The following is a 56,101-nucleotide window of genomic DNA, read 5'->3' as shown; positions in this document are numbered from 1 at the left end:
GCCGAACTCTTCGCCGCCGCCTGCGAGGTCGGGCCGGTGATCGCCCAGTCGTCGAAGGGCGAGGCTGCCGCCTGCCGCAGCTACGGGCTCAATCTCGGCATCGCCTTCCAGCTCATCGACGACGCACTCGACTATGGCGGCTCATCGGGCCAGCTCGGCAAGAATGTCGGCGACGACTTCCGCGAGGGCAAGATCACCTTGCCCGTCGTGCTCTCTTTCCGCCGCGGCAGTGAGAGCGATCGCGCTTTCTGGCGCCGCACCCTGCAGGAGGGCGAGGTCCGCGACGGCGATCTCGACGAGGCGCAGGCCCTGATGCGCAAGCACGACGCGCTGGCCGACACGATCGAGCGCGCCCGCCACTACGCCAAGATGGCGAAGGATGCGCTCGGCCTGTTCCCGTCATCGCCGATGAAGCAGGCGCTCAACGACGCCGTCGACTTCTGCGTGGCGCGGGCGCACTGAGCCGGTTCAGCGCTGCTCCGCCGCAATCCTGAGGCCCAGCGCCAGCAGGAGCCCGCCGGTCAGCGCCTCGATGACGCGCCGAACCTGCGAGCGCCGCAGCACGTCACCGGCCTTGGCGACGACAAGCGCATAGGCTGAGAGCCAGAGCAGGGTCATCGCGGCGAAGACCAGTCCGAGCAGGAACAGCATGGTGAAGCTGCTGCTGCCGGCCGCGAACTGCGGCAGCAGGCTGGCGAAGAAGACCGCGATCTTCGGATTGCCGAGATTGCTGATCAGCCCCTGCCGGTAGGCGATGGCGGGCGCGAGCCGCCGCGGCGAGATCGCGGCAGCAGCCGGCGATGCAGGCCCCTGCCGGCGAAAAAGCGTCCCGCAGCGCCATGATACCGAGATAGATCAGATAGGCAGCGCCGGCGTACTGGATGGCGCGGAAGACCGGCTCGCTCGCCACCAGCAGGGCGACGAGGCCGAGGCTGGTCGCCAAAGCCCAGACCGAGAGACCTGTCGCCACGCCGAGCGCGGTCAGCACGCCGGCGGCGCGCCCGCCGAACAAGGTGTTGCGGATGGTCAATGCGGTGTCTGGCCCCGGCGTGCAGATCACCAGCGCCGCGACACCGACATAGGCGAGAAAAGAGGCCAGCGTCATGATGCGTCCTCCGGCTTGAAGCCGAGGCGCCTATCTCAGCACAGTCGCCTTCACCCACCAATCCGGCCGGCCATGCGTCAGAAGCTTGCCGGCCTCGGCGCTGACGCGGCAATCATCGAACAGGGCGAAGCAGGTCGCGCCGGAGCCCGACATGCGCGCCAACCGGCAGCCGGGCAAGGCCGACAGCGCCGACAACACCTCGCCGATGATCGGCGCAACGCTTCGGGCCGGCGCTTCGAGATCGTTTCCGGAGGCGGCTAGCACGGCGATCAGCGCCGCCGGGCTAGCCGGTGGTGGATCACCCGGCTCGAATGCATCGACGCCGCCCGCATGATCCTGTCCCGGAGGGAGGCCAAGCGCGCGGAACACCGCGGCGGTCTCGACCGCGACACCGGGATTGACCAGCAGCGCGAACAGGCGCGGCGGTTTCAAAGGTGGGCCGAGCCGTTCGCCGATACCGGCCATCATGCGGGCGCGGGCTTCGAGACAGACCGGGACATCGGCGCCGACACGGCCGGCGGCAGCGTGCAGCGCCGGATGCGATAGCGGCAAGTCGTTGAGCCGCGCCAGCAGGCGCAATGCAGCAGCCGCATCGGCCGAGCCGCCGCCGATGCCGGAAGCGACCGGCAGGCGCTTGACGAGATGGAAGCGGCCGGAGCGCAGCCCGGCGATCTCGTCGCGCAGGGCGCGCTCGGCCTTGAGGACGAGATTGTCGGGTCCGGTCGAGAGGCCTGCGGCGAACGGGCCTGAGATCTGGACTCCCGCGGGCTCGCCCGATGACAGGCTCAGTTCGTCGCCGACACCGGCGAAGGCGACGAGGCTGTCGAGCTCATGATAACCGTCGGCCCGGCGTCCGAGGACGCGCAAGGAGAGATTGACCTTGGCCGGGGCGCGGGTCGCCAGTCTGGCAGGCAAGGATCAGCCGCCATCCTTCTTCGGCTCGGCCGCATTGGCCGAGGGCGCCTGATCGTCGAGCCCCTTCTCGATCTTGCGCTGGATCCGGGTGAGGTCGTCCGGCTCCGGGCCGAGGTCGCGGGCATAGTTCCACTGAAAGCGCGCCTCGAGATAGCGGCCGGTCTTCCAGTAGACGTCGCCGAGATGGTCGTTGATCACCGGATCCGAAGGGCGCAGTTCCATCGCCTTCTCAAGCTCCGTCACCGCCTCGTCATAGCGGCCGAGGCGGTAATGTGCCCAGCCGAGCGAGTCGATGATGTAGCCATCACGCGGCCTGAGCTCGACGGCGCGGCGCAGCATGCCGAGCGCCTCCTCGAGCTTGAGGTTCTGGTCGACCAGCGAATAGCCGAGATAGTTGAGCACCAGCGCGCGCTCGCGGCTGAGCGCTTCCGGCATCAGCTCCAGCGCCTTGCGCAGATCAGCCTCGGCCTGGGGCCATTTCTTGGTGCGCTCATAGGCGATGCCGCGCGAATAGAGCAGGTCCCAGTTGGAGCGGCCGGGCGTGCCGAGCTTGGCGACCGCCTTGTCATAGGTTGCGGCCGCCTCCTCGAAGCGCTTGCGCGAGCGGTAGATGTTGCCGAGCGCGGAGATGGCGTCGACGTCTTCCGGCCGCGCCGCGATGATCGTCTCGAGATGCTTGACCGCTTCCTCAGTCTTGCCGAGCTGCTCGAGGCCAAGCCCGATCTGGATATCCGCGACCGGCCGTAACGGCGAGTTCTCGGGCATGCGCCGGTAGACCTGGACCGCATCCTCGGTCTGCTTGGCGCGCTCGAGGATGTCGGCCAACGTCAGCACGGCAAGGTCGTGGCCTGGGTCGAGATAGGCTGCAAAGCGCAGGTAAAGCAGCGCGGTCGCCTCGTCGCCCTGCAAAATCCCGGCACTGGCGAGGCCATAGAGCACCTCAGCCGCGCCCTGCTGGGTGTTGCCGACGATGCGTTGCAGCGGCTCCTTGCTGCTGATCTTGGCGATCGCATCGCGCACGATCGGATGGTTCGGGCGCACGCGCTGCTCGAAATCGTTCAGCGTCGCCAAGGCCGCGTCACTGTCGCCCGCGCGCGCCTGCTGGCGGGCCCAGAGATCGACGAGGCGCAGATTGGTCTTCTCGGCGTCATAGGCCGCCTTGAGCCGGCGGTTCGCGTCGTTGCGGCGGCCGGCGATGTCGAGGATCAGCCCGGCATGGAAGTCGCGGAAGCGGTCGAAAGTCGCCTCGCCCTTGAGGCGGTCGAGCGTCTCGAGCGCGCGGTTGGTCTCGCCGGAGCCGGAATAGGCCCAGGCGGCGAGCAAGGTCGCGGTGATGTCGGCGGAGCGGCCGCGGCCGCCGCGCTGCAACTGGGTGCGCGCAGCCGTATAGTTCTTCTGCTTCAACGCGCGCACGCCAAGCGCCAGCTGGGCGAGGCCGTTGGTGGCATCGCGCTGGATCAGCTTCTCGGCGGCGCGGAAGGTCTCGTTCATCGCGCCGTCGGCGAGGAAGGCGACGAAACCGCGCTCGAGCAATTCGCTGTTCTGGGGATCGTTCTTGATCGCCTCGCGCAGATAGATCGAGGCCGCACCGAGGTCCCGGGCAGAACCCGCCACCACCGCCGCCAGATAATTGCCTTCGAGACTCTCGGCCGGCTCGAACTTGTCGACCGGACGCGCCTGCGCGAGCGCCGGCATGCCGACATGCAGTCCCGCGATAAACGCAAGCATAAGAGCGGCGCTACGGCCGTCGATCTGAAACGTCACGTCCACCATTCTCCCTCGGTCCGCCCCGGCTGCCGGGAACTGGTCCGTAGACGGGACCGTGACCTGAACGATCTAAGAGCCTTTAAGCCGCCAACATGGCCGTTTCCGGGCTTGGCGACAAGTGCGGCATAGCAGTTGCAGCATCGCCGTCACGCTCACGTGAAAAGCGCAACCCACTGCTATAGCGGCGTCGAAATCATAGATTTCCGTAAAGCAAATCGGCATAGAATTGCGCCGTCGCGGATATTCGCGACGATTCGTTTAGGACACTTCAAATGAAGAAGGTCTCGCTCGCGCTCGCTGCTGTCCTGACGCTTGCCGGCATCGCCGGCGGCTGCGCCACCAAGGAGCCGGAGAAGCCCGCTCCCGTCGTCCGCAAGGGCTGATTCGCCACCTCTTCAGGCGTCAATAAAAAGGCCGCGCCGGATACACCCGCCGCGGCCTTAATCTTTGGCAACAATATCGAATACTATCACATATTCGAGTAATTCGGCCCGCCCGCGCCTTCCGGCACCGTCCAGGTGATGTTCTGGGCAGGGTCCTTGATGTCGCAGGTCTTGCAGTGCACGCAGTTCTGCGCGTTGATCACGAAGCGCGGCAGCGACTGCTTCTCGGGATCGGCATAGACCACCTCGTAGACGCCCGCCGGGCAGTAAAGCCGCGCCGGCTCGCCATAGATCGGCAGGTTCTGCAGCACCGGAACATTGGGGTCGGTCAGCTTCAGATGCGCCGGCTGATCCTCCTCGTGATTCGTCGCCGAGAGGAAGACCGAGGAGAGCTTGTCGAAGGAAATCTTGCCGTCGGGCTTGGGATAGACGATCGGTTTGACCATGCCGATCGGCTTCAGCGTGGCATGGTCGGGCTTGCCGTGCTTCAGCGTGCCGAAGGGCGACCAACCGAAGAGCTGGTTCAGCCACATGTCGATGCCGCCGAGCGCGACGCCGCCGAGCGTGCCGAGCTTCGACCAGAGCGGCTTGACGTTGCGCACCAGCTTGAGGTCGCGCCCGATCTCGGAGGAGCGCCAGCTATCCTCGATGCCGTCGACGACGTCATGGGAACGGCCTGCCGCCAGCGCCGGCACGAGATGCTCGGCCGCCAGCATACCCGACAGGATGGCGTTGTGGCTGCCCTTGATGCGCGGCACGTTGACGAAGCCGGCCGAGCAGCCGATCAGCGCCCCGCCCGGGAAGGTCAGCTTCGGCACCGACTGCCAACCGCCCTCGGTGATGGCGCGCGAGCCATAGGAGAGGCGTTTTGCCCCTTCGAAGACATCGCGGATCATCGGGTGGGTCTTGAAGCGCTGGAACTCGTCGAAGGGCGAGAGCGTCGGATTGGTGTAGTTGAGATGGACGACGAAGCCGACCGAGACGAGGTTGTCGTCGAAATGGTAGAGGAAGGAGCCGCCGCCAGTCGACATGTCGAGCGGCCAGCCGAAGGAGTGCTGCACCAGCCCCTTCTTGAACTTCTCCGGCTTGACCTGCCAGATTTCCTTGAGGCCGATGCCGTATTTCTGCGGTTCGCGGCCTTCATCCAGTGCAAAGCGCCTGATCGCGATCTTCGAGAGCGAGCCGCGGGCGCCTTCGCCAAGCAGGGTATAGCGGCCACGCAGCTCCATGCCGCGGGTGAAGCGCTCGGAGACGGTGCCGTCCTTGGCGACGCCCATGTCGCCGGTGGCGATGCCGGCGACCGAGCCGTCCTCGTTGAAGAGCAGCTCTGCAGCCGCGAAGCCAGGATAGATCTCGACGCCGAGTGCCTCGGCGCGGGCGGCGAGATAGCGCGCGACCAGGCCGAGCGAGCCGACGAAGTTGCCGTGATTGTTCATCAGCTTCGGCATGGCGAAATTCGGCAGGCGCGCGCCGCCGGCCGGGCCGAGGAAATAGAAGACGTCCTCGCTGACCTCCGTATGGAGCGGGCGCGCCTCGTCCTGGCGCCAGTCGGGCAGGAGCTTGTCGAGGCCGATCGGATCGATGACCGCGCCGGAGAGGATGTGCGCGCCGACCTCGGAGCCCTTCTCGACCACCACCACCGAAATGGCTTCGTCGAGCTGCTTCAGCCGGATCGCGGCGGCCAGTCCGGCCGGGCCGGCGCCGACGATAACGACGTCATAGTCCATGCTCTCGCGCGGCGTGCTCTGTGCTTCCTTCAGATCCATGCTGCCCTCCACCCCGCGCCGCTTATATGTCATTAGATAGTTTATATATGAACTATCTCGATCATCCCGCCAAGCCGCGGGGCTGATTGGAATTCCTCTATCCGGGGCTCCCGGTTATTTTGCAACAGCGAACGGGCTCGCTTCGTTCCAAGCGCCGCGGTATTCTGTCGCCCATGTCCTTCGACGCCGTCTCCGCAGCCGAACTGATTGCCTGGTACGCCGAGATGGGCGTGACGGAGGCGCTCGACGAGACGCCGCACGACCATTTCGCAGCTGCAACGGAGCTTGCTCCGGCGCGACAGCCTGTCGCACGCCTCGTGGCGTCCTCCCAACCGATAACCGCGCGCGCCCCGACAGCGGCCCCGGCGCCGCCGGACGAAGCGGCGCTGTCGGCCCAGGCGCTGGCGCGCGAGGCGACGACGCTGGAAGAGCTCAAGGCGGCACTCGCCAGCTTCGAAGGTTGCCCGCTCAAGGCCTCGGCGAAAAGCCTCGTCTTCGCCGACGGCAATCCGGCCGGGAAGGTGATGGTCGTTGGCGAGGCGCCGGGCGCTGACGAAGACCGCGCCGGCCTGCCCTTCGTCGGCCGTTCAGGCCAATTGCTCGACCGGATGCTGGCTTCGATCGGCTTCAACCGGCAGGAGCATGTCTATATCGCCAACCTCCTGCCCTGGCGCCCGCCCGGCAACCGCACGCCGACGCCGCAGGAGGTCGCGATCTGCCTGCCGTTCATCCAGCGCCAGATCCAGCTCGCCGATCCCGACATCCTGGTCTGCATCGGCGGCCCGTCGGCGCAGGGGCTGCTCGGCGTCTCCGGCATCCTGGCTTCGCGCGGCCGCTGGCGGGAATACGATACCGGCACCCGCGTGATCCGGGCGATCGCGACGCTGCACCCGGCCTATCTGCTGCGCCAACCGCTGCAGAAGCGCCTGGCCTGGCGCGACTTGCGAGCCCTCAAGGCGGCACTCGACGCGCTTTGACGCAGCGGCGCGATGCCACTGCGTCACCACAGAAGGCTGCCCTGTCGCATCGGCTTGATTATTCCGAGTACAAAGTAGACCCTGCAACCGGCAGGGTCTTTCGGCCATGACGTTCGTGGCCGGTACGCCGGAGCGATGCGATGGAAATCGACGCCTTTCTGCTGTCCCGCATCCAGTTCGCCTTCACGATTTCCTTCCACATCGTCTTTCCCGCCTTCACGATCGGGCTGTCGGCCTATATCGCGACGCTGCTCGGCCTGTGGCTGAAGACCGGCGACCAGAAGTTCCATCTCCTCGCCCGCTTCTGGACCAAGATCTTCGCGGTCTCCTTCGCCATGGGCGTGGTTTCCGGCATCGTGCTCTCCTACCAGTTCGGTACGAACTGGAGCCGGTTCTCGGCAGTCACCGGCAACGTGCTGGGCCCGTTGATCGGCTATGAGGTGCTCAGCGCCTTCTTCCTCGAAGCATCCTTCCTCGGCGTGCTGCTCTTCGGCTGGAAGCGGGTGCCGCCCTGGCTGCATTTCCTCTCGGCGGTGATCGTCGCCGGCGGCACCGCGCTGTCGGGCTTCTGGATTCTCTCGGCCAATAGCTGGATGCAGTACCCGGTCGGGCACGAGGTCCGCGACGGCATCGCCTACCCCGTCGACTGGATGAAGATCGTCTTCAGCCCGACCTTCCCACTGCGCTACGCACACATGATGACGGCGGCCTACCTCACCACCGCCTTCGTCGTGCTGGCGACCGGCGCCCGCCACCTGCTCGCCGGCCATCGCACCGAGTCGGCCAGGACGATGGTGCGGATGGCGATCCTGATGATCGCGCTGACCGCACCGCTGCAGGCTGTCATCGGCGACTTCCACGGCAAGCAGACCGCGATCTACCAGCCAGCCAAACTCGCTGCGATCGAGGCGCACTGGGACTCGTCCAAGCCCGGCGCGCTCGTGCTCTTCGCCTGGCCTGACGAGAAGGCTGAGCTCAACCGCTTCGAGATCGCGATCCCCGGCGTCGCCAGCCTGCTCACCCATGGCAGCATGGACGCCCTGTTCAAGAGCCTGAAGGACTTCCCGCGCGAAGACCGCCCGCCGGTGCTGATCCCCTTCTTCGGCTTCCGGCTGATGGTCGGGCTCGGCACGCTGATGATCCTGTTCGGCTGGATCGGAGCCTGGCTCTGGTGGCGCGGTCGCATCTTCGAGTCGCAGCGCTGGCTCTGGATCGCCCAGTACACCTGGCCCGCCGGCTTCGTCGCCATTCTCGCCGGCTGGTTCGTTACCGAAGTCGGGCGCCAGCCCTGGGTCGCCACCGGCATCCTGCGCTCCAAGGATGCGGTGTCGCCGATCACCACCGCCGAGGTCGCGATCTCGCTGGCGTTGTTCGTCTTCGTCTATTGCGTGGTGTTCACCGCCGGCATCCTCTTGATCAACCGCCTGATCGCCAAGGGACCAGACGAAATCAGCCATGAGGACCCGCCCGAGCAGCCATCGAAGCGGCCGCTGAAGGCGGCGCAGGCACCGGCCTCGGCGATCTTCGGCGACGGTCATCCCGGCGACGACAAGATCCAGCCGGCGAGCTGAGGAGAATCCAGATGGAATGGTATCTCCCCGTGATCTGGGCCGGACTGATCGGCACCGCCGTCATGCTCTATGTCGTGCTCGACGGTTTCGACCTCGGCATCGCCATCCTGTTCCCGACGACCGCGGACGAAAGCGAGCGTGACCAGATGATGAACTCGGTCGCGCCGTTCTGGGACGGCAACGAGACCTGGCTGGTGCTCGGCGGCGCCGGCCTCTGGGTCGCGTTCCCGCTGGCCTATTCCGTGATCATGCCGGCCTTGTACCTGCCGGTGACGCTGATGCTGCTGTCGCTGATCTTCCGCGGCGTCGCCTTCGAGTTCCGCTGGGTCGCCAAGCCGAAGCACCGGATCTGGGATCTGGCGTTCTGGCTCGGCTCCACCACCGCTGCCTTCTCGCAAGGCGTCATCCTCGGCGGGCTGATCCAGGGCGTGAAGGTCGTCGATAACCAGTTCGCCGGCGGCCCGTTCGACTGGCTGACGCCATTCTCGCTGATGTGCGGAGCCGGCGTCGTCGTCGGCTACGCCCTGCTCGGCGCGACCTGGCTGGTCTTCAAGACGGAAGGGGCGGTGGCCGATCGCGCCCGGCGCCAGGCCAAGACCCTGCTGCTTTGCCTGCTCGCCTTTGCCGCGCTGGTCTCGCTATGGACGCCTTATGCCCATCCGCGCATCGCCGAGCGCTGGTTCACGCCCTCGAATCTGTTGCTGCTCTGGCCGTTCCCGGTGCTGACCGCCTTCTGCGGCTACATGGTTTGGAAGCGACTGCACGGGAACCACGAGTTCACGCCCTTCGCCTTCACCATCGCGATCTTCCTGCTCTGCTTCCTCGGCCTGGCGATCTCGAACTATCCCTATCTGGTGCCACCCGGCCTGACGATCTGGGACACCGCAGCGGCTCCGAGTTCGCACATCTTCGTACTGATCGGCGTCAGCTTTCTCCTGCCGATGATCCTGTTCTACACGGCCTTCGTGTACTGGACCTTCCGCGGCAAGGTGAAGGCCGATAGCGGCTATCATTGAGGCCGCCTGCGCAACGGGACTTGAGTTCGGCCGCCGCGTCGCCGACATTGGCGGCGCTGCAACAAGGGTTCGCGCATGCGTTGGGAAGATTATCGCCAGTCCGACAATCTTGAGGACCGGCGTGGCGGGGGTGGCGGCGAATATGCCGGCCTTCCCGGCGGACGCGGCGGTATCGGCATCGGTACCATGGTCGTGCTCGGCCTGCTCGGCTGGGCGCTCGGCATCGATCCGCGCCTGCTGATCGGCGGGGCCGAACTGATCGGTGGCATCGGCGGGCGCACTGCGCCGACGCAGGAGCAGCGCAAATCGGCCGGTCCGCCACAGGACGAGATGGGCCGCTTCGTCTCGGCCGTGCTGGCGCAGAACGAGGATGTCTGGAGCAAGGTGCTGCCGCAGCAGGCCAACCGCAAATATGTGCCACCAAAGCTGGTGCTGTTCAGCGGCGTCGACCGCTCAGGCTGCGGCACGGCGCAGGCGGCGATGGGGCCGTTCTATTGCCCCAACGACCAGCGGGTCTATCTCGACCTCTCCTTCTTCCAGGAGATGCAGCGCAAGCTCGGTGGCGGCGGCGACTTTGCCTATGCCTATGTCGTCGGCCACGAGATCGGCCATCACATCCAGAACCTGATCGGCATCCTGCCGAAGGTGAACGAGATGCGCCAACGGGTCTCCGAGCGCGAATCGAACCAGCTTTCGGTACGGGTCGAATTGCAGGCCGACTGCTTCGCCGGCGTCTGGGCCTATAACATCCAGGCGATGGACCGCATCCAGCCCGGCGACATCGACGAGGCGATGCGCTCCGCCTCTGCGATCGGCGACGACAAGCTGCAGCAACAGGGCCGCGGCGTCGTCGTGCCGGATTCCTTCACGCATGGCTCGTCGGCACAGCGCACGCGCTGGTTCAACACGGGCTTCAAATCCGGCTCGATGCAGAGCTGCGACACCTTCAAGACGAACCAGCTCTGACGGCTCAGCCTTCGGCGCGCTCGCGACGCACGGTGAGCCGGCGCGGCGCACGCGCCAGCCGGCCGGACAGGATTTGCGTCTTGGGCGCCAGGAGCCCGGCCCTGACGTGGCGCGAGCGCAGCGAGACTGCGCCCCATTCGCGCAGCGCCGCGGCCATGCCGCGCAGCGGCATCAAGGCCGGCCGCATCGCCATCGTCAGCAAATGCCGCTCGATGCTCGGCGTCCATTGCGGCTCGGGCAGATCGCCGGCTTCGAGCAGGATGACCCAGTCGCCGCGCGCCTGCGCGACCCCGCTGGACCAGGCCTCGCCGTTCCTGGCCAGATTCTTGGCCCTGACATAGCTGGCGCCGGTCTCGTCGGCGAGACGCTCGATCGCAGCGTCATTTGCCTCGTCGATCACCACGGCATGGCCGATCACGCCCTGCGCGACCGCGGGAATCAGCACGGACAAGGTCGCTGCGAGCGCTTCGACGTCGCGATTGGCCCGGATGACGGCGGTGATCATGGGGGATCAGCTTATGACGCAGTGCAACATGTCGCAATCCTGTCACTTGCATTTTGTTCCTGTTATGTTCACATTCCTTGGTCTCGGATCAACCGATTCCGCCGGGAGACGAAGCCATGCTGCAGGCCAGACCCTCAGCCAGGACGCAACCGCTGAAACGCCGCGACAGCGAGCCGGGAAGCGTCTCGGCGCCGGTGCGGCTCGCACCGGTCGATCCGCTCGCCCATGTCGGCAGCCAGATCGACCCGGAGCGGCGGCGCGGACGCGGCGCGACGATCAATCCCGGCGGCCGCTATGAAGCCGAGACCCGCATCAGCGAGGATGACGGCTGGGGCTCGCTCGGCGAGCTGCCGGCGTTCAAGACCGAGGTCTCGGTCGAGAAGCCGCGGACGATCATTACACGCAATGATTCGCCCGATATCTCGTTCGACCGTTCGATCAACCCCTATCGCGGCTGCGAGCATGGCTGCGTCTACTGCTTCGCGCGGCCGAGCCATGCCTATCTCGGGCTGTCGCCCGGGCTCGACTTCGAAAGCAAGCTGACCGCCAAGCCGGACGCGGCGCTGCTGCTGGAAAAGGAGCTGTCCTCGCCGAGCTACCAACCCCGCACCATCGCGATCGGCACCAATACCGATGCCTACCAGCCGATCGAGAAGAAGCTGCGGATCATGCGCGGAATCCTCGAAGTGCTGGCGAAGTTCAACCATCCGGTCGGCATCGTCACCAAATCGGCGCTGGTGCAACGCGACATCGATATCCTCGCACCGATGGCGGCAAAGGGGCTGGTCAAGGTCGCGCTCTCGGTGACGACGCTCGATCCAAAGCTCGCCCGCGACATGGAGCCGCGCGCCGCTTCGCCCGCCAAGCGGATCGAAACGATCCGCAGGCTGTCGGAAGCCGGCATTCCGGTGACCGTGCTGGTCGCGCCGATCGTGCCAGCGATCAACGAGCACGAGATCGAGCGCATCCTGGATGCCGCGAAAGCGGCGGGGGCGCGCGAGGCCGGCTATGTGCTGCTGCGCCTGCCGCTCGAGGTGAAGGACATCGTGCAGGACTGGCTGGTGACGCATCACCCCGACAAGATGCGCCATGTCGTCTCGCTGATCCGCTCGACCCGCGGCGGCAAGGATTACGATGCCGCCTGGGGCCAGCGCCAGGTCGGTTCCGGCCCGTATGCCTGGATGATCGGCCGGCGCTTCGAGATGGCGGCCGAGCGGCTCGGCTTCAACAGCACGCGGCTGCGGCTGCGCACCGACCTCTTCGTCAAGCCGGAGAAGGAGAAGGCGCAGCTCAGCCTGTTCTGATCGCTCCAGTCTGGGGCATGGCGGCACCGATCGACCTGCTGCGCGTTTCCGCCAGAGGAAGCGGAGGTCGGCATGGACGATTTCAGCAACGAGATCATTGAAACGGAGGAAGCTGCGATATTCCTGCGCAGGATGGGCTCCGGCCCACCACTCCTGCTGCTGCACGGCTTTCCGCAGACGCATCTGATGTGGCGGGACGTGGCTCCGCTACTGGCGGAGGAATTCACCGTCATCTGCGCCGATCTGCGCGGCTATGGCGCAAGTTCCTGCCCATCCTCGACCACCGACCATGTGCCCTACAGCAAGCGGGCGCTCGCCGCTGACATGGTCGCCGTCATGGAGAAACTGGGCTTCAAGCACTTCGCCGTGGCCGGGCACGATCGCGGTGGCCGCGTCGCCTATCGTCTGGCGCTCGACCATCCCGAGCGGATCACGAAGCTCGCCGTGTTCGACATCGTGCCAACAGCCGAAGCCTGGGATCGGGCCGATGCCCGCTTCGCCCTCAGCTTCTGGCCTTGGGCGCTGCTCGCCCAACCGGAGCCCTTGCCAGAGCGGCTCATCGCCGCGGCTCCGGAGGCGATCGTCGACAGCGCCCTCAATGGCTGGGGGACCCCGGCCTCGACGTTCTCACCGGCCGCGCGCAAAGCCTATGTCGCAGCCCTAAGCGATGCCGACCATATCCATGCGATCTGCGAGGAGTACCGGGCGGCTGCCGCAATCGATCGCGAACATGACGCCGAGGACCAGCGAAACGAGCGGCGTATCGCCTGCCCGGTGCTCGCCCTGTGGAGCGCCGAGGGCGCGCTGGCGCAGTGGTATGAAGCCGACGGCGGGCCGCTCGCGATCTGGCGTCGCTGGGCTGACGAGGTCGAGGGCAGCGCGATGGCAGGCGGGCATTTCTTCCCGGAAGAGCGCCCGATGGCGACGGCGGAAGCGCTACGCGCGTTCTTCCTGGACCCGGGCTGAACTGTGGATGTGATCCAGCCGGCGGCAGACCTTCGCGCCATGATCTGGCATAGCGGAGCCATGACCGCCGATTTCAGCCGCGAACAGGCCGCAATGATTGCCGGGCGCGCTCGCGTCGCCGGCGTGGACGAGGTCGGGCGCGGCCCACTCGCCGGCCCGGTCGTAGCGGCCGCCGTCATCCTCGATCCCCTGGCGATCCCGGACGGGCTCGCCGATTCGAAGGAACTCACTGCCCAGCGCCGCGAAGAGCTCGCCGTCCTGATCCTCGCCAGCGCATTGGCGGTCGGGGTCGGCAGTTCCTCCGCGGCGGAAATCGACACGATCAACATTCGGCAGGCGACCCTGCTCGCCATGCGGCGTGCAGTGACGGCGCTGCCGCTGTCGCCCGATCTCGTGCTGGTCGACGGCAACGATCCGCCGGCGCTGGCCTGCGGCTGCGAGGCGATCATCGGTGGTGACGGACTGATCGCCTCGATCGCCGCGGCCTCAATCGTCGCCAAGGTGACGCGCGACCGGATGATGGCGCGGCTTTCGCTCGCTTATCCGGCCTATGGCTTCATCAGCCATGTCGGCTATGGCACGGCGGCGCATCGCGCCGCGCTGAAGACGCATGGCCCCTGCCCCGCCCACCGCTATTCCTTCGCGCCGATCAAAGGTGTCTGGTCGCGCTCGCTTGGCTGAGCTTGCCGGAGGCACCATGCCCACCCTGACGATGCATCAGGTCGACGCCTTCACCGACCGGGTGTTCGCCGGTAACCCGGCTGCCGTCCTCATCCTCGACGACTGGCTGCCCGAGGCGACGATGCAGGCCATCGCCAACGAGAACAATCTGGCCGAAACCGCCTTCGCCCGCCCGAGCGGTAGCGGCTGGGATCTGCGCTGGTTTACCCCTGTCCACGAGGTCAATTTCTGCGGGCATGCCACGCTCGCGACCGCGCATGTCCTCGCCAGCGCTCACGGCATCTCGGGCAAGATCGAGTTCGCCACCCGGGTCGGACCGATCCGTGTCTCGCAGCAGGACAATGGCTACCGGCTCGACCTGCCGGCCTTCGCACCAGAACCGGTCGAGGCACTGCCTCCGGTCATCGCCGCGCTCTTTGCGGTTCCGCCGCGGGCGCTCTTCCGCAATTTCGAGAACGTCTTCGCCGTCCTGGCGGACGAAAAGGCGGTGCGCACCTTCGTGCCCGATGCCGCCGCGATCGCGACGCTCGCTCCGCTCTGCTTCGGCATCACAGCGCGCGGCGAGAGCCATGATTTCGTCTCGCGCTATTTCGCTCCCAGCGCCGGCATCCCGGAAGATCCGGTCACCGGCTCGATCCATGCGACGCTGGTTCCGTACTGGGCCGGCGAGCTCGACAAGACCCGTCTCGAAGCCTTCCAGGCCTCGGCGCGCGGCGGGCATCTCAGCTGCGAAATGGCAGGAGCGCGCGTGCTCATCACCGGGCAGGCAGTGACCTTCATGAAGGCCGAAATCTACCTGCCCGAGTGACGGTCAAGGGACCCGCGGAACTGCTCCCGAACTGCCGCAACGGCAGCTGGAGCCGCTTACGATTCCTTAACTTCCGTTAGGAATTCATCAACACATTCAATGGGCTAGGCAAAATCTGCAGCCCCAGAATGGGACGCATTTTTTTCACCCCGGAAACCCGCCCTTTACCCTGACCGGCCAGGATCGCGACTGTTGAAGTTGCGTAACGGTCTTGGCGTCATGAGTACCTCGCGTACCGGGATCGCCAGCGCTCCCGTCCGGATTCAGGTTTCGCGTACCGGACGGCCCGCGCTGGCGACCCGGATGAAGGCCAAGAGCCTTCTTCCCACTCAGGTTCTCCCTCGGGAGCTGCCGCTCGATCAGGTGATCGTCGGCGATTGCGTCGCCGCGATCGAGGCGCTGCCCCCGGGGAGCGTCGATCTCGTCTTCGCCGACCCGCCCTATAATCTCCAGCTTGGCGGCGATCTGCGCCGGCCCGACGACAGCCTCGTCGATGCCGTCGATGACGACTGGGACAAGTTCGCCTCCTTCGCCGAGTATGACGCCTTCACCCGTGCCTGGCTCACCGCCTGCCGCCGCGCGCTGAAGCCCGACGGCGCGCTCTGGGTGATCGGCTCCTATCACAACATCTTCCGGGTCGGTTCGATCCTGCAGGATCTCGGCTTCTGGATGCTGAACGACATCGTCTGGCGCAAAGCCAACCCGATGCCGAATTTCCGCGGCCGCCGCTTCACCAATGCGCATGAGACGCTGATCTGGGCGGCGCGCGGCGAGGCCTCGAAATACACCTTCCACTACGAAGCACTGAAGGGCGGCAATGACGATTTGCAGATGCGCTCGGACTGGTACCTGCCGCTCTGCACCGGCGACGAGCGCCTGAAGGACGACAAGGGCGTCAAGGTCCACCCGACCCAGAAGCCCGAATCGCTGCTCGCCCGCGTGCTGCTCTCGGCCAGCAATCCCGGCGACGTCGTGCTCGATCCCTTCTTCGGCACCGGCACGACCGGCGCGGTCGCCAAGGCGCTCGGCCGCCATTTCATCGGCATCGAGCGCGAGCAGGTCTATGCCGACGCAGCGCGCGAGCGCATCGCCGCGGTTCAGCCGCTGCCACCGGAAGCCTTCGCCACCGCGCCTTCGAAGCGCAGCGAACCGCGCGTGCCCTTCCTCAGCCTGGTCGAGGCTGGATTGGTGAAGGCAGGCGAGCGCGTCTTCGACGAGAAGCGCCGCCACAGCGCCACCATCCGCGCCGATGGCACGCTTGTGCTCGGCCCGGCCGTCGGCTCGATCCACAAGGTCGGCGCACTGGCGCAGGGACTTCCCGCCTGCAATGGCTGGACCTTCTGGCATGTCGAGCGCGACGGCAAAGCCATGCTGCTCGATGTCCTGCGCGGCGAGATCAGGACGCAGATGGCGGCGGCCTAAGGCCGCTGCAGCTCTTCCAGCCCGGCTTCCAATGCCTTCAGGAAGACGTTCGGGAAGGCTTCCTCCTTCAGCCGGTTGAACGGCGTGAAGCGCATGCCGTCCGGCGCCTGCGTCTCCAACGGCACGCGCCCGGCGAACACCGTCAGCTCCAGCGGGAAATGCGTGAAGACGTGGCGGACCGGCAGCATCAGCCGCCGCCAGCGTGCCGACACCGGCTGGTCGCGCAGGGCATCGGCTAGCTCATAATCCGCCCGCCAGTCGCTGCCAGGCACTTCGACCATGCCCCCGAGCAAACCCTTGGCGGGCCGGGTGCGGACCAGGACGGCGCCATCCTCGCGCATCGTGACGAAGGCCGCGCCATAGCGGGTCTTGCCGGCCTTCTTCGCCGCCTTGCGCGGGAAGCTCTCCTGCGTGCCGGCGATGCGCGCCTCACAGGGCTCGCGCCAGGGGCAGAGCCCGCAGGCCGGCGAGCGAGGCGTGCAGATCGTTGCGCCCAGATCCATCAGCGCCTGCGCGAAATCGCCGGGCCGGTCGTGCGACAGCAATACCAGCACCCGGTCGCGGATCAGCGGCTTGGCGGCCGGCATCTCGTCCTCGATCGCAAAGAGCCGGGTGATCACCCGCTCGACATTGCCGTCGACCGCGACCGCCGGCCGATCGAAGGCGATCGCGGCGACGGCTCCCGACGTATAAGCGCCGATGCCCGGCAGTGCGCGCAAGCCGTCCTCCGTATCGGGGAAGCGGCCGCCATGCTGATATGCGACCGCCTGGGCGCAGGCATGAAGGTTGCGGGCGCGGGAATAATAGCCGAGCCCGGCCCAAGCCTGCATGACGTTCTCGGACGGAGCGGAAGCAAGGGCCTCGACGGTCGGAAACCGTGCCATGAAGCGCTCGAAATAGGGTTTTACCGCCGCGATCGTGGTCTGTTGCAGCATGATCTCGGAGACCCAGACCCGGTAGGGATCTGCCAGCTCGCCCGGCAGCGCCCGCCAGGGCAGGACGCGGCGATGGCGGTCATACCAGGCGAGGAGATCGGCCGCCTTGGCCGCCTGCGGTCGCGTTGCGAGGCTCATGCGCCCGGTTTAGCGTGCCTGCCCCCGACCGCAAGCGGGACCTTCCGAAGAACCAGCGGACAACCTCGTCGACGATGACCAATGTCATTCCCAGCCTCGAAACCGAGAGACTGCTGCTCAAGCCGCTGGCGCTCGACGACGCGCCGACAATCCAAGCCGTTTTTCCGCAATGGGAGATCGTGCAGTTTCTCGACAGCCACGTGCCCTGGCCCTATCCGCCCGATGGTGCCGAGAGCTTCCTGCGCAATGTCGCGCTGCCGGGTATGGCCGCGGGCACGGAATGGCATTGGAGTCTGCGCCCGAAGACCGAACCCGGACGGTTGATCGGCGTGATCAGCCTGCTGATTGGGGAGAAGAACAATCGCGGTTTCTGGATCGCACCCGAATGGCGCAATCAGGGCCTGATGAGCGAGGCGGTCGTCGCCGTCACCCATTTCTGGTTCGAGGCGCTCGGACACAGCGTATTGCGGGCGCCGAAAGCAGTGAAAAACATCGCTTCGCGCCGCATCTCGCAGAGCAGTGGTATGCGCATGGTCGGGATCGAGACCCACAATTTCGTGTCCGGCGAGCATCCGGCGGAGATCTGGGAGATCACGGCGGCGGAATGGCGCACCCGCAAGGAGAACGGCTGATCTGCTTGCCGCCGGATGGCTCTCGTCGCAAACTGGGCCATGGTCGCAAAACCCCTCGCCGAACTGATCGACGACTGCCTCGCGCCCGCGCTCGCCGCGCAGGGCTTTGCGGGGCGCTCGGTCGTCGCCTTCTGGCCGGAGATCGTCGGCGAGCGGCTGGCGCAGCGGACGCGGCCGCTCAAGATCGACTGGCCGCGGCGACGCGGCGCGCCGGGAGAGCTGTCGGACCCGGCGACGCTGGTGGTGCGCGTCGAAGGCGCCTTCGCCCTGGAGATGCAGCAACTCGGCCCGCTGGTGCTGGAGCGGGTCAACAGCCATCTCGGCTGGCGCGCCGTCGGCAAGCTGGTGCTGAAGCAGGGGCCGGTCGCGCCGCCGCCCGCGCCGAAACCGGCTCCGCCGCCGGATCCTGCCGTATTGGCGCGGATCGAGGCGCAGGTCGCAGGCGTCGAGAGCATCGAGTTGCGGGAGGCGCTGGCACGGCTCGGGCGCGGCATCGCGCAGCGGCGCCGCGCCGCGGCCGACGACACGGCTTCGTGAGTAGGAACCGGCGAACCGATCTTGCCACAATCCTGATGGTGACTATGGTCCGCAGCAATTACGTCGCCATCAGGGATTGTCTCATGACCAGCCGCCGCCAGGTGTTGATCGGCTCCGCCGCCTTGGCCCTCTCGCCGCTTCTCGCCAGCCAGGGTGCCTTCGCTCAGACCGCTCCCGGCGTCCCCAATCCGCTCGGCGACGTCTGGCTCGGCAGCCCCGACGCCAAGGTCTCGATCATCGAGTACGCCTCGCTGACCTGCAGCCACTGCGCCACCTTCCACAAGGACACCTGGCCGGCGCTGAAGGCCAAGTACATCGACACCGGCAAGGTGCGCTTCGTGCTGCGCGAGTTCCCGCTCGATCCACTCGCCACGGCCGGCTTCATGCTGGCGCGCTGCAACGGCACCGACAAATACTACCCGCTCACCGACCTGCTGTTCGCGCAGCAGCGCAACTGGGCCTTCACCGAAAAGCCGGTCGATGCTCTCTCCAGCCTGGTCAAGCAGGCCGGTTTCACACAGGAATCTTTCGAGGCCTGCCTGAAACGACAGGACATTTACGACGCTGTCACGCAGGTTAAGGAAGGTGGGGCCAAGGCTGGCGTGGACTCCACCCCGACCTTCTTCATCAATGGGCAGAAGCGCTCCGGTGCACTCAGCCTTGCCGAATTCGACAAGATCATCGAGCCGCTGCTCGGCAGCTGAGCCGGCCGATAGCTTTATGGCGCGTCGATGCAGCTGACGCGCCTCAAGCTTGCCGGCTTCAAGACCTTCGTCGAACCGGCCGAGTTCCAGATCGAGCCTGGCCTGACCGGCATCGTCGGCCCCAATGGCTGCGGCAAGTCCAATCTCGTCGAAGCCCTGCGCTGGGTGATGGGCGAAAGCTCGTTCAAGAACATGCGCGGCTCGGGGATGGACGACGTCATCTTCGGCGGCTCGTCCGAGCGCCCGGCCCGCAACATGGCCGAGGTCGCGCTCACGCTCGACAATAGCGACCGCAAGGCGCCCGCCGCCTTCAACGATGCCGAGGTGCTCGAGGTCACGCGCCGGATCGAGCGCGAGGAAGGCTCGACCTACCGCATCAATGGCAAGGAGGTGCGCGCCCGCGACGTGCAACTCCTCTTCGCCGACGCCGCCACTGGCGCGCGCTCGCCGGCGCTGGTGCGCCAGGGCCAGATCAGCGAGATCATCTCCGCCAAGCCGCAATCGCGCCGGCGCATCCTGGAGGACGCCGCCGGCATCGCCGGCCTGCACAGCCGCCGGCACGAGGCGGAGCTGCGCCTCAAGGGCGCCGAGGACAATCTCAACCGGCTCGAAGACGTGCTCGCCGAGATCGACGGACAGGTCGAGGCGCTGCAGCGCCAGGCACGCCAGGCGACGCGCTATCGCAATCTCGCCTCCGACATCCGCAAGGCCGAGGCGGTGCTGGCCCTGATCGCCCATCACGAAGCGCGGGCGCAGGAGGCCGTGGCAGAGCGCGCCCTCGAAGCGGCCGTCCGCGAGGTCGCCGACAAGACCGGCGTGCAGGCTGAAGCGGCGCGGTTGCAGGCGATCGCGGCGCATGCCCTGCCGGAGCTGCGCGAGAACGAGGCGGTCGCAGCGGCTGCACTCGTCCGGCTGAAGCGCGGTCTCGACGAGATCGAGGCCGAGAATCGGCGCGCCAAGCAGCGCACCGAGGAATTGGCGAAGCGGCTTGCCGAATTGCAGGGCGATCTCGCTCGGCAGGAGAGCCTCGGGAAGGATGCCACCGACAGCTTGTCGCGATTGACGGCCGAGGATGAGAGTCTGCGGCTGGAGGCCGAGGCTGCGGCGGGTGGAGCTAAGGCCGCTGCGACCGAGCTCACTGAGGCTGAGACGGCACTGGCGGCGGCGGAAACCGAGCATGCCGCGGTACAGGCGCGGCTTTCCGAATTGGCAGCCCGGCGCGGTGCGCTCGAACGGGCCGTGCGCGAGGCGAAGGAGCGCGAGGCCCGCCACGCCAGCGAACGTGAGCGCCTGCAACGCGACCAGGCGGCGCTCGACGCCGACGGCACCGCCGCCTCGCTTGACGGGCTGCGCGCCGCGGTCGCGACCACAGAGACCTCGATGCAGGCCGCGGATGCGGCTACTGGCGCCGCACGCAGCGCCCTCGTCGCCGCTCGCGAGGACGAAACGCGGCTGCGTGGCCCGCTCGCGGAAGCCGACCGCAAGGCACAGCGCCTCGAAACCGAAGTCCGTACCTTGCAGAAGCTGCTCGCCCCAGCGGCGGGGGGCGCTGGCCGGCGATCCTCGACTCGATCGCAGCCGCCAAAGGCTATGAAACCGCGCTGGGCGCGGCGCTCGGCGACGATCTCGACGCCTCGGCCGATCCGGCGGCGCCGGCACACTGGTCCGACGGCGGCGGCGGCGAGAGCGACCCTGCCCTCCCCCGATGGCGTCGAGCCGCTCGCCAAGCATGTCCGCGGGCCGGCGGCGCTCGCCCGGCGGCTGCGCCAGATCGGCGTCGTCGCCCGGGGCGATGGCGCTGGGTTGCGGCCAAAGCTGCTGCCGGGGCAGCGACTGGTCTCGCGCGAGGGCGACATCTGGCGCTGGGACGGCTTCACCAGCGCGGCCGATGCCCCCTCGCCTGCCGCCCGCCGGCTCGCCGAGAAGAACCGGCTCGGCGATCTTGAACACGAAGCGCAGGCGGCGCGCGAGGCAGCCGAAGCGTCGCGCGACGGTCTCGACCAGGCGAGTGAGCGCACCAAGATGGCGGCGCTGATCGAGGCGAAGGCACTGGAGGCGGCCCGCGACGCCAGGCGCAGCCTCGATCAGGCCCGCGAGCGGCTGGCGCAGGCGGAGCGCAGGGCCGGCGAGACGGCGGCCCGCCGCTCGGCCCTGACCGAGGCGATCGGCCGGCTCGGTCAGAACATCGCCGATGCGCAGGCGCAGGCCGAGGCCGCAAATCAGGACTTGGCCGATCTCGCGCCGGCCCCCGAACTGGAGAACGCGCTGCTCGCCGCCCGCGCCGAATTGGGCGAGCGGCGCGCCGCAGCGTCCGGAAGCACGAGCCCGCGTGCAGACGCAGGGGCGTGAGGCTGAGCTGCGCAGCCGTCGGCGCGAAGCGATCGCAGGGGATCTGCGCGCCTGGCGTGAGCGGGCGGCGGCGAACGAGCAGAGCGCCGCCGATACGCGGCGGCGAATCGAGACGACCGCGGCCGAGCACAAGGCGCTGCAGGAAGCGCCCGACACCTTCCTGGTCGAACGTCGCCGCCTCCTTGCCGAAATCGAGGCCGCCGAGGGCAACCGGCGGGGTGCTGCCGACAGGCTCGCCGCCGGCGAGGTCGCACAGACCGAGGCTGACCGGCAGGCACGCGCGGCGCTGGAGGGGCTGGCGGCTGCGCGCGAAGGCCGGGCGAGCGCGGAAGCGCGGCTCGAAGCGGGACGACAACGCCTTGCCGATGTCGTGCGCCAGATCGTCGACGGGCTGGAGACCGAGGTCGCCAGTCTGCATCAGCTCGCCGGGCTGAAGGTGGGGGATACGCCACCGGATGCGGAAGATGTCGAGCGCCGGCTCGGCGGACTCAAGGCCGAGCGCGAGCGGCTTGGCGCCGTCAACCTGCGCGCCGACGACGAGCTCTCGGAGGTTCAGGGCAAGCGAACCGGCCTCGCGAGCGAGCGCGACGACCTGACCGAGGCGATTCGGCGGCTGCGCCAGGCGATCGGCGCGCTCAACCGCGAAGGCAGGGAGCGGCTTCTTGCCGCATTCGAGATCGTCAACGGCCATTTCCAGCATTTGTTCGGGGTGCTGTTCGGCGGCGGCACAGCCGAGCTCTCGTTGGTCGATTCGGAAGATCCGCTCGAAGCCGGGCTCGAGATCATCGCGCGCCCCCCGGGCAAAAAGCCGCAGGTGATGACGCTGCTCTCCGGCGGCGAACAGGCGCTGACCGCGACCGCTCTGATCTTCGCGGTGTTCCTGACCAACCCGTCGCCGATCTGCGTGCTCGACGAGGTCGATGCTCCGCTCGACGATGCGAATGTCGAACGCTACTGCGACCTGCTCGAGGAGATGGCGCGCAACACCGCGACCCGCTTCATCCTGATCACCCACAACCCGATCACCATGGCCCGCATGGACCGGCTCTTCGGCGTCACCATGGCCGAGCGCGGGGTGAGCCAGATGGTCTCGGTCGACCTCGCCACGGCCGAGCGCATCCGCGAGGCGGTCTGACATGCTTGCGGCAGCGCACAAGAATTGCTCCGACCGCTCTATCGCACTCTAAAATCATTTTATTTTTCAAGGCATTAATCGGTACTGGCACAGCTTGACACCACCTGGAGCCGCCAATATGGTGCGGCCGATTTTTCCGGGCGGCGAGGCTTTTTCATCGCAGGGAACGATCGGCAATCCGACGAGCGCCCGCCATTGGCGATCCGGCAACGGGTCAACCGGTTCAGGCAGCGCAAATCAGCGACAATTCCGGTATTGTCCGGTTCTCTCGCGAACCGAGCACGGAAAGGTCGTGTCATGATAGCTGTCTATCTGCGATGACGGGCCGGGACGAAAAAGGCCTGGACCCGCAGCGGCCTGCGGAAACGGATGCGAGCCTGGAGAGCCGGCTCAAATCCCTCGATGCGGGCCTGAAGCGTGTGACCAGCCAGGCGGAGGCCGAAAGTCGCAGCGAAAGCGGTCGGACCGATTCCAGCGGAATCGGTCAGGCGATGCGGCTTTCCACCGAATTCATCGCCGGCATCATCGTCGGCGGCGGGCTCGGCTGGGCCGTCGACAAATGGTTCGGGACGGCGCCCTTCGGGATGATCGTCCTGCTGATGCTCGGTTTCGGCGCTGGCGTGATGAACGTCGTGCGCGCAGCGGAGCTTGATGAAATCGCGCACTGACGATAAGTCGAGCGCGCAGAACTGAGGCGCGGCTCCGAAAGGGGCCGTCTTATGGCAGGAACAAGGGCGACAGATGGCTAGTCCGATCGAACAATTCGAGATCAAGCCGATCGTGTCTCTCGGCAAGATCGGCGGAAGCGAAATCGCTTTCACCAATTCCGCTCTGTTCATGGTCATCGCCGTCGCCGTCATCGCGCTGCTCTTCGTCTACGGCACGCGCAATCGCTCGCTCGTCCCGGGCCGGCTGCAGGCGCTGGCGGAGATGGGCTATGAGTTCGTAGCCAGTACGGTAAAGGACTCGGCCGGCCATGACGGAATGAAGTTCGTGCCGCTGGTGTTCTCGCTCTTCATGTTCGTGCTGGTCTGCAACCTGCTCGGCATGATTCCCGGCTCCTTCACCGTCACCAGCCACCTGGTCGTCACCGCCGCGCTCGCGGCGATCGTGATCCTCACCGTCATCATCTATGGCATCGCCAAGCATGGCGCGCATTTCTTCGGCCTGTTCGTACCCAAGGGCGTGCACCCGCTGATGCTGATCATCCTGGTGCCGATCGAGGTGATCTCGTTCGTCTCGCGCCCGATCAGCCTGTCGGTTCGTCTCTTCGCCAATCTGCTCGCCGGCCACATCGCGCTGAAGATCTTCGCCGGTTTCGTGGCGACGCTGCTCTTCGCCGGCGGCTGGGCGATCCTCTCGCCGCTGCCGCTCGTGCTGACGATTGCGTTGATCGCGCTCGAATTCCTGGTTGCGGTGCTGCAGGCCTATGTCTTCGCGGTGCTGACCTGCATCTACCTGCACGACGCCCTGCATCCGGGCCACTGAGCGGCCAGGTTCTCAAGTTCACCCCTCGACTGCCACAACCATCCCCCTAAGGAGCATTTCCATGGATCCCCAAGCTGCCAAGTACATCGGCGCTGGTCTCGCTTGCCTCGGCATGGCCGGCGCGGGCATCGGTCTCGGCAACCTGTTCGGCCAGTTCCTCTCGGGCGCCCTGCGCAACCCGTCGGCCGCCGATGGCCAGCGCGGCACCCTGCTGCTCGGCTTCGCGCTGACCGAAGCGCTCGGCATCTTCTCGCTGCTGATCGCGCTGCTGCTGCTCTTCGCGGTCTGATCGCGAACGCTACCGGGCCTGCCGCAGGCGACACCCTCCGGGGCGTCACGCGGCGGGCTCCCCCGCCTCCCTTCCCATATGCCGTGCGAACCCTCCGGGCTCGTGCGGCCGGATGAGGTTCAGTGATGGCAGCGCCAGCCACGACCACCGGAACGACCGCCCATGGCGGCGCGGCTCCCGCCCATGGCGGCAGCTTCCCGCCGTTCCAGGGCGATACCTTCGCCTCGCAGCTGCTCTGGCTCGCGATCACATTCGGCTTCCTCTATTGGCTCTCCGCCAAGGTGATCGTGCCGCGTCTCGGCAACATCCTTGAGGATCGCGCCAACAAGATCGGCAACGATCTCGACGAGGCGGCCGCGATGAAGGGCAAGGCCGAAGAGGCCGGCCAGGCCTATGAGAAGTCCCTTGCCGAAGCCCGCGCCAAGTCGCAGGCGATCGCGCAGGAGACGCGCGAGAAGGTCAATGCCGACAGCGCCGCGCGGCGCAAGACGGTCGAGGCCGATCTTGCCGCCAAGCTCGCCGACGCCGAGGCCATGATCGTCGCCACCAAGACGGAAGCGATGAGCCATGTCGGGGCGATCGCCGCCGACGCGGCGAGCGCCATCGTCAACCGCCTGACCGGCGCCGCTCCGGCTCCGGCCGACGCCGCCAAGGCGGTCAAGACCGCGCTGGGAGGCTGAACGCCATGCTGAGCAACCCAACCTTCTGGGTCCTGGTCTCGACCGTCATCTTCCTCGCCATGGCGGTGAAGATGGGTGCCCTCAAGAGCATCATCGAGGCGCTCGACGGCCGCGGCGAACTTGTCGCCCGCGAACTCGCGGAAGCCAGGCGCCTGCGCCACGAGGCCGAACTGCTGCTCGCCGAGTACGAGAGCAAGCGCAAGGCGGCCGAGGCCGAGGCCGAGGCGATCGTCGCCAACGCCAGGGACGAGGCCCAGCGTCTCGCCAAGGACGCCGAGGAGAAGCTGGCGGAGTTCGTCACCCGTCGCACCAAGTCGGCCGAGGACAAGATCACCCAGGCCGAGACCCAGGCGACCGCCGAGGTCCGCGCCGCCGCCGCCGAGGCCGCGTCGCGCGCCGCCGAGGTCATCCTGCGTGGCCAGGTCGCCGGCAAGACCGGTGCCGATCTGATCGCCGCCGGGCTGAAGGACGTCCGCGCCAAGCTCAACTGAGCCGCCCGAGCCTTAGGCAAAGAAACAAAAACGCCGCGGTCTTCGGACCGCGGCGTTTTTCGTTTGAACTCCTGGAATCAGGCGAAAGCCCTCGTTCCTTACTGGATGGCGACAGCCGTCCCAGGTGGCGGGAGCGGCATCGGGACCGGAGCGGCTGCAGACTTCGGCATGGCTGGCCGGACGACAGGCTGAGGCAGCTTCGCGGTGGCGGGCGCTGCCGTCGGCGCGACCACCGGCTTGGGCTTCGGCCGGCGCGGCTGGATCGTCGAGGTGACGATGCCCTGCGGCGTGTCGAGCCCGTAGATGTCGTCGCGGAACTGCACGAGGCCGTCAGCGTCCTGCCAGCCAGTCATGTAGACCCAGGCGACCGGCACCGCCTTCTTCAGCGTGATGTTCTTGCGCTCGCCCTTGGCGATCTCGGCCTCGATCGCCGGTTGGGTCCATTCGGTGCCCTCGAGCAACCAGGCTGCGAGGTCACGCACGCCCTCGATGCGGGCGCAACCCGAGGAGTTGAAACGGACATCGTTGCGGAAGAGCGACTTCTTCGGCGTGTCATGCATGTAGACCGCCTCGCTGTTCGGCATGTCGATCTTGAGCTGGCCGAGCGAGTTGGTCGGCCCCGGTTCCTGCCGGACGTAGAAATATGGGTTGGTCAGGCTTGCCCAATTGACGCTGGCCGGATCGATCTCGCGATTCTCGGCGCCGAGCAACTTCATGTTCGACTTGGCGATGAAGCCCGGATCCTTGCGCATATGCGGGATGATGTCGGCCTTCACGATCGACATCGGCACCGTCCAATAGGGGTTGAGGTTGACCGAGGTGATACTGGCCTGCAGCACCGGCGAGGCCCGGTCGGGCCGGCCGACAATGGCGAGATGGCGGCGCTGGACCACGCCCTTCTCCACCGCCTCGACGCTGGCACCGGGGATGTTCACCACGACATAGCGCTCGGTGAAGCTGAAGCCGTTGCCCTTGAGCCGCTCCAGCGTCGCGGTCAGCTGATTGAGGCGGACCTCGACCGGCACGTTCAAGGACTTCAAGGTCAGGCGGCCGACGGTGCCCAGCTCGGACAAGCCGTGACGGCGCTGGAAACGCTTCACCGCGGCGATGACGGTCGCGTCGTAGATGTCGCCCGGCAAGGCGTCGGGCGACAGATCGCCGCTCAGCATCAGGCGCTGCTTCAGCAGTGCCACGTCCGGCCCCTGCGAATCGGGTTTCAGCGCAGCCGCCGCGCCCGGCACCTTCGGCCAGCCGCCACGGCCGGCGATATCCTCATGCGTGATCAGCGCCTCGAGCGTGCGGTCATAGGTTCTGGGGCCATAGCCCGGCTCCTCGGCGCGGGAAGCCGAGAGCATCGCCACGAAGGAGACCGTGGCGGCGAGCACATGGCGAAGGCGAACGCGGTACATGGGCGAGCTTCCAAGGCGCGAGAATACACGCCGTCGGAAGCTTCTCTCGCATATGGTCAAGGAAGCCTTAAGGCAGCCGGAAGCGCTGACCATAAGTCAGCTTGCCTTGCCGAAAGCAAGCAATGACCCATATAGTCATGATGGTCATTTTCAAACGGAGGCAGCGCATGACATCGGCATCGAAGACGAGCTGGAGCGTCGCCAACGCGAAGGCGCGCTTCTCCGAACTCATCGACAAGGCGAAATCCGAAGGCCCACAGACTGTGACGCGCAATGGCAAGCCGACGGTGATGCTGGTGTCGGTGGAAGAGTGGGAGAAGAGGACGGCGCCGAAAGGAACCTTGCTCGAATTTCTCCAGAATTCGCCACTTCGTGGGGCTGACCTCGATCTCAGGCGCCTCGCCGACCAGCCGCGTGACATCGAGCTGTGAGAATCCTGCTCGACACTAACGTCATTTCCGAACCGCAGAAACCGCAGCCATCTGCGGCAGTCGAGCGTTTCATTCGGGACACGCCGGAAGAAGGCCTCTTCCTCAGCATCATCACGATAGCGGAACTCTACCGCAGCGTAGCGTTTATGACGGAAGGTCGCCGACGCATCCGCTTGAGCGAATGGGTCACGGCCGAGCTTCCGGAGCGTTTCGGCGACCGGCTCCTGCCCATCACAACATCAATTGCCGCGCTCTGGGGCGACGTGATGGCGCAATCTCGTCGCGACGGGCTGAACATGTCCATCATGGACGGCTTTCTCGCTGCAACAGCAGCGGCGCACGGCTTGGCCATCGCCACGCGCAACGTGCGCCATTTTACAGGCCTTGGCCTGACCGTGATTGATCCTTGGGGCGAGAGCTAGAAGCACCTGATCCGATCAGATGATCAATCTGATCGGATCAGGTTAGACATGCCCGCTCTACTCCGCTGCTTCCTTCACCGGCGCGGGCTTTTCCCATTTCAGCACCGGCTGGCGCGCGGCTCTCGTCTCATCGAGGCGCCGGATCGGAGCGTGGTGCGGAGCTGCGGTGAAGCGGCTCTTGTCGTTGCCCTTGGCGGCCATGGCGAGGTCGCGCAAAGTCGCGACGAACAGGTCGAGCGAAGCCTTCGATTCCGACTCGGTCGGCTCGATCAGCATGGCGCCGTGGACGACGAGCGGGAAATACACCGTCATCGGGTGATAGCCCTCGTCGATCATCGCCTTGGCGAAATCGAGCGTCGAGACGCCGGTGCCCTTCAGCCACTCGTCGTCGAACAGCGCCTCGTGCATCGAGGGATGATCCGGGAAGGGCAGCGACATCAGGTCGGCGAGGCCGGCGCGGATGTAGTTGGCGTTGAGCACGGCGTCTTCCGAGGCCTGCTTCATGCCGTCGGCGCCGTGGCTCAGCATATAGGCGAGCGCGCGGACATACATGCCCATCTGGCCATGGAAGGCAGTCATGCGGCCGAAGGGGTCGTTACCCTCAGGCGCATCGGCCTTGTGCTCGACGAGGCGCGACTTGCCGCCCTCGACATGGATGAACGGCACCGGCGCGAAGGGCGCCAGCCGCTCCGACAGCACGACCGGGCCGGCGCCCGGACCGCCGCCGCCATGCGGGGTCGAGAAGGTCTTGTGCAGGTTGATGTGCATGGCGTCGACGCCGAGGTCGCCAGGTCGCGCCTTGCCGACGATCGCGTTGAAGTTGGCGCCGTCGCAGTAGAAATAGGCGCCCGCCTCGTGCATCGCCGCGGCGATCTCGACGATCTGCGGCTCGAAGATGCCGCAGGTGTTCGGGTTGGTCAGCATGATCGCGGCGACGTCGGGGCCGAGCAGCGCCTTGACGTCCTCGACCGCGACCGTGCCATCGTCACGCGCCGGGACCGACTTCACGGTAAAGCCGATCAGCGCCGCGGTCGCCGGGTTGGTGCCGTGGGCCGATTCAGGGACCAGCACGACATTGCGGGTCGCGCCCTCGCCCTTGGCGGCAATCGCGGCCTTGATCGCCATCATGCCGCAGGCCTCGCCATGGGCACCAGCCTTGGGCGAGAGTGCCACCGCCGGCATGCCGGTCAGCGTCATCAGGTAGCGGGCGAGCTCGAGCATGACGTCGAGCGCGCCCGGCACGGTCGAGACCGGCTGGAGCGGGTGCACGTCGGAGAAGCCCGGCAGCCGCGCCACCTTCTCATTGAGGCGGGCATTGTGCTTCATCGTGCACGAGCCGAGCGGGAAGAGCCCGGTGTCGATGCCGTAGTTCTTCTGGCTGAGGCGCACATAGTGGCGCATCGTCTCGGGCTCGGAGAGGCCGGGCAGGCCGATCTCGCCCTGCCGGGCGTGCTTGCCGAGGCGGCTCTTGAACGGCGCCGGCTTGTCGATGTCGACGCCGGTCGTCTCGTGATGGCCGATCTCGAAGATCAGCGGTTCGATCTGCTGCAGCGCGCGGTTGCCGGTGAAGGTCTCGTGGCGCTCGCTCGCACCTTCGCCAGCCTGGCTGGGACGTCCCTGACGGTTCAGCATCACAGCACCTCCGCGAGCGCCGCCACGAAGGCCGCCCGATCTTCATCCGTGTTCACTTCGGTATTGGCGACGATCAGCAGATCGTCGAGCCCGGCGCCGGGCTTCAGGCGCGACGCCGGCACGCCGGCGAGGATGCCCTTCGCGGCCATCGCCTCGACCACCTCTGCCGCCGGCTTCGAGAGCCTCAGCGTGAACTCGTTGAAGAAGGTCTCGTTGACGACCTCGACGCCCTTCACCCCGGCAGCTGCGTCGGCGAGCTTGACCGCATTGGCATGGTTCACCTCGGCGAGCCGGGTCAGGCCGGCCTGGCCGAGCAGCGTCATATGGATGGTGAAGGCCAGCACGCAGAGGCCGGAATTGGTGCATATGTTCGAGGTCGCCTTGTCGCGGCGGATATGCTGCTCGCGCGTCGAGAGCGTCAGCACGAAGCCGCGGCGGCCATCGGCATCGACCGTCTCGCCGCAGAGCCGGCCCGGCATCTGGCGGATATATTTCGACTTGGCGGCGAAGAGGCCGACATAGGGGCCGCCGAAGTTCAGGGCATTGCCGATCGACTGGCCCTCGCCGACAACGATGTCGGCGTCCTGCGCACCCGGCGGCGTCACCGCGCCGAGCGAGACGACCTCGGTGAAGACCGCGATCAACAGCGCGCCATGGGCGTGAGCCTTGTCGGCGATGGGCTTGAGATCGCGCAGGTTGCCGAAGACGTCGGGTGACTGCACGACGACGCAGGAGACGCTGTCGTCGATCGCAGCGAGGATATCCTCGGTGGCGCGGACGTCGGGCTTGAGCGCCACGACCTCGTCGTTGGCCATTTCGGAGAGCGTCTCGACGACCTGGGTATAGTGCGGGTGCAGGCCACCGGAGAGCACCGCCTTGCGCCGCCTGGTGACGCGGTGGGCCATCAGCACCGCCTCGGCCGTGCCGGTTGAGCCGTCATACATCGAGGCGTTGGCGACCTCCATGCCGGTCAGCGCCGCGACCTGCGTCTGAAACTCGAAGAGATATTGCAAGGTGCCCTGCGCGATCTCGGGCTGGTAGGGCGTGTAGCTGGTCAGGAATTCCGAGCGCTGGATCAGGTGATCGACCGTCGCCGGGACATGGTGCTTGTAGGCCCCTGCCCCAACGAAGAACGGCACGGCGCCGGCGGCCGTGTTCTTTGCCGAAAGCTTGCCTAGGATGCGCTCGACCTCGAGCTCGCCCTTGGCGCGGGCTAAGTCGAGCGGTTCTTTCAGCAGCTTGCCGGCTGGCACGTCGGAGAAGAGCGTATCGACATCGGGCACGCCGATGCGCGCGAGCATGTCCTCGCGGTCGGTCTCGGTCAGGGGGAGATAGCGCATTTAAGAATATCCTCGGGTCATTCCGGGACCGAGCGCAGCGAGGAGCCCGGAACCCATGAACTCAGGTCGTTGAAAGCCAGCTCGACCCGCGCCGCTTCATTCCAAAGCGTCGTGGTCATGGGTTCCGGGCTCGGCCTCCGGCCGCCCCGGAATGACGGTTTCAGAGCGTCTTGACGTAGTCCTGGTACTCGGCCTCGCTCAGCAAGCCGTCGAGCTCGCCCGTGTTCGTGAGCTTGATCTTGACGAACCAGCCCTTGCCGGCCGGGTCCTCGTTGACCGTGCCGGGCGCGGCTTCGAGCTCGCTGTTGACAGCGACGACCTCGCCGGAGACCGGCGCATAGACCTCGGAGGCCGCCTTGACGCTCTCGACCACGGCGGCCTCACCGCCCTTGGTCAGCGCCTTGCCGACCGAAGGCAGCTCGACGAAGACGACGTCGCCGAGCTGGCCCTGGGCGTAGTCGGTGATGCCGACCGTGCCGGTGTCACCGTCGATGCGGATGTATTCGTGGTCCTTGGTATAGCGGGTCTCGGCCATGGGTTTCCTCCGGCGAAAAGGGGTGAAGCTCAGCGCTTGTAGCGGTTGGGGACGAAGGGCATCGCGGCGACGGTTGCCGCCAGCGGCTTGCCGCGCACAATCAGGTCGAGCTTCGTGCCGGGAGCGGCATGCTCCCTGGCGACGTAGCCCATGGCGCAGGGGCCGTTCAGGGTCGGGCCGAAGCCGCCCGAGGTGACCTTGCCGACGATCGTGCCGTCGGCGGTCGCGATATCCGCGCCTTCGCGCGCCGGTGCCCGGCCCTCCGGCAGCAGGCCGACGCGGACGCGGGCCGGCTTCTCGGCGAATTCGCGCTGGATGCGGGCCGCTCCGGGAAAGCCGCCCTCCTCGCGCCGGCGCTTCTGGATCGACCAGTTGAGCGCCGCCTCGACGGGCGAGGTCGCGGTGTCGATGTCATGGCCATAAAGGCACAAGCCGGCTTCGAGGCGCAGCGAATCGCGGGCGCCAAGGCCGATCGGCTTGACCTTGGGATCGAGCAGGAGCGCATCCCAGATCTCGCCGATGCGATCGGCGGCAGCGGAAATCTCGTAGCCGTCCTCGCCGGTATAGCCGGAACGGCTGACATTGGCCTTGACCCCGCCGAGCTTCAGCGTGCGCAGGGTCATGAAACCCATCTCAGCAGCTTCGGGATTGAGCGCCGCCAGCACCTCTTCAGCCTTCGGCCCCTGCAGGGCGATCAGGCCGCGATGCTCGGCCTTGACCAGCTTCACATTGGCCGGCAGGCGCGCCTCGATATGGGCGTAGTCGGCGGTCTTGCAGGCGGCGTTGACGATGAGCAGCAGCGCGCCGTCCTCGTCCGGATCGGCCGAGCGCGTCACCATCAGATCGTCGAGGATGCCGCCTTCCTCGTTCAGCAGCTGCGAGTAGCGCTGCTTGCCGGGCGGCAGGTTGACGATGTCGGCCGGGATCAGCGCCTCGAGCGCGCGGGCCGTGGTCTCGTGATCGGGGCCGACGAGGAAGGCCTGGCCCATATGCGAGACGTCGAACAGGCCGGCGTTCTCGCGCGTCCAGTTGTGCTCGGCCATGATGCCGGCAGGATACTGCACCGGCATGTCGTAACCCGCGAACGGCACCATGCGCGCGCCCGCCGCGACGTGGCGGGCATGGAACGGCGTCTTGAGCAGCGGTTCGGTGCTTGCAGTCTCGGCTTCGGCAGCCATGGCATCCCTTCCAGAGTCGAGCGCGAACCCCGGACGGAATCGTCCGGAGCGCGCCCCCTCTGTCTCGGGACCTGAGAGATTTCCCCGTCCGGCCGAAGCCTTGGGCGAGTTACCCCCGTCGGTGGGCGAGCCTCGAAGGCCCGCCACTTTCCAGAGCGCCAATTCCCACGCGGTCCGTTTGCCTGAGCGTTTCCGGGGCGGTTGCGCCTTCGGCGCCGGGTCCGGACAAGTCCGGCTCCGGTCTCTCCCGCGGGGATGATGCGGCTGAGCCAGCAATAGACGAGCGAGGAGCCGAGTCAATCGGCCCCTCTGCCTCAGTTGACGGCAGTGTGCCGCTTACCTGCGCCGACGCCGCGCCGGTTCCCCGCCGCCGGTGTTCAACCCGACGATGATCTCGACCTCGCCGGAGCCGGCGGGGACGACAATGTTGCCCTCGACATGCGAGAAGTCGGCGCCGGTCTGGCCGGAAGGGATCGCCCCGCCGACACGGGCGCTACGGCGCGCAATGACCTGGTTGTTGCGCAGCACCTGGGTGACCAATGTCGCGCCGTAGCTGCCGGCGCCGCCGGCGGGGCCAATCAGGATGCGCCCCTCGACGCCGACCTTGAGGGTGAAGCCGCCATCCTTGTTCGCCTGGGTGCACTCGCGCGCAGTGGTGGTGATCGAGACCTGGCTGCGCAGGCTGCCGCTGTCCTGGCCCGACTGGGCGCGGATCGCGGCGCCGCCATCGGCGATGATCACCGAGGGGCAAACGAAGTTGACCTCATCGTCGGTCGGCAGCTGATCGGCTGCCGGCGGCGTGGTCGACTGGAACATGAGGATATTGCCGAGCTTCTGCGTGGCGCTGGGCTCCCCGGTGCTCGACGAACCGGAAGACCCGCAGCCGGCGAGCGCGAGCGCCAGGCCGGCGGGCAGAATGAACCGGCCGAAGCGGCCAGCAAAGCGATCAATCACGGCAAAGCCTCCACGCCGGGGCCGAATCCGTTGAGCGAAACCGGAATACCGACCCCTTCCTCCGGTGTCTGAAACACGATGAATGTGGCGCTCTTACCAGTCTTGAGCTGACCGAGCAGGGTATCGTCCATCACCACCTCGGCGACACAGCCGGTCGTCAGGCAGCGCACGAAGCCGGCGCGACCGATATCCTTGTCGTCGATCTTGAGACCGAGGCCGGAAGGGAGCAGCACGCCGAGCGGAGCGACCACCCGCAGCAGACGGCTCTTCTGGTCAGCCGTCTTCAGCACGATCACCAGGAGGGTGAGGTTCGGCCGATCCTCGGCCGCGACATTCTGCACGAGCGCGCATTGCTCGGCCTTGGCGCCGGGCGGGGTCTCGCAGCGCATCTGCCAATCGCCGTGAGTGGAGCGCACCGCACCCTGCGCGTGAGCAGGCGCAGCCGAAAGCCAACTGCAGCCCAGGACGGCAAGCGCCGCGGCCACGGGACCGATAGATGAGCGCATCGCTGTCCTCCTCTCCTTGCGGGCGCTGGGAATGCAAGCAGACCCACGCCGAACGGCACCCCCGCCATGCGAGAATGCGTTCCGACCATGCGTCCCGATTCCTGTCAAGGCGAAGCATCATAAGCACCCGCGCGGCCGACTCGACGCCGATAGCGTCGACCGGCTGCCCGCCGCTCATGCATGTGTCGCGTACTTATGCCGCACGGACTGCGTCACGGCCTGTCATTGTCCCACTGGCGCAAGCGTGATCTTTGATTTATCGCAATGCCGAACAACCGGGATAGCCAGACGTGGCCGTCCCGGTGCGCGCCTGTCTTAAAGCTGACGAAGGCGGATCGCGCGGCATCAAAGGAGCTATGTCGGACCGATGCGATTTGTGACCACTCCTCTCAGGAACGCGCTGGCGGCCCTCGCTGCAGCTCTGGTAGCGTTTTCGCCGGCCGTCGCATCGGCCCAGAACGGCATGCCGCAGCCCTGGGAGCTGAATCTCCAGCCGGCCAATTCCGAGGTGATGACGTTCATTCACTGGTTCCATGACTGGGTGAACGTCCTCATCTTCATCATTACGCTCTTCGTGCTGGGCCTGCTGGTCTATGTCGCCTGGCGCTTCAACGAGAAGGCCAACCCGGTTCCCTCGAAGACGACGCACCACGCGCTGCTCGAAGTGGCCTGGACGATCATTCCGGTGCTGATCCTGGTCGTGATCGCCATCCCCTCCTTCCGCCTGCTCAAGCTGCAGCTCGAGATTCCGCAAGCCGACATGACCGTGAAGGTCACCGGCAAGCAGTGGTACTGGTCCTACGAGTACCCGCAGGAAGGCGGCAGCTTCGGCTTCGATTCGCTGATGCTCGACGAGAAGCAGCGCGCCGAGGCGATCCAGTCCAAGAAGATCGCCGAATCCGAGGCGCCACGCCTGCTTGCCGTCGACAACGAGGCGGTCGTTCCGGTCGGCAAGATCGTGCGCGTGCAGGTCACCGGCGCCGATGTCATCCACAAGTTCGCGCTGCCGGCCTTCGGCCTGAAGATCGACGCCATCCCGGGCCGCCTGAACGAAACCTGGTTCAAGGCCGACCGCGAAGGCATTTTCTACGGCCAGTGCTCGTTCATCTGCGGCCAGAACCACGCCTTCATGCCGATCGCCATCCGCGTCGTCAGCCAGGAGCGCTACACGGCCTGGCTCGCGGAAGCGAAGCAGAAATTCGCCAATGCGGCCGACGCCGCCAGCAAGGTCGCCGAAGCGGCCCGCTGAACCCGACACTCTTGAAAGAACTCACGCGAACCGTATTCGCAGGAGGAGACGAATTTCATGGCTACCGCGGCTCCCCACGCCCACGGGCATGACGACGCCCACGCCCACGAGCACCACACCCCCACGGGTTGGCGGCGCTGGCTGCTCTCGACCAACCACAAGGACATCGGCACGCTCTATCTGATCTTCTCGATCATCGCGGGCCTGATCGGCGGCTTCCTGTCGATCATGATGCGGATCGAGTTGCAGCAGCCGGGCCTGCAGATCTTCGCCAATGGCCAGAGCTACAACGTCTTCGTCACCGGCCACGGCCTGATCATGATCTTCTTCATGGTCATGCCGGCCTTGATCGGCGGCTTCGGCAACTGGTTCGTGCCGCTGATGATCGGTGCGCCGGACATGGCCTTCCCGCGCATGAACAACATCTCGTTCTGGCTCACGGTCGCGGGCCTAATCCTGCTGCTGATCTCGATGTTCGTCGAGGGCGCCCCCGGCGCACACGGCGTCGGCACCGGCTGGACGATCTATCCGCCGTTCTCATCGACAGGCCATCCCGGCCCGTCGGTCGATTTCGGCATCCTGGCGCTGCACCTTGCCGGCGCAGCCTCGATCCTGGGCGCGATCAACTTCATCACCACGATCCTGAACATGCGCGCGCCCGGCATGACCATGCACAAGATGCCGCTGTTCGCCTGGGGCGTGCTGGTCACCGCCTTCCTGCTGCTGCTGGCGCTGCCGGTTCTCGCCGGCGCGATCACCATGCTGCTGACCGACCGCAATTTCGGCACGACCTTCTATGATCCGTCCGGCGGCGGCGACCCGGTGCTCTACCAGCACCTGTTCTGGTTCTTCGGCCACCCCGAAGTCTACATCATGATCCTGCCGGCCTTCGGCATCATCAGCCACATCATCTCGACCTTCTCGAAGAAGCCGATTTTCGGCTATCTCGGCATGGCCTACGCCATGGTCGCGATCGGCGTCGTCGGCTTCATCGTCTGGGCCCACCACATGTACACGGTCGGCCTGTCGCTCAACACGCAGCGCTACTTCGTCTTCGCGACGATGGTTATCGCGGTGCCGACGGGCGTGAAGATCTTCTCCTGGATCGCGACGATGTGGGGCGGGTCCTTGCGCTTCACCGCGCCGATGCTCTGGGCGATCGGCTTCATCTTCCTGTTCACCGTCGGTGGTGTCACCGGCGTGGTGCTGGCCAATGCCGGCCTCGACCGCTCGCTGCATGCGACCTACTACGTGGTGGCGCATTTCCACTACGTGCTGTCGCTCGGCGCCGTGTTCGGCATCTTCGCGGGCTTCTATTACTGGTTCCCGAAGATGAGCGGCTACGTCATCCCGGACTGGGTCGGCCGCCTGCACTTCTGGGTCGCCTTCATCGGCGCGAACCTGCTGTTCTTCCCGCAGCACTTCCTCGGGCTGTCCGGCATGCCGCGGCACTATGTCGACTATCCCGACGCCTTCGCCGGCTGGCATTTCTGGTCGTCGATCGGCTCGTACATCTTCGCCGCCGGCCTGCTGATCTGGCTCTACGGCATCGTCGTCGCCTTCACGAAGAAGGAGCTCGCCGGCAACAATCCGTGGGGCGAAGGCGCGACCACGCTGGAGTGGACCCTCTCCTCACCGCCGCCCTTCCACCAGTTCGAGACGCTGCCGCGCATCACCGGCTCGGACCACTGAACCAACCGGCGGCGGGCTTCTCGCCCGCTGCCGCCCCTCCCCCGAGCGCCTGGTTCGAGGCGTTCCGGAGACGGGCGGATCCCGCAAACGATGCCCTCGGGCATCACGAATGTTGAAGCGAACGAATTTCGATGTCTGCTGCCTTCGATCAGATCACCCAGGCTGACGACGGAGTCTCGCTGAGTTCCACCGGCGAGGCGCGCGACTTCTTTGAGCTGCTCAAGCCGCGCGTGATGTTCCTCGTGATCGTGACGGCGCTCGGCGGCATGGTCGCGGCGCCGGGTGCGGTCAATCCGGTCATCGGCTTTGCCGCCCTGCTGGCGATCTCGGTCGGCGCCGGCGCCTCGGGCTGCCTCAACATGTGGTGGGATGCCGACATCGACGCGGTGATGACGCGCACTGCCAATCGGCCTATCCCCGCCGGCCGTATCCTGCCGTCCGAGGCGCTCGCCTTCGGGCTGACCCTCTCGATCGGCTCCGTGCTGGTCCTCGGCCTCGTCGCCAATCTGCTCTCGGCGGCGATGCTCGCCTTCACAATCTTCTTCTATGTCGTCGTCTACTCGATGTGGCTGAAGCGGGCGACGCCGCAGAACATCGTGATCGGCGGCGCCGCCGGCGCCTTCCCGCCGATGATCGGTGAGGCGGTCGTCACGGGCGATTTCGGCATGACCTCGATCGTCCTGTTCGCGATCATCTTCCTGTGGACGCCGCCGCATTTCTGGGCGCTGGCGCTGGTCAAGTCGGCGGATTACGCCCGCGCCGGCATCCCGATGCTGCCTAACGTCGCCGGCCCGGCCGCGACGCGTCGCCAGATCGTCGCCTATACGCTGGTGCTGGCCCCAGTCGCGGTGCTGCCGGCGCTGATGGGCTTCGGCGGGCTGATCTATCTCGTCGTCTCGGTGGTGACCGGGCTCGCCATGATCGGGCTGTCGCTGCGAGTGCTGCGGGTCACGCAGGGCGAAGCGGCCAACAAGGCGGCCTATGCCCTGTTCGGTTTCTCGATCCTCTATCTCTTCCTGCTCTTTGCTGTGCTGCTGGCCGAGAACGGCCTCGGCCTGATGTGGGCCCTGCCCAAGGTGCTGGGATGAGCGAGGGCCCGCAGGACAAGAAGCAGCCGCCGGCGCCGTTCTCGCCGGAGGACATGGCCCGGCGCAATCGCCGCTCGATCGCGCTCGCGCTCGTGCTCGGCGGGCTCGTGCTGTTCTTCTTCATCGTGACGCTGGCCAAGACCGGGCCGGCGATCCTCAACCGCCCGCTGTGACGCGATGACGGCCGCCTCCCGAAACCGCCGCACCGTCCTCGCCTGCAGCGCCGCCGTGCTCGCCATGACCGGGCTCTCCTTCGCCGCCGTGCCGCTCTACAACCTGTTCTGCAAGGTGACCGGCTTTGCCGGCACGCCAATGGTCGGCACCGCCGCCACCGGCAAGACCAGCGAGCGGATCGTCTCGGTCGCCTTCGACGCCAATGTCGCGCCGGCGCTGGGCTGGCGCTTCGAGGCGGAGAAGACGGAGATCAAGGCGCAGGTCGGCGTGACGCAGACGGTGTTCTACAAGATCACCAACACCTCATCGCGGCCGATGACCGGCATCGCGACCTACAATGTCCAGCCGAACCAGTCGGGCGCCTATTTCGTCAAGATCCAGTGCTTCTGCTTCACCGAGACGACGCTGCAGCCGGGCGAGACCCTGGAAGCGCCAGTGGTGTTCTACATCGATCCCGAGATCGAGCTGAACCGCGAGCTCGCCAGCCTGAAATCGATCACCCTGTCCTACACCTATTTCCCGTCGAAGAACGGGCAGCCGGTGGCGGAAAGCAAGGGTGACGGCAACCAACCGAAACTATAAAGCTGCGTTGACGCGCTGCGCTTCTATCGGACGTGGAGAGTTGAACACGATGGCCGGGGCCCATACCAAGAACCACGACTACCACCTCGTCGATCCGAGCCCGTGGCCGATCGTCGGCGCCGCCAGCGCGACCACGATGGCGATCGGCGCCGTGATGTGGATGAAGTCGCTGCCGGTCGCCGGCATGAATATCGGCCCGCTGGTCTTCGGCGTCGGCCTGCTCGGCGTGCTCTACACCATGCTCGCCTGGTGGATGGACGTGACCCGCGAGGCCGAGCGCGAGGGTCATCACACCCGCGTGGTGCAGCTGCATCACCGCTACGGCATGATGATGTTCATCGCCTCCGAGGTGATGTTCTTCGTCGCCTGGTTCTGGGCCTATTTCGACGCCAGCCTGTTCACCGGCGAGCACATCCAGTACGCCCGCGCCGAGTTCACCGGCGGGCATTGGCCGCCAAAGGGCATCGAGACTTTCGACCCCTGGCACCTGCCGCTGCTCAACACGCTGATCCTGCTGACCTCCGGCACAACCGTGACCTGGGCGCACTACGCCCTGATCCAGGGCGACCGGAAGGGCCTGAAGCAGGCCCTGTGGCTGACCGTGATCCTCGGCATCCTGTTCACGGCCTGCCAGGCTTACGAGTACTCGCACGCCGCTTTTGCCTTCAAGGGCAACATCTACGGCGCAACCTTCTTCATGGCGACCGGCTTCCACGGCTTCCACGTCATCATCGGCACGATCTTCCTGGCGATCTGCCTGTGGCGCGTCTATCTCGGCCACTTCAAGCCGGACCAGCATCTCGGCTTCGAGTTCGCCGCCTGGTACTGGCATTTCGTCGACGTGGTCTGGCTGTTCCTGTTCGCCTCGATCTACGTCTGGGGCTCCGGCGTACCGGCGGCGCACTGAGTTCCAGGCCGGAAGCGGCCGCGAACCTGAAAAAGGGGCGGCCGCAAGGCCGCCCTTTCCATTTGAGGAGGCTGTCATGGCCGAGTCGCAGATCACTCCGCCCTCCCCGTTCTCGACGGGACTGACCGGCCGCTGCCCACGCTGCGGCGAGGGCAAGCTGTTCGACGGCTACCTCAAGCTGAAGCCGCGCTGCGCCGCCTGCGGGCTGGACTTCGCCTTCGCCGATTCGGCCGACGGTCCGGCCGTCTTCATCATGCTGATCGCCGGTTTCTTCGTGCTCGGCCTCGCGCTCTATGTCGAGATCGCCTACACGCCGCCGATCTGGCTGCATCTTCTGCTCTGGCTGCCGCTGGCGCTCGTCACCTGCCTCGGATTGCTGCGGCCGATGAAGGGCCTGGCAGTCGCCTTGCAATACGCCAACAAGGCCGAGGAAGGCAGGCTGAAGAAGTGAGCGAACAGGCTTCTCCAGCCGCCCGGCCGAAGTTGCTGCTGCCGGCTGCGCTGACGGTCATCGGCGTCGGCGTGCTCTTTTACCTCGGCGCCTGGCAATGGCAGCGCATGGACGAGAAGCACGCCTTCATCACGCGGCTGGAGACCCAGGCCAAGGCAGCCCCAGTAGCGCTATCCGCCACCGGCGGCTGGCCGAAGCTCGACCTCAGCCGCGCCACGGCCAAGGGCAGCTATCTCGACGGCATCGCCGGCGTGCGCACCACCATCGCCGCCGGCCCGCCCGGCTCACGCCAGCTCTCCGGTTTTGGCCGCTGGGTCTTCCAGGGTTTTCGCCTGGATGATGGCATGACCATCCTGGTCAATCGCGGCTTCGTGCCGGAAAGCCGTTTCACGACGATCGTGCCGGCAAACGGGACCGCGACCATCACCGGCTATCTGCGCGCGCCGGAGGCTCGCAACAGCTTCACCCCGGCCGATCTGCCGCAGCAGCGCGAGTTCTACACGCGCGATCCCGTGGCCATCGCCGCGGCACTGGGCATCGGAACGATCGCGCCCTTCTATCTCGAAGCCGAGCGCCAGGGCGATGGGCTGACGCCGCCAGCCGGCGTCGATGTGAACGAGCTGATCGCCCGCATCCCCGACAACCATCTGCAATACGCGCTGACCTGGTGGGGGCTGGCGCTGACGCTGATTGGCGTGTTCGGCGCCTATGCCTGGCAGGCGCGGAGGCCGACGCAGGGCAGCTAGACTGCCTTTGGTTTTGCCCTCCCCCGCCAACGGGCCTATAGGATCAGCACGACATCAGAGACCATCATCGTGCTGCATATCTCGACCCGTGGCGAAGCTCCGTCGCTCTCCTTTGCCGACGCGCTGCTAGCCGGACTCGCCCGTGACGGCGGCCTCTATCTGCCGCAGACGCTGCCGCGCCTAAGCACGCAGGAGATCGCGGGCTTTGCCGGCAAACCCTACGCCGCCGTGGCGGAGCGTGTCGTCGGTGCGCTCGCCGATGGCGACGTCGCGGCCGATGCGCTCAAGACGATGATCGGCGAGGCCTATGCCAGCTTCCGTCATCCAGCGGTCTGCCCGCTCGTCCAGCTTGGCGACAATCTGTTCTCGCTCGAACTCTTCCATGGCCCGACGCTCGCCTTCAAGGACGTCGCGATGCAGCTGCTCGGGCGGCTGATGGACCATGTTCTGGCGCAGCGCGGCGAGCGCGCCACCATCGTCGGCGCGACCTCGGGCGACACCGGCAGCGCCGCGATCGACGCCTTCAAAGGGCTGGAACGGGTCGACGTCTTCATCCTCTATCCGGAAGGCCGCGTCTCCGACGTGCAGCGCCGGCAGATGACCACGGTCGAAGCCGACAATGTCCACGCCATCGCGGTCGAGGGCACTTTCGACGATTGCCAGAACCTGGTGAAGGCGCTGTTCAACCATCACGCCTTCCGCGACGAGATCCGGCTCTCCGGCGTCAACTCGATCAACTGGGCGCGGATCGCGGCGCAGGTCGTCTACTATTTCACCGCTGCGAGCGCGCTCGGCTCGCCGCACCGCCCGGTCTCTTTCGCGGTGCCGAGCGGCAATTTCGGCGACATCCTCGCCGGCTGGATCGCCAAGCAGATGGGGCTGCCGGTCGGGCGGCTGATGATCGCCACCAACAGCAACGACATCCTGGCGCGCACGCTTCAAACCGGCGTCTACGAGATGCGCGGCGTCGCGGCGACGACCTCGCCCTCGATGGACATCCAGATCTCCTCGAATTTCGAGCGACTGCTGTTCGAGGCGCATGGCCGCGACGGTGCCGCCGTGCGCCGGCTGATGCAGTCGCTGCAGCAGTCCGGCCGTTTCGAGATCGCGCCCGAGCCACTCGCCCGCATCCGCGCCGATTTTGACGCGGCCTCGCAGGAGGAGGCCTCGATCGCGGCCGAGATCGGCACGACCTGGCGCGAGGCCGGCTACCTGCTCGACCCGCACAGCGCGATCGGCGTCGCCGCCGCGCGCAAACTGCTCGCGAGCGACCCGGCGACGCCGGTGGTCGCGCTCGGCACCGCCCACCCCGCCAAGTTCCCGGCCGCGGTCGCGGCGGCGAGTGGCGTCACGCCCGCCTTGCCCGCACATCTGTCGGACCTGATGGAGCGCAAGGAGCGTTTCAGCGTGTTGCCGAACGACCAAAGCAAGCTCGAGCGCTTCGTCGCCGAGCGCACCCGCGCCGTGCGGAGCGCCGCAGCATGAAGGTGATCAAGACGTTGAAGGCGAAGACGGACAAGCCGAAGACCGTGAAACAGGGCGAGGCAGCCGGCCACGATCCGGCCGTCAGCCTGACGACGCTGCCATCCGGCCTGCGCATCGTCTCCGAGCGCATGGCTCATGCCTCGACCGTCTCGCTCGGCATCTGGATCGGCGCCGGCGCGCGCGACGAGCTGCCACATGAGCACGGCCTTGCCCATCTGCTCGAGCACATGGCGTTCAAGGGCACGGCCCGGCGCTCGGCCCTCCAGATCGCAGAGGAGATCGAGAGCGTCGGCGGCGATCTCAATGCCGCGACATCAGTCGAGTACACCTGCTACACCGCCCGCGTGCTCGGCCAGGATCTGCCTCTCGCGGTCGATATCCTCGCCGACATCCTGACCGCACCGGCGCTCAGCGAGGAGGAGCTGGCGCGCGAAAAGGGCGTGATCCTGCAGGAAATCGGCGCCGTCCAGGATACGCCGGACGATCTCGTCTATGACCGCTTCCTGCAGGCGGCCTTCCCGGAGCAGCCACTCGGCCGCCCGATTCTCGGCACCGCCGAAACGGTCAACAGCTTCACGCCCGACGCGATCCGCGCCTATCTCGGCCGGCACTACCATGCCGGCAACATGGTGCTGGCCGCAGCCGGCGCCGTCGACCATGACGAGCTCGTCGCGCTTGCTGAGACGGCTCTGGCATCCCTGCCGGCGCAGCCGAAGACCGGGCCCGGTGCACGCGCGCAGGCCAGCTATCATGGCGGCGAAGCCCGCATCGACGGCGACGAGGAGCAGGTCCATATCGTCCTCGGCTTCCCCGGCAAGCCGTTCACCAATGGCGCGCATTATCCGCTGCAGATTTTCTCGGCCGTGCTCGGCGGGGGGCTGTCTTCCCGCCTGTTCCAGGAGGTGCGCGAGCGCCGTGGCCTCGCCTATGCGATCGACGCCTTCCACTGGCCCTTCTCCGATTGCGGCGTCTTCGGCATCAGCGCCGGCACCGCGCCGGAGGATGTCGGCGAGTTGGTCGAGGTCGCGCTCGACTGCCTGAGCCAGGCGGCCCGCGATGTCAGCGAGGTCGAGGTCGCCCGTGCCCGGGCCCAGATGAAGGTCGGGCTTCTCGCCTCGCTCGAAAGCCCAGGCGGCAAGCTCGAGCAGATGGCGCGGCAGGTGCTCGTCTTCGGCCGGGCGATCCCGCGCGAGGAATTGGCGCGCCGGCTCGATGCAGTCAGCCTCGCCGATGTGCGTGCCGCCGGGCAGGCTCTGCTCGACGGCGTGGTCACCGTCGCGGCCGTGGGCCCGCTCGATGATCTCGCCCCGGTGGCCGCCCTGCGCGCCATGCTGGCGCGGGCCGCCTGACGGCGATGGCACTCTTCCGCTTCGCCACCGACCCACCGGCGCGGCCGCTGATCAGGACGCAGAACTTGATCATGCGCGCCCCGCTCGCCGGCGATTATTCGGCCTGGGCGAGCCTGCGGATGCAGAGCCGCGACTTCCTGACCCCGTGGGAGCCCGTCTGGAGCGAGGACGACCTGACCCGCACCTCCTTTCGCCTGCGCGTCAAGCGCGCCGCCCGCGAGATCGCGTCCGACGAGGCCTACTCGCTGTTCATTCTCGATTCTCATTCGGAAACCCTGCTGGGCGGGCTGACGATCGGCCTGGTCCGGCGCGGCGTCGCGCAGGCCTGCACGCTCGGCTACTGGATGGGCCAGCGCCATGCCGGCAAGGGCCATATGACCGAAGCGGTGCGCGGCGCGCTCGACTTCGCCTTCTCCGAGCTGGCTTTGCACCGGGTCGAAGCGGCCTGCCTGCCGAACAACGAGCCGTCGCGCCGGCTTCTGGAGCGTGTCGGCTTCACACGCGAAGGCGAGGCCCGCGGCTATCTCAGGATCAACGGGGTCTGGGCCGACCACCTGCTCTATGGCCTGCTCTCCTCGGAGCCGCGCCTCACTTCCGCAACTGGCCGCAAGTTGTGAACAGGCCGGCATTGCCTTGCCCTCGCCACGTCGCGCCGATACCACTGACCGTCACGCCTGAAGAGCCTCCCGCAGAGTCCACCTTGTCATCGCCATATCGCTTTTTCCGGTCCGGCATCGCCGTTTGCGGCCTTCTCATGCTGGTGCTGCTCGCGCTGCTGCGCCCGGCGCTGGCGGTCGAGGCACAGCGCGTGCCGCTCGACGTACCGGTGCTCGACCTGACCGATGTGGTCGAGCGCAATAAATCCGACGGCGACGTCATCCAGATCTCGACTGCGCCTGGTGCCGACGGCATCGTCCGGCGCATCGCCGTCAGGGCGCGCGAATCCGGGGCGCGGCCGGACTGGATCGTCTTCGCACTGACCAATGATTCCGACGAGCAGATCGACCGCCTGCTGGTCGCCCCGTTCCACCGCCTGATCGGTTCCGGCGTCGTCTGGCCCGATCTCGGCGACCGCCGCATCGAGGCGATCACCGCGAGCCAGGGCCTGCGGCCCGAGCGCGAGGAAGCGCCCGACGCCGACATCTTCCAGATCACGCTCGATCCCGGCACCACCGTCACCTTCGTGGCGGAGCTGAAATCGCCCAACCTGCCGCAGCTCTATCTGTTCGAGCCGGAAGCCTATCGCCAGAAGACCAATGGGCTGACGCTCTACAAGGGCATCATCATCGGCATCGCCGGCCTGCTCGCGCTGTTCCTGACCATCATCTTCGTGGTCAAGGGCGCGGTGATCTTCCCGGCCGCGGCGGCGCTGGCCTGGGCGGTGCTGGCCTATGCCGGGCTCGATTTCGGCTTCTTCCAGCGCATCTTCCCGCTGACCCCCGCGATCGAGCGAATCTATCGCGCCGGCGCCGAAGTGGTGCTGGCGGCGACGCTGCTCGTCTTCCTCTTCGCCTATCTCAACCTGTCGCGCTGGCATGTGCGCTACAGCCACATCACCTTCATCTGGATCCTCGGTCTCGCCGGGCTGGTCGGCCTGGCGGTCTTCGACGCGCCGATGGCGTCCGGCATCGCCCGTATCTCGATAGCGGCCGTCGCGGCGATCGGCTTCGTGCTGATCCTGCACCTCGCCACCCATGGCTATGAGCGGGCGGTGATGCTGATCCCGACCTGGTTCCTGCTGCTGGTCTGGGTAACGGCGGCCGGCTTCACGGTGGTCGGCCAGGTTACCCGCGATCTCGTGCCGCCCGCCCTGATCGGCGGCCTCATCCTGATCGTCCTGCTGATCGGCTTCACCGTGGTGCAGCACGCCTTCGCCGGCGGCACGCTGGGTCAGGGGCTGGTCTCCGACACCGAGCGGCAAGCCCTGGCGCTCTCTGGCTCCGGCGATCTCGTCTTCGACTGGGACGTCTCCGCCGACAAGATCTTCGTCTCGCCGCAGACCGAGACGTTGCTCGGCCTGTCCAAGGGTGCGCTCGAAGGCTCGGCCGCACGCTGGCTCGAACACATGCACGTCGCCGATCGCGATCGCTACCGGGTCTCGCTCGATGCGGTGATCGAGCAGCGTCGCGGCAAGCTGAATCTCGATTTCCGTCTGCGCGCCGCGAGCGGCGCCTATCACTGGTTCAGCCTGAAGGCCCGGCCGGTCGTCGGCTCGGATGGCGAGGTCATGCGCGTCATCGGCACGCTCTCGGATGTCACCGAGCAGCGCACGGCGCAGGAGCGCATGCTGCACGACGCCGTGCACGACAACCTGACCGGCCTGCCCAACCGCGAACTATTCCAGGACCGGCTTACCGCGGTGTTCGGCTTCAGCCGCGCCGACGACGCCATCCGCCCGACCGTGATCGTGATCGACATCGACCGCTTCAAGCAGGTCAATGAATCCGTCGGCTTCTCGGCCGGCGATTCGATCCTGCTGACGCTGGCGCGCCGCCTCGGCCGGCTGCTCAGGACGCAGGACACGCTGGCGCGGATCGGCGGCGACATCTTCGCGATGATCCTCGTCTCGGAGAACGATCCAGAGCGCGTACTGGCACTCGCCGAACTGATCCGCCGCGCCGTCTCGACGCCGATCACCTTCGCCGAGCGCGAGATCGTGCTGACTCCGTCGATCGGGCTCGCGCTCTTCGACGGAACGCCGACGGCCCGCAAGGACGATGCGCTGAAGAACGCCGAGCTCGCCATGGCGCATGCCAAGAACCAGGGCGGCAACCTGGTCGAGGTCTTCGTCCCGGCGATGCGCAGCGATCGCAACGACCGCCTCGCGCTCGAAAGTGACCTGCGCCGGGCGATCGAGCGTGGCGAGATCCAGGTCATGTACCAGCCGATCGTCAGGCTGGAGGACCGGACCATCGCCGGCTTCGAGGCGTTGATGCGCTGGGACCATCCGCGCGAGGGCCGGCTGCTGCCGCAGGACTTCCTCGCGATCGCCGAGGAGAGCGGGCTGATCGTCGATCTCGGCGTCTATGTGATGGATCGCACAGCGCGCGAGCTCGCCGCCTGGCAGGCCGCGCTCGAGGTCGACCCGCCGATCTTCGCCAGCGTCAACGTCTCCAGCCGTCAGCTGCTGCGCCACGACCTGCTGCGGGACGTCAAAGCGGTGCTGGCGCGCCGGCGCGTGCTGCCCGGCACGCTCAAGCTCGAGATCACCGAGAGCCTGGTGATGGAGAACCCGGAATATGCGGCGCAGATGCTCTCGCGCATCCGCGATCTCGGCGCCGGCTTGTCGCTCGACGATTTCGGTACCGGCTATTCCTCGCTGTCCTATCTGCAGCGCTTCCCCTTCGACACCATCAAGATCGACCAGAGCTTCGTGCGCCAGATGGGCAACGGCAAGCCGCCGGTGATCCTGCGCTCGATCGTCCAGCTCGCCGGCGACCTGCAGATGGACGTCGTCGCCGAGGGTGCCGAAACCGAATCGGACGCGATCGAGCTCTATCAGCTCGGCTGCCAGTACGCGCAGGGCTACACCTTCGGCCAGCCGATGACGGCGGCGGAGGCGCGGCGGCTGGTGGGGGCGTCGAGCTCGACGTTCGAGGCGGCTTGAGCACCAAGCGTCATTCTCGGGCGAAGCGAAGCGCAGACCCAAGAATCTCGTGACAAGCAGGCTCCGGTTGGAGCCTCTTCCGGCCTGAGATGCTCGAGCCGAGCCCGAGCATGACGCTCTTCAGGCGTGCCCGGCGTCTTTCGACAGGAAGGCCGGGTCGATGCCGAGCTTGCCGAGCGCGCGGGTGTATTTGGTGTCGAGCGCATCGTCGAAGAGCAGCGCCTGGTCGGCCGGGCAATGCAGCCAGCCATTGGACTGGATTTCGGATTCGAGCTGCCCGGCCCCCCAGCCGGCATAGCCGAGCGCCAGAACCGCACTCTCCGGCCCGGTGCCGACAGCGATGGCGCGCAGGATGTCGAGCGTCGCAGTCAGGCAGATGCCGTCATCGATCGGCAGCGTTGCCGATTCCAGGAAGAAGTCGGCGCTGTGCAGGACGAAGCCCCGCTTGGTCTCGACCGGCCCACCGCGCAGGACCTTCACCTTCTCGGCCTGGCTCGGCAGGCGAATCGCCTGGTCGGGCGGGATCACGTCGAGCTGGACGAGCAGCTCGGGAAAGCGCGTATCGGGGGCGGGCTTGTTGACGATGATGCCCATCGCGCCATCCTCGGAGTGGGCGCAGAGATAGACGACGCTGCGGGCGAAGCGCTGATCGCTCATGCCCGGCATGGCGATCAGGCATTGCCCGTCGAGATAGCTGCGTCCGCTGACGCGCTGGTTCGAGCCGAGATTCATGTTCGCCATGGTAGAGCATGTTGGTCTGATGTGGGAATCACTTTGGCTCGGTAGCGATCCCCGCCTTCCGGCGTAGCGCGAACGTGCCCTGAAACGCCCCGATCGTACTCGCCGTAATGCTGGCGCAAAACTGGCGATGCTTGAACATGTCCCGATACGGGATCACAGCATCGGTATCATCCTCGCAAAGTTGGACGGGATCGCCTAAATCAAGCGCGTGAAAACGGTCACAGCCCTCACTCTCCTGGCCGCGCTTGCGCTCGGCGCGCCGGCTTCCGCGCAGGAAGGCGCGGCTTCGCCATGGTCCAAGGCCGCATATTCGTCAGTGCGCCTGATCGCGGGCGCGACCGCGCCTTCGGGCAAGCAGCGCATCGGCGTCGAGATCACGATGTCGCCTGGCTTCAAGACCTATTGGCGCAGCCCCGGCGACGCCGGCGTACCACCGATCTTCGACTGGAGCGGATCTGAGAATGTCGGCGGGCTCGATGTCCGCTGGCCGACCCCCGAGCGCTTCGAGGACGGCGCCGGCTCCGGCATCGGCTATGTCGGCCAGGTGGTAGTGCCGGTCTCGGTCCAGCCGATCGACCCGGCGCGCCCGGTCACGGTCGTGCTGAAGCTCGACTATGCAGTCTGCGACAAGATCTGCGTGCCCGCCAAGGGCGAGGCGCGCCTGTGGCTCGAGCCGGGCGTCACGTCGGTGGCCTCGCCGCGGCTGGAGCAGTTCGAAGCAATGATCCCGCATGCGATCAAGGTCGGCGAGGCCAGCGATCGCCTTTCGATCCTGGAGGTCACGCATAGCGACGCCGCGGTGAAGCTGCTGCTGAAGGCGCCCGAGGGCGGTTCGGTGGAGGATGTCTTCGTCGAGGGCGCCGGGATGTGGTCGTTCGGCCGGCCTATACTGACGCAGCAGCCCGACGGCACGGTCGCCGCAAAACTCAAGATCGTCGAGCGCCCGAAGGGGGCGACCGGTCCGACGCCGCTGATCATCACCGTGCGCGGAAAACCGCAGGCGGTGGAGACGCGGCTCGAACTCGACATCGGCAACGCGAAGCCGTAACCCTGCGCCCGGGCGGCGCGACGCCGCAGCAGGAGACATGGCGATGGCGATCAAGGTCGGTGACAAGCTTCCGCAGGCGACGTTTCGCGTGATGACGGCCGACGGGCCGGCCGCCAAGACCACGGACGACCTGTTCAAGGGCCGCAAGATCGTGCTCTTCGCAGTGCCGGGCGCCTTCACGCCGACCTGCCACAAAAACCATCTGCCCGGCTTTGTGAACAAGGCGGCCGAGATCAAGGCCAAGGGCGTCGAAGAGATCTTCGTCACCGGCGTCAACGACGTCTTCGTCATGGATGCCTGGTCGAAGGCAACCGGCGGCGTCGGCGTGATCACCTTCCTCTCCGACGGCAATGCCGACTTCGCCAAGGAGATCGGCCTGTCGATGGACGGCTCGGGCTTCGGCCTCGGCACCCGCTCGCAGCGCTATTCGATGATCGTCGAGGACGGCGTCGTGACCACACTCAATGTCGAGGACGCGCCGGGCAAGGCCGACCTCTCCGGCGCCGAGGCGCTGCTGAGCCAGCTCTGAGCCGAGCCCGTCATTCTCGGACGAAGCGCAGCGTAGATCCGAGAATCTCATGACGAGAAGGCGCTTGCTGGCGCCTCCTCCGGCCTGCGATGCTCGGGTCAAGCCCGAGCATGACGCCGAGCCAATCCCAGCACCGAATCCGATCGATCCGATCTGCGCTTGTCATGAGACAGCGCCGAAGACCGCCGCTAGCCTCCCCGCAACAGCGAGGAGACGCCAAGCCCATGTCAGAGATCAGCATCCGTCCGCTCGTGGCGAGCGACCGCGCCGCCTGGGAACCGCTCTGGCTGGGCTACATCACCTTCTACAAATCGTCGCTGACGCCGGAGACGACGGACACCACCTTCACGCGATTGACGAACGGCCAGGAGCCAATGGGCGGCTTCATCGCCGAGCGCGACGGCAAGGCGCTCGGCATCGTCAACTACGTTCTGCACCGCACGACCTGGAGCCAGAACGAGATCTGCTACCTGCAGGACCTGTTCACCAGCGAGGAGGCGCGCGGCCACGGCGTCGGCCGCAAGCTGATCGAGGCTGTCAGGCAGATGGCCGAGGCGAAAGGCCTCTTCCGCGTCTACTGGCAGACGCATGAGAGCAACCTGCAGGCGCAGGAACTCTACGACAAGGTCGCGCAGAAATCGGGCTTCATCGTCTATCGCCAGTCGCTGGGCTGAACCGGCGCGCCGTACTGCTCCCGCCAAGCTTGCATCGCGACATTGGCGTCCGTGCATGAACGCCAGGGCAATGTCGTGGATGCCGCCTATATGAGGAACACATACGCCCGACGGCAGCGGCCGCCCGGGCGTTTTCCTGTCGCGGAACAGCTCCGCGCTCGCGGTCATTCACAGGCGCAGCACCATGAAGAAGATCGGCTTCCTGTCCTTCGGGCACTGGTCGCCCTCGCCGCAGTCGCAGACGCGCTCGGCAGGCGACACGCTGCTGCAGTCGATCGAGCTTGCCGTTGCGGCCGAAGAACTGGGGGCTGACGGCGCCTATTTCAGGGTGCACCACTTTGCCCGGCAGCTCGCCTCGCCCTTCCCGTTGCTGGCTGCGGTCGGCGTCCGGACCAGCCGCATCGAGATCGGCACCGCCGTGATCGACATGCGCTATGAGAACCCGCTCTACATGGCGGAGGACGCTGGCTCGGCCGACCTCATCGCCCGCGGGCGCCTGCAGCTCGGCATCAGCCGCGGCTCGCCAGAGCAGGTCATCGATGGCTGGCGCCATTTCGGCTACCAGCCGGCTGAGGGGCAGAGCGATGCCGACATGGCGCGCCGCCACACCGAGGTCTTCCTCGACATGCTGCGCGGCGAGGGCTTCGCGCGTCCCAATCCGCGCCCGATGTTTCCCAACCCGCCCGGCCTGCTGCGGCTGGAGCCGCATTCGGAGGGCCTGCGCGAACGCATCTGGTGGGGCGCCTCCTCCGACGCCACCGCCGTCTGGGCGGCGAAGGCCGGCATGAACCTGCAGAGCTCGACGCTGAAGACCGACGAGAGCGGCGAGCCCTTCCACATCCAGCAGGCCAAGCAGATCCGCCTCTATAGGCAGGCCTGGAAGGAGGCCGGCCATGCGCGCGAACCGCGCGTCTCGGTCAGCCGCAGCATCTTCGCCCTGGTCGACGACCGCGACCGCGCCTATTTCGGCCATGGCAACCAAGGCGACGATTCGATCGGCTACATCGACGACAACACGCGCGCGATCTTCGGGCGCAGCTACGCAGCCGAACCCGACAAGCTCATCGACGAGCTGGCCAGGGACGAGGCGATCGCCGAGGCGGACACGCTGTTGCTGACGGTGCCGAACCAGCTCGGGGTCGACTACAACGCCCATGTCATCGAGGCGATCCTGAAGCATGTCGCGCCCGGGCTCGGCTGGCGCTGAGGGCGCGGCGCTTTGGCGTCGGAGAGAACGGGATACCGGTCTGATGGTTCCGCTTTCGACCCATTTCGGACCTGTCGAAGCGTGGCCGTGAAGGGCGAAAATGGCCCATTGAAAGGCCCTCTGGACGTCTTGCTTTTGGGTAGTCTGTTTCGCGCGCTGGCCTACAGGCAAATTGGCTTACGAGATGGGGGCTCTGAAAGAGAAAGGTCGGTCCACGGTCTACGGCGTGATCCGGGCAACGCAGTCGGCACCGGAGACCTTGTTCGACGACGAGGGCTAATCCTGCGATCCGCCGGCGCCTCGAATAACAGTTCGGACGGCACACGTGAAAACACCAATTTATGCAGCATCCTCCTCGCCACTCATTGACGCTCCCGTATACGATCGCGACAGTCAGTCGCCATGGGAGAAGCAGTTGCCCGCGCCAAAAGAGCTATCAGATCTCGTTGCACGCTATGCCGCGAACCGCGACGACTTCAGGAAGAACGCCTTTAACGAGACGCAAGCTCGCATCGAGCTGATCGATCCGCTGTTCAAGCTTATTGGTTGGGACATGGCTAACTTGAAGGGTTATTCCGACGAGTACAAGGAGGTGCTCCACGAGGATCGCGTCCGCGTCGAAGGCAAGTCCAAGGCGCCGGACTACGCGTTCCGCATCGGCGGCATCCGCAAGTTCCAGCTCGAAGCCAAAAAGCCTTCGGTCAATATCGCCAACGATGGCGCGGCCGCCTTCCAGATCCGGCGCTACGCTTGGAGCGCGAAGCTCAGCCTCTGCGTCCTGACGAACTTCGAGAACCTCGCGATCTACGATGCGGCCGCCAAGCCGGCAAACACGGACTCCGCGAAGAAGGCTCGCGCAAAGTTCTACGGCTACGCGGACTACGAGACGAAATGGGGCGAAATTTGCGAGCTGCTCTCTCCGGACGGGATCCAGAAGGGAAATTTTGGCAAGTTCGCCGCCGGAGCCGGGACACGGCGCGGCACCACCACGATCGACAACGAGTTCCTCGAAGATATCGAGTCCTGGAGAAGCGCACTCGCAATCGACATCGCGTCGAAAAACCGCGGGCTCGACATCCGCGCTCTCAACCAGGCCGTCCAGGTCCTGATCGACCGCATCGTGTTCCTCCGTATCGCCGAGGATCGCGGCATCGAGAAGTATGGGCGGCTGAAGGACGCCGCCTCGAAGGCGCATATCTACAAGCGCCTTGTCGAATCTTTCATGGACGCCGATCGCCGATACAACTCCGGCCTGTTCCACCTCATCAAGCAGCATGCGAAGGACAGCGAAGTCGACGAGGTCGCTCCGGCCCTCAAGATCTCGGACGGGGTGCTCAAGCCGATCATAGACGGCCTGTACTATCCGGACAGTCCCTACGAGTTCTCGGAAATGCCGGCCGACGTCCTCGGCCAAGTCTACGAACGCTTCCTCGGAAAGGTGATCACTCTTAAGGCGGGCGTCGCCGAAATCGAGGTGAAGCCAGAGGTTAAGAAGGCTCCGGCGGCGTCTTCTACACGCCGTCTTACATCGTCAGGTACCTCGTCAACGCTACCGTCGGCGCCGACCTCGCCGCCTCCCAGGTGACCGACATTTCCCGCAAGGGGAAGAGAGCCTCGGCGCCCTACCGCGTTGTCGATCCCGCATGCGGATCAGGTTCGTTCCTCATCGAAGTCTACCAGAAACTGTTGGACTGGTACCTCGCCCAATACGTCGCCGCCGAGAAGACCTACTCCAAGGGCAAGGATGCGACGATCTATAAGAGCGCGGGCAGCTGGAAGCTCAGGATCGCCGAGCGCAAGCGGATCCTGTTGGACCACGTCTACGGCGTAGACATCGACTCCCAGGCCGTCGAGGTAACGAAGCTCTCTCTTCTCTTGAAGGTGCTTGAGGGCGAGAACTCCGACGCGATCGCTAAGCAGATGGACCTCTTCAAGGACCGCGTGCTGCCGGATCTTGGCAACAACATCCAGTGCGGGAACTCCCTCATTGGGGACGAGTACAAGGCGCTCTATCCCGCCGATATGCTCGATCCCGAAACCCGCTACACCGTCAACACCTTCGATTGGAAGAGCCGGTTCCTGGACGCATTTAGGTCAGGCGGCTTCGACGCGGTCGTCGGTAATCCCCCTACTTCAGCATCGACAAGACCTGGGGCGCCGGCGACCACAAGACGAGCGCCCTAAAGTCCATCTATCCGAAGATCCATACCGACAAGACGGACATCTACTACTACTTCCTGGCAAAGGGCGTGGAGATCACGCAGGGCATTGTCGGATTCATCGTCTCTCGGGCGTTCCTCGAGGCGGTAAAGGCCGAGAAGGTCCGGTCGTACCTGTCGGCGAACTCGGGCGTCGTCGAGATCTTCGACTTCCAGAACTTCCCCGTCTTCGACGGTGTCGGTATCGCGACCGCGATGGTCCTCCTTTCCAAGAGGGATCGGCCGAGACAGACACGAGTCGTCAAGGTTTCGGGATCGATCGCGCCGATAGACCAGACGGAGAAGTTCCTGGCCGACAGCGACAAGCTGGCCCGCTTCGCCGTTCCCCGCACGAGTCTCTCCTCGACACCTTGGAGGTTATCAAACACGGACATCTCCGCCGTGTTCGCCCGGATCGACAAGGCCGGCCAACCGCTCTCCCGCCTGTGCAAGCTCGGACAGGGAATGCAGACCGGACTGAACTCTGTCTTCGGCGGAAAGACGCGGGCCGCCATCCACGCCATGGGCGCTCTGCCTGCCCAAGTCCGCCATCGCGTGCGGAACACGGACATCCAGCGCTTCCACATCCTCGATCGCGACGAGCTAATGCTCTACCTTGAGGATGTTCCGAAGTTTTCGTCGCTGCCGGCCGGCGTGAGGCGGTACCTCGAGAGCGAGCGGGATGAACTCGAGAAGCGGGCCGCCTTCATACGGGGGAACTGCGAGTGGTGGAGATGGACCTGGCCGCTGCAGAAGGAGCTGTACGGCGGCCCCCGGATTGTCTGCCCCTATCTCGCCAAAGAGAACCGGTTCGCGATCGACGAGGACTTCAGCTTCGTCGGGCTGACGGACACGACCGTGATTTTCCCGACCAACCAGAAGGAGGACCTCAAGTACATCTGCGCGGTCCTGAACGCTCGGCTCCTGAACCTCCGCTTCAAGGGCATCGGGAAGCTCAAGAGCAACGGCATTCGGGAGTATTTCGACAATGCCGTCAGCCAGATGCCCATCCGAAGGATCAACTGGAAGCAGCTTAGGGACGTCGAGATCCATGATCGGATCGTCGAGCTTTACGACACACTCGCTGACGCTCAGTTTGCGAGCTGTACGGCTTCAGAGTGAAAGAGCTAACCGATGCCGAGAACGTCTTTGCTTGACCAGCCGGATTTCCACGTAAATCGCCCAATTAGTGTTGGAATCGCAGCCAGTCGCCGAAGCGCGAGATCCCGTTGTCGTCGCGCGGCACGTAGGTCACCCGCGCGGCCGCAGGGGGAGGGGTGTCCGAATGCCCGCTTTCCGCGCTTGGCCCAACGACCGCAAAGGGCGCAATCGGGGCGTGCTTAGCTCGTCTGACCAACTTCTCCTCCCCCACCCACGGCTGCCGTTGAGATAGCAGCCCGCCGCCCACTCACCGCCCCGGCTTGAACGGCGCCATGCCGGCCCGCGCCAGTGCGTCGGCGCGCTCGTTCATCTCGTCGCCGGCATGGCCCTTGACCCATTTCCACTCGATCTTGTGCTGCTTCAGCGCGGCGTCGAGGCGCTTCCAGAGCTCCTCATTCTTGACCGGCTTGCGATCGGCGGTCTTCCAGCCGTTCTTCTTCCAGCCATGGATCCAGCTGGTGATGCCCTGGCGCAGATACTGGCTGTCGGTGTGGAGCGCGACGGTGCAGGGCCGGGTCAGCGTCTCCAGCGCCGCGATCGCGCCCATCAGCTCCATGCGGTTGTTGGTGGTCATCGCCTCGCCACCGGAGAGCTCGCGCTCCTTGCCCTTGAAGCCGAGGATCGCGCCCCAGCCGCCAGGTCCCGGATTGCCCGAGCAGGCACCGTCCGTCCACACTTCTACGATGTCGCTCATCGCCTCAATCCGTATTCTCTGCTGTCCGAGACCCGCTGGTGGAAAGCGAGCTTGCGGTCGTATTCGAGCGGATCGAGCGGTTTGACGAACGCACCCGGCGGGACGTTCAGCCAGTCGACCAGCCGCGTCAGCAGGAAGCGCAGCGCCGAGCCGCGGCAGAGCGCCGGCAGTGCCGCGACTTCCGCCTCCTCGAGCCGGCGCACGCTCTCATAGCCGGCCAGCAGCGCCTGGCCCTTGGTCAGGTTGAACGAGGCATCGGCCTCGAAGCACCAGGAGTTCAGGCAGATGGCAAGATCGTAGGCGAAGGCGTCGGTGCAGGCGAAATAGAAGTCGATCAGCCCCGACAGCCTGTCCTTGATGAAGAAGACATTGTTCGGGAACAGGTCGGCATGGATCACGCCGCGCGGCAAATCCTTCGGCCATGAGCGTTCATGGATGTCGATCTCGGCCATGATGCGGTTGGCGAGCCCCGGCGAGACAGTGTCGGCGGCGGCGCCGGCCCGTTCGGCCAGCGGCCGCCAGTCGGGGACCGACAGCGAGTTGGCCCGTTCCATCGGAAAATCAGCGCCGGCCTGGTGCAGC

General features: G+C 66.3%; 54 protein-coding genes, 3 pseudogenes and 2 riboswitches (2 of these 59 running past the window's edge). Of the genes and pseudogenes, 40 read left to right on the top strand and 17 right to left on the bottom strand.

Going from position 1 to position 56,101, the window contains the following annotated elements; genetic code table 11:
• Positions 1-462, top strand: partial view of a polyprenyl synthetase family protein gene (locus QO058_RS23155; RefSeq protein WP_284168563.1) — the 3' portion only. The gene continues 555 nt to the left of window position 1, outside the view; only the last 462 of its 1,017 coding nucleotides appear in the window; its start codon lies beyond the left edge, outside the window; its stop codon occupies positions 460-462.
• Between the two features lie 6 nt (positions 463-468).
• Here QO058_RS23155 and QO058_RS23150 read toward each other — a convergent pair whose 3' ends face one another.
• The 5 genes and pseudogenes from QO058_RS23150 to QO058_RS23130 all read right to left on the bottom strand — a co-directional run bounded on the left by QO058_RS23150 (position 469) and on the right by QO058_RS23130 (position 5,936).
• Positions 469-690 carry a hypothetical protein gene (locus tag QO058_RS23150; RefSeq protein ID WP_284173004.1) on the bottom strand — a complete coding sequence of 74 codons (222 nt, stop codon included), beginning with the start codon at positions 688-690 and terminating at the stop codon, positions 469-471.
• Positions 691-874: 184 nt separating this feature from the next.
• Positions 875-1,105: pseudogene (locus QO058_RS23145) on the bottom strand (LysE family translocator); the annotation flags it as partial.
• Between the two features lie 30 nt (positions 1,106-1,135).
• Entirely contained in the window at positions 1,136-2,020 is an 885-nt protein-coding gene (locus tag QO058_RS23140) for a 4-(cytidine 5'-diphospho)-2-C-methyl-D-erythritol kinase (RefSeq protein WP_284168562.1), read from the bottom strand.
• 3 nt (positions 2,021-2,023) lie between these two features.
• Positions 2,024-3,793, bottom strand: a complete 1,770-nt coding sequence (locus QO058_RS23135) for a tetratricopeptide repeat protein (RefSeq protein WP_432211973.1) — start codon at positions 3,791-3,793, stop codon at positions 2,024-2,026.
• A gap of 463 nt (positions 3,794-4,256) precedes the next feature.
• The gene (locus QO058_RS23130) at positions 4,257-5,936 is read right to left on the bottom strand and encodes an electron transfer flavoprotein-ubiquinone oxidoreductase (RefSeq protein ID WP_284168560.1); all 1,680 of its coding nucleotides are present in this window, start codon (positions 5,934-5,936) and stop codon (positions 4,257-4,259) included.
• A 173-nt stretch (positions 5,937-6,109) separates the two neighbouring features.
• Between QO058_RS23130 and QO058_RS23125 the strand changes: the two genes are divergently transcribed.
• The 4 genes from QO058_RS23125 to ypfJ all read left to right on the top strand — a co-directional run bounded on the left by QO058_RS23125 (position 6,110) and on the right by ypfJ (position 10,466).
• Entirely contained in the window at positions 6,110-6,913 is an 804-nt protein-coding gene (locus QO058_RS23125; protein ID WP_284168559.1) for a uracil-DNA glycosylase, read from the top strand.
• A 140-nt stretch (positions 6,914-7,053) separates the two neighbouring features.
• A complete protein-coding gene (locus QO058_RS23120; RefSeq protein WP_284168558.1) occupies positions 7,054-8,484 on the top strand; it encodes a cytochrome ubiquinol oxidase subunit I in 1,431 nt (476 codons plus the stop codon).
• A gap of 11 nt (positions 8,485-8,495) precedes the next feature.
• Positions 8,496-9,500 (top strand): cytochrome d ubiquinol oxidase subunit II, encoded by a 1,005-nt coding sequence (cydB, locus tag QO058_RS23115; protein WP_284168557.1) that lies wholly within the window; start codon positions 8,496-8,498, stop codon positions 9,498-9,500.
• 75 nt (positions 9,501-9,575) lie between these two features.
• The gene (ypfJ, locus tag QO058_RS23110; RefSeq protein ID WP_284168556.1) at positions 9,576-10,466 is read left to right on the top strand and encodes a KPN_02809 family neutral zinc metallopeptidase; all 891 of its coding nucleotides are present in this window, start codon (positions 9,576-9,578) and stop codon (positions 10,464-10,466) included.
• 4 nt (positions 10,467-10,470) lie between these two features.
• Here ypfJ and QO058_RS23105 read toward each other — a convergent pair whose 3' ends face one another.
• Positions 10,471-10,971, bottom strand: a complete 501-nt coding sequence (locus QO058_RS23105) for a hypothetical protein (RefSeq protein ID WP_284168555.1) — start codon at positions 10,969-10,971, stop codon at positions 10,471-10,473.
• A gap of 116 nt (positions 10,972-11,087) precedes the next feature.
• On the opposite strand from QO058_RS23105, the gene QO058_RS23100 reads away from it, so the two are divergent.
• The 5 genes from QO058_RS23100 (at position 11,088) to QO058_RS23080 (ending at position 16,152) form a co-directional block, all read left to right on the top strand.
• Positions 11,088-12,275: a PA0069 family radical SAM protein gene (locus QO058_RS23100; protein WP_284168554.1), complete on the top strand. Its 1,188-nt coding sequence runs from the start codon at positions 11,088-11,090 to the stop codon at positions 12,273-12,275.
• A gap of 72 nt (positions 12,276-12,347) precedes the next feature.
• The gene (locus QO058_RS23095; RefSeq protein WP_284168553.1) at positions 12,348-13,241 is read left to right on the top strand and encodes an alpha/beta fold hydrolase; all 894 of its coding nucleotides are present in this window, start codon (positions 12,348-12,350) and stop codon (positions 13,239-13,241) included.
• 60 nt (positions 13,242-13,301) lie between these two features.
• A complete protein-coding gene (locus QO058_RS23090; RefSeq protein ID WP_284168552.1) occupies positions 13,302-13,922 on the top strand; it encodes a ribonuclease HII in 621 nt (206 codons plus the stop codon).
• A 16-nt stretch (positions 13,923-13,938) separates the two neighbouring features.
• Positions 13,939-14,730, top strand: coding sequence for a PhzF family phenazine biosynthesis protein (locus tag QO058_RS23085; protein WP_284168551.1), 792 nt, complete (start codon positions 13,939-13,941; stop codon positions 14,728-14,730).
• Between the two features lie 219 nt (positions 14,731-14,949).
• Positions 14,950-16,152 carry a site-specific DNA-methyltransferase gene (locus QO058_RS23080; protein WP_284173003.1) on the top strand — a complete coding sequence of 401 codons (1,203 nt, stop codon included), beginning with the start codon at positions 14,950-14,952 and terminating at the stop codon, positions 16,150-16,152.
• Here the strand turns inward: QO058_RS23080 and mutY are convergent.
• The gene (gene mutY / locus QO058_RS23075; protein WP_284168550.1) at positions 16,149-17,225 is read right to left on the bottom strand and encodes an A/G-specific adenine glycosylase; all 1,077 of its coding nucleotides are present in this window, start codon (positions 17,223-17,225) and stop codon (positions 16,149-16,151) included. The two genes, QO058_RS23080 and mutY, sit on opposite strands and share 4 nt — an antisense overlap.
• A 74-nt stretch (positions 17,226-17,299) precedes the next feature.
• On the opposite strand from mutY, the gene QO058_RS23070 reads away from it, so the two are divergent.
• From QO058_RS23070 to QO058_RS23030, 9 genes and pseudogenes are all read left to right on the top strand, one after another.
• Positions 17,300-17,857, top strand: coding sequence for a GNAT family N-acetyltransferase (locus QO058_RS23070; RefSeq protein WP_284168549.1), 558 nt, complete (start codon positions 17,300-17,302; stop codon positions 17,855-17,857).
• 39 nt (positions 17,858-17,896) lie between these two features.
• Positions 17,897-18,394 (top strand): DUF721 domain-containing protein, encoded by a 498-nt coding sequence (locus tag QO058_RS23065; protein ID WP_284168548.1) that lies wholly within the window; start codon positions 17,897-17,899, stop codon positions 18,392-18,394.
• Positions 18,395-18,477: 83 nt separating this feature from the next.
• Positions 18,478-19,098 (top strand): DsbA family protein, encoded by a 621-nt coding sequence (locus QO058_RS23060; RefSeq protein WP_284168547.1) that lies wholly within the window; start codon positions 18,478-18,480, stop codon positions 19,096-19,098.
• Positions 19,099-19,125: 27 nt separating this feature from the next.
• Positions 19,126-22,582 (top strand): annotated as a pseudogene (locus QO058_RS23055) (chromosome segregation SMC family protein).
• Between the two features lie 317 nt (positions 22,583-22,899).
• Positions 22,900-23,250, top strand: coding sequence for an AtpZ/AtpI family protein (locus QO058_RS23050; protein ID WP_284168546.1), 351 nt, complete (start codon positions 22,900-22,902; stop codon positions 23,248-23,250).
• Between the two features lie 73 nt (positions 23,251-23,323).
• Positions 23,324-24,070, top strand: a complete 747-nt coding sequence (locus QO058_RS23045) for a F0F1 ATP synthase subunit A (protein ID WP_126113486.1) — start codon at positions 23,324-23,326, stop codon at positions 24,068-24,070.
• 61 nt (positions 24,071-24,131) lie between these two features.
• Entirely contained in the window at positions 24,132-24,359 is a 228-nt protein-coding gene (locus QO058_RS23040; protein WP_057187825.1) for a F0F1 ATP synthase subunit C, read from the top strand.
• A gap of 125 nt (positions 24,360-24,484) precedes the next feature.
• The gene (locus QO058_RS23035; protein ID WP_284168545.1) at positions 24,485-25,039 is read left to right on the top strand and encodes a F0F1 ATP synthase subunit B; all 555 of its coding nucleotides are present in this window, start codon (positions 24,485-24,487) and stop codon (positions 25,037-25,039) included.
• A gap of 8 nt (positions 25,040-25,047) precedes the next feature.
• The gene (locus QO058_RS23030) at positions 25,048-25,530 is read left to right on the top strand and encodes a F0F1 ATP synthase subunit B family protein (RefSeq protein ID WP_284173002.1); all 483 of its coding nucleotides are present in this window, start codon (positions 25,048-25,050) and stop codon (positions 25,528-25,530) included.
• 98 nt (positions 25,531-25,628) lie between these two features.
• Here QO058_RS23030 and QO058_RS23025 read toward each other — a convergent pair whose 3' ends face one another.
• Positions 25,629-26,939, bottom strand: coding sequence for a L,D-transpeptidase family protein (locus QO058_RS23025; RefSeq protein WP_284168544.1), 1,311 nt, complete (start codon positions 26,937-26,939; stop codon positions 25,629-25,631).
• A 167-nt stretch (positions 26,940-27,106) separates the two neighbouring features.
• On the opposite strand from QO058_RS23025, the gene QO058_RS23020 reads away from it, so the two are divergent.
• Positions 27,107-27,370, top strand: coding sequence for a type II toxin-antitoxin system Phd/YefM family antitoxin (locus QO058_RS23020; RefSeq protein WP_284168543.1), 264 nt, complete (start codon positions 27,107-27,109; stop codon positions 27,368-27,370).
• Positions 27,367-27,792 (top strand): PIN domain-containing protein, encoded by a 426-nt coding sequence (locus QO058_RS23015; protein ID WP_284168542.1) that lies wholly within the window; start codon positions 27,367-27,369, stop codon positions 27,790-27,792. The genes QO058_RS23020 and QO058_RS23015 overlap by 4 nt, the downstream gene beginning before the upstream one ends.
• 57 nt (positions 27,793-27,849) lie before the next feature.
• Here the strand turns inward: QO058_RS23015 and gcvPB are convergent, their stop codons facing one another.
• The 6 genes from gcvPB to QO058_RS22985 form a co-directional block, all read right to left on the bottom strand.
• Positions 27,850-29,424 (bottom strand): aminomethyl-transferring glycine dehydrogenase subunit GcvPB, encoded by a 1,575-nt coding sequence (gene gcvPB / locus QO058_RS23010; protein ID WP_284168541.1) that lies wholly within the window; start codon positions 29,422-29,424, stop codon positions 27,850-27,852.
• Entirely contained in the window at positions 29,424-30,764 is a 1,341-nt protein-coding gene (gcvPA, locus tag QO058_RS23005) for an aminomethyl-transferring glycine dehydrogenase subunit GcvPA (RefSeq protein ID WP_284168540.1), read from the bottom strand. Before gcvPA ends, gcvPB begins: the two co-directional genes overlap by 1 nt.
• 160 nt (positions 30,765-30,924) lie before the next feature.
• Complete coding sequence (gene gcvH / locus QO058_RS23000) at positions 30,925-31,299, bottom strand: glycine cleavage system protein GcvH (RefSeq protein ID WP_284168539.1); 375 nt, start codon at positions 31,297-31,299, stop codon at positions 30,925-30,927.
• Positions 31,300-31,328: 29 nt separating this feature from the next.
• Entirely contained in the window at positions 31,329-32,477 is a 1,149-nt protein-coding gene (gene gcvT, locus QO058_RS22995; protein ID WP_284168538.1) for a glycine cleavage system aminomethyltransferase GcvT, read from the bottom strand.
• Between the two features lie 57 nt (positions 32,478-32,534).
• Positions 32,535-32,633: riboswitch (glycine riboswitch) on the bottom strand.
• Positions 32,634-32,637: 4 nt separating this feature from the next.
• A riboswitch (glycine riboswitch) is annotated at positions 32,638-32,737 on the bottom strand.
• A gap of 76 nt (positions 32,738-32,813) precedes the next feature.
• Positions 32,814-33,431: a hypothetical protein gene (locus QO058_RS22990; RefSeq protein ID WP_284168537.1), complete on the bottom strand. Its 618-nt coding sequence runs from the start codon at positions 33,429-33,431 to the stop codon at positions 32,814-32,816.
• On the bottom strand, positions 33,428-33,937 hold the full coding sequence (locus QO058_RS22985; protein ID WP_284168535.1) for an invasion associated locus B family protein: 510 nt from the start codon (positions 33,935-33,937) through the stop codon (positions 33,428-33,430). The genes QO058_RS22990 and QO058_RS22985 overlap by 4 nt, the downstream gene beginning before the upstream one ends.
• 367 nt (positions 33,938-34,304) lie before the next feature.
• Here QO058_RS22985 and coxB point away from each other — a divergent pair, with 367 nt between their 5' ends.
• The 12 genes from coxB (at position 34,305) to QO058_RS22925 (ending at position 47,267) form a co-directional block, all read left to right on the top strand.
• Entirely contained in the window at positions 34,305-35,186 is an 882-nt protein-coding gene (gene coxB, locus QO058_RS22980; protein ID WP_432211972.1) for a cytochrome c oxidase subunit II, read from the top strand.
• Positions 35,187-35,243: 57 nt separating this feature from the next.
• Positions 35,244-36,878, top strand: a complete 1,635-nt coding sequence (ctaD, locus tag QO058_RS22975; RefSeq protein ID WP_284168534.1) for a cytochrome c oxidase subunit I — start codon at positions 35,244-35,246, stop codon at positions 36,876-36,878.
• A gap of 131 nt (positions 36,879-37,009) precedes the next feature.
• On the top strand, positions 37,010-37,966 hold the full coding sequence (locus tag QO058_RS22970; protein WP_284168533.1) for a heme o synthase: 957 nt from the start codon (positions 37,010-37,012) through the stop codon (positions 37,964-37,966).
• A complete protein-coding gene (locus tag QO058_RS22965; protein WP_164547522.1) occupies positions 37,963-38,139 on the top strand; it encodes a hypothetical protein in 177 nt (58 codons plus the stop codon). Before QO058_RS22970 ends, QO058_RS22965 begins: the two co-directional genes overlap by 4 nt.
• A 4-nt stretch (positions 38,140-38,143) precedes the next feature.
• A complete protein-coding gene (locus tag QO058_RS22960) occupies positions 38,144-38,722 on the top strand; it encodes a cytochrome c oxidase assembly protein (RefSeq protein ID WP_284168532.1) in 579 nt (192 codons plus the stop codon).
• Between the two features lie 49 nt (positions 38,723-38,771).
• A complete protein-coding gene (locus tag QO058_RS22955) occupies positions 38,772-39,629 on the top strand; it encodes a cytochrome c oxidase subunit 3 (RefSeq protein ID WP_284168531.1) in 858 nt (285 codons plus the stop codon).
• Between the two features lie 76 nt (positions 39,630-39,705).
• The gene (locus tag QO058_RS22950; RefSeq protein ID WP_284168530.1) at positions 39,706-40,080 is read left to right on the top strand and encodes a DUF983 domain-containing protein; all 375 of its coding nucleotides are present in this window, start codon (positions 39,706-39,708) and stop codon (positions 40,078-40,080) included.
• Entirely contained in the window at positions 40,077-40,826 is a 750-nt protein-coding gene (locus QO058_RS22945) for an SURF1 family protein (protein ID WP_284168529.1), read from the top strand. The genes QO058_RS22950 and QO058_RS22945 overlap by 4 nt, the downstream gene beginning before the upstream one ends.
• Positions 40,827-40,895: 69 nt before the next feature.
• Entirely contained in the window at positions 40,896-42,311 is a 1,416-nt protein-coding gene (gene thrC / locus QO058_RS22940; RefSeq protein WP_284168528.1) for a threonine synthase, read from the top strand.
• Positions 42,308-43,660, top strand: coding sequence for a M16 family metallopeptidase (locus QO058_RS22935; protein WP_284168527.1), 1,353 nt, complete (start codon positions 42,308-42,310; stop codon positions 43,658-43,660). Before thrC ends, QO058_RS22935 begins: the two co-directional genes overlap by 4 nt.
• Before the next feature lie 5 nt (positions 43,661-43,665).
• The gene (locus QO058_RS22930) at positions 43,666-44,277 is read left to right on the top strand and encodes a GNAT family N-acetyltransferase (protein WP_284168526.1); all 612 of its coding nucleotides are present in this window, start codon (positions 43,666-43,668) and stop codon (positions 44,275-44,277) included.
• A 137-nt stretch (positions 44,278-44,414) separates the two neighbouring features.
• Positions 44,415-47,267: an EAL domain-containing protein gene (locus tag QO058_RS22925; RefSeq protein ID WP_284168525.1), complete on the top strand. Its 2,853-nt coding sequence runs from the start codon at positions 44,415-44,417 to the stop codon at positions 47,265-47,267.
• Positions 47,268-47,387: 120 nt separating this feature from the next.
• On the opposite strand, the gene QO058_RS22920 is transcribed toward QO058_RS22925, so the two are convergent.
• Positions 47,388-48,008 (bottom strand): YqgE/AlgH family protein, encoded by a 621-nt coding sequence (locus QO058_RS22920; RefSeq protein ID WP_284168524.1) that lies wholly within the window; start codon positions 48,006-48,008, stop codon positions 47,388-47,390.
• A 316-nt stretch (positions 48,009-48,324) separates the two neighbouring features.
• Between QO058_RS22920 and QO058_RS22915 the strand changes: the two genes are divergently transcribed.
• The 7 genes and pseudogenes from QO058_RS22915 to QO058_RS22885 all read left to right on the top strand — a co-directional run bounded on the left by QO058_RS22915 (position 48,325) and on the right by QO058_RS22885 (position 54,786).
• Positions 48,325-49,056: a protein-disulfide reductase DsbD domain-containing protein gene (locus QO058_RS22915; RefSeq protein WP_284168523.1), complete on the top strand. Its 732-nt coding sequence runs from the start codon at positions 48,325-48,327 to the stop codon at positions 49,054-49,056.
• 43 nt (positions 49,057-49,099) lie between these two features.
• Entirely contained in the window at positions 49,100-49,585 is a 486-nt protein-coding gene (locus QO058_RS22910; protein WP_284168522.1) for a peroxiredoxin, read from the top strand.
• 224 nt (positions 49,586-49,809) lie between these two features.
• Positions 49,810-50,259, top strand: a complete 450-nt coding sequence (locus QO058_RS22905) for a GNAT family N-acetyltransferase (protein WP_284168521.1) — start codon at positions 49,810-49,812, stop codon at positions 50,257-50,259.
• 184 nt (positions 50,260-50,443) lie between these two features.
• The gene (locus QO058_RS22900) at positions 50,444-51,466 is read left to right on the top strand and encodes an LLM class flavin-dependent oxidoreductase (protein WP_284168520.1); all 1,023 of its coding nucleotides are present in this window, start codon (positions 50,444-50,446) and stop codon (positions 51,464-51,466) included.
• 325 nt (positions 51,467-51,791) lie between these two features.
• Positions 51,792-53,051 (top strand): type I restriction enzyme HsdR N-terminal domain-containing protein, encoded by a 1,260-nt coding sequence (locus QO058_RS22895; RefSeq protein ID WP_284168519.1) that lies wholly within the window; start codon positions 51,792-51,794, stop codon positions 53,049-53,051.
• Positions 52,994-53,796 (top strand): annotated as a pseudogene (locus QO058_RS22890) (Eco57I restriction-modification methylase domain-containing protein); the annotation flags it as partial. The gene QO058_RS22895 and the pseudogene QO058_RS22890, both read left to right, overlap by 58 nt.
• Before the next feature lie 84 nt (positions 53,797-53,880).
• Positions 53,881-54,786 (top strand): TaqI-like C-terminal specificity domain-containing protein, encoded by a 906-nt coding sequence (locus QO058_RS22885; RefSeq protein WP_432212079.1) that lies wholly within the window; start codon positions 53,881-53,883, stop codon positions 54,784-54,786.
• A 286-nt stretch (positions 54,787-55,072) separates the two neighbouring features.
• Here the strand turns inward: QO058_RS22885 and rnhA are convergent, their stop codons facing one another.
• Both rnhA and QO058_RS22875 read right to left on the bottom strand, forming a co-directional pair.
• Entirely contained in the window at positions 55,073-55,519 is a 447-nt protein-coding gene (rnhA, locus tag QO058_RS22880; RefSeq protein ID WP_284168518.1) for a ribonuclease HI, read from the bottom strand.
• A protein-coding gene (locus QO058_RS22875) for a homoserine kinase (protein ID WP_284168517.1) crosses the window boundary here: on the bottom strand, positions 55,516-56,101 show its 3' portion. 380 nt of this gene lie beyond the right edge of the window; only the last 586 of its 966 coding nucleotides appear in the window; its start codon lies off the right edge, out of view; it ends in the stop codon at positions 55,516-55,518. The genes rnhA and QO058_RS22875 overlap by 4 nt, the downstream gene beginning before the upstream one ends.

The organism is Bosea vestrisii (assembly GCF_030144325.1).
Lineage (GTDB): Bacteria > Pseudomonadota > Alphaproteobacteria > Rhizobiales > Beijerinckiaceae > Allobosea > Allobosea vestrisii_A.
This window is presented reverse-complemented; position numbering and strand designations above follow the sequence as displayed.

Excerpts from the sequence above, each read along its gene's own strand:
- rnhA (WP_284168518.1), bottom strand. The coding sequence starts at position 55,519 with ATGAGCGACATCGTAGAAGTGTGGACGGACGGTGCCTGCTCGGGCAAT.
- QO058_RS23045 (WP_126113486.1), top strand. The coding sequence starts at position 23,324 with ATGGCTAGTCCGATCGAACAATTCGAGATCAAGCCGATCGTGTCTCTC.
- QO058_RS22965 (WP_164547522.1), top strand. The coding sequence starts at position 37,963 with ATGAGCGAGGGCCCGCAGGACAAGAAGCAGCCGCCGGCGCCGTTCTCG.
- QO058_RS23100 (WP_284168554.1), top strand. The coding sequence starts at position 11,088 with ATGCTGCAGGCCAGACCCTCAGCCAGGACGCAACCGCTGAAACGCCGC.
- QO058_RS23120 (WP_284168558.1), top strand. The coding sequence starts at position 7,054 with ATGGAAATCGACGCCTTTCTGCTGTCCCGCATCCAGTTCGCCTTCACG.
- QO058_RS22950 (WP_284168530.1), top strand. The coding sequence starts at position 39,706 with ATGGCCGAGTCGCAGATCACTCCGCCCTCCCCGTTCTCGACGGGACTG.
- QO058_RS22910 (WP_284168522.1), top strand. The coding sequence starts at position 49,100 with ATGGCGATCAAGGTCGGTGACAAGCTTCCGCAGGCGACGTTTCGCGTG.
- QO058_RS23035 (WP_284168545.1), top strand. The coding sequence starts at position 24,485 with ATGGCAGCGCCAGCCACGACCACCGGAACGACCGCCCATGGCGGCGCG.
- ypfJ (WP_284168556.1), top strand. The coding sequence starts at position 9,576 with ATGCGTTGGGAAGATTATCGCCAGTCCGACAATCTTGAGGACCGGCGT.
- QO058_RS23020 (WP_284168543.1), top strand. The coding sequence starts at position 27,107 with ATGACATCGGCATCGAAGACGAGCTGGAGCGTCGCCAACGCGAAGGCG.
- gcvPA (WP_284168540.1), bottom strand. The coding sequence starts at position 30,764 with ATGCGCTATCTCCCCCTGACCGAGACCGACCGCGAGGACATGCTCGCG.
- QO058_RS23095 (WP_284168553.1), top strand. The coding sequence starts at position 12,348 with ATGGACGATTTCAGCAACGAGATCATTGAAACGGAGGAAGCTGCGATA.
- QO058_RS22955 (WP_284168531.1), top strand. The coding sequence starts at position 38,772 with ATGGCCGGGGCCCATACCAAGAACCACGACTACCACCTCGTCGATCCG.
- QO058_RS23105 (WP_284168555.1), bottom strand. The coding sequence starts at position 10,971 with ATGATCACCGCCGTCATCCGGGCCAATCGCGACGTCGAAGCGCTCGCA.
- gcvH (WP_284168539.1), bottom strand. The coding sequence starts at position 31,299 with ATGGCCGAGACCCGCTATACCAAGGACCACGAATACATCCGCATCGAC.
- cydB (WP_284168557.1), top strand. The coding sequence starts at position 8,496 with ATGGAATGGTATCTCCCCGTGATCTGGGCCGGACTGATCGGCACCGCC.
- QO058_RS23070 (WP_284168549.1), top strand. The coding sequence starts at position 17,300 with ATGACCAATGTCATTCCCAGCCTCGAAACCGAGAGACTGCTGCTCAAG.
- QO058_RS22905 (WP_284168521.1), top strand. The coding sequence starts at position 49,810 with ATGTCAGAGATCAGCATCCGTCCGCTCGTGGCGAGCGACCGCGCCGCC.
- QO058_RS23125 (WP_284168559.1), top strand. The coding sequence starts at position 6,110 with ATGTCCTTCGACGCCGTCTCCGCAGCCGAACTGATTGCCTGGTACGCC.
- QO058_RS22930 (WP_284168526.1), top strand. The coding sequence starts at position 43,666 with ATGGCACTCTTCCGCTTCGCCACCGACCCACCGGCGCGGCCGCTGATC.
- QO058_RS23090 (WP_284168552.1), top strand. The coding sequence starts at position 13,302 with ATGACCGCCGATTTCAGCCGCGAACAGGCCGCAATGATTGCCGGGCGC.
- QO058_RS23025 (WP_284168544.1), bottom strand. The coding sequence starts at position 26,939 with ATGTACCGCGTTCGCCTTCGCCATGTGCTCGCCGCCACGGTCTCCTTC.
- QO058_RS23085 (WP_284168551.1), top strand. The coding sequence starts at position 13,939 with ATGCCCACCCTGACGATGCATCAGGTCGACGCCTTCACCGACCGGGTG.
- QO058_RS22900 (WP_284168520.1), top strand. The coding sequence starts at position 50,444 with ATGAAGAAGATCGGCTTCCTGTCCTTCGGGCACTGGTCGCCCTCGCCG.
- QO058_RS22960 (WP_284168532.1), top strand. The coding sequence starts at position 38,144 with ATGACGGCCGCCTCCCGAAACCGCCGCACCGTCCTCGCCTGCAGCGCC.
- QO058_RS23065 (WP_284168548.1), top strand. The coding sequence starts at position 17,897 with ATGGTCGCAAAACCCCTCGCCGAACTGATCGACGACTGCCTCGCGCCC.
- gcvT (WP_284168538.1), bottom strand. The coding sequence starts at position 32,477 with ATGGCTGCCGAAGCCGAGACTGCAAGCACCGAACCGCTGCTCAAGACG.
- QO058_RS23060 (WP_284168547.1), top strand. The coding sequence starts at position 18,478 with ATGACCAGCCGCCGCCAGGTGTTGATCGGCTCCGCCGCCTTGGCCCTC.
- coxB (WP_432211972.1), top strand. The coding sequence starts at position 34,305 with ATGCGATTTGTGACCACTCCTCTCAGGAACGCGCTGGCGGCCCTCGCT.
- QO058_RS22920 (WP_284168524.1), bottom strand. The coding sequence starts at position 48,008 with ATGGCGAACATGAATCTCGGCTCGAACCAGCGCGTCAGCGGACGCAGC.
- QO058_RS23135 (WP_432211973.1), bottom strand. The coding sequence starts at position 3,793 with ATGGTGGACGTGACGTTTCAGATCGACGGCCGTAGCGCCGCTCTTATG.
- QO058_RS23040 (WP_057187825.1), top strand. The coding sequence starts at position 24,132 with ATGGATCCCCAAGCTGCCAAGTACATCGGCGCTGGTCTCGCTTGCCTC.
- QO058_RS22885 (WP_432212079.1), top strand. The coding sequence starts at position 53,881 with ATGGTCCTCCTTTCCAAGAGGGATCGGCCGAGACAGACACGAGTCGTC.
- QO058_RS23050 (WP_284168546.1), top strand. The coding sequence starts at position 22,900 with ATGACGGGCCGGGACGAAAAAGGCCTGGACCCGCAGCGGCCTGCGGAA.
- QO058_RS22985 (WP_284168535.1), bottom strand. The coding sequence starts at position 33,937 with ATGCGCTCATCTATCGGTCCCGTGGCCGCGGCGCTTGCCGTCCTGGGC.
- QO058_RS23080 (WP_284173003.1), top strand. The coding sequence starts at position 14,950 with ATGAGTACCTCGCGTACCGGGATCGCCAGCGCTCCCGTCCGGATTCAG.
- ctaD (WP_284168534.1), top strand. The coding sequence starts at position 35,244 with ATGGCTACCGCGGCTCCCCACGCCCACGGGCATGACGACGCCCACGCC.
- mutY (WP_284168550.1), bottom strand. The coding sequence starts at position 17,225 with ATGAGCCTCGCAACGCGACCGCAGGCGGCCAAGGCGGCCGATCTCCTC.
- QO058_RS23130 (WP_284168560.1), bottom strand. The coding sequence starts at position 5,936 with ATGGATCTGAAGGAAGCACAGAGCACGCCGCGCGAGAGCATGGACTAT.
- QO058_RS22935 (WP_284168527.1), top strand. The coding sequence starts at position 42,308 with ATGAAGGTGATCAAGACGTTGAAGGCGAAGACGGACAAGCCGAAGACC.
- gcvPB (WP_284168541.1), bottom strand. The coding sequence starts at position 29,424 with ATGCTGAACCGTCAGGGACGTCCCAGCCAGGCTGGCGAAGGTGCGAGC.
- QO058_RS22925 (WP_284168525.1), top strand. The coding sequence starts at position 44,415 with ATGCTGGTGCTGCTCGCGCTGCTGCGCCCGGCGCTGGCGGTCGAGGCA.
- QO058_RS22970 (WP_284168533.1), top strand. The coding sequence starts at position 37,010 with ATGTCTGCTGCCTTCGATCAGATCACCCAGGCTGACGACGGAGTCTCG.